Annotated in this window: 48 protein-coding genes and 1 pseudogene; 23 read left to right on the forward strand and 26 right to left on the reverse strand. The window is 72.7% G+C overall.

Going from position 1 to position 57,671, the window contains the following annotated elements:
* From AC529_RS18765 to AC529_RS18775, 3 genes are all read right to left on the reverse strand, one after another.
* A partial coding sequence (locus AC529_RS18765; RefSeq protein WP_157080284.1) for a glycosyltransferase occupies nt 1-1,966 on the reverse strand: 1,966 nt, incomplete at its 3' end.
* Nucleotides 1,967-2,207: 241 nt separating this feature from the next.
* The gene (locus AC529_RS18770) at nt 2,208-2,495 is read right to left on the reverse strand and encodes a WhiB family transcriptional regulator (protein ID WP_068758671.1); all 288 of its coding nucleotides are present in this window, start codon (nt 2,493-2,495) and stop codon (nt 2,208-2,210) included.
* A gap of 216 nt (nt 2,496-2,711) precedes the next feature.
* Nucleotides 2,712-4,142 (reverse strand): MnhB domain-containing protein, encoded by a 1,431-nt coding sequence (locus tag AC529_RS18775; protein ID WP_068758672.1) that lies wholly within the window; start codon nt 4,140-4,142, stop codon nt 2,712-2,714.
* 214 nt (nt 4,143-4,356) lie between these two features.
* Between AC529_RS18775 and cofD the strand changes: the two genes are divergently transcribed.
* Nucleotides 4,357-5,325, forward strand: a complete 969-nt coding sequence (cofD, locus tag AC529_RS18780; RefSeq protein WP_068758673.1) for a 2-phospho-L-lactate transferase — start codon at nt 4,357-4,359, stop codon at nt 5,323-5,325.
* Complete coding sequence (locus tag AC529_RS18785; RefSeq protein ID WP_068758674.1) at nt 5,322-6,593, forward strand: coenzyme F420-0:L-glutamate ligase; 1,272 nt, start codon at nt 5,322-5,324, stop codon at nt 6,591-6,593. The genes cofD and AC529_RS18785 overlap by 4 nt, the downstream gene beginning before the upstream one ends.
* A gap of 43 nt (nt 6,594-6,636) precedes the next feature.
* Here AC529_RS18785 and AC529_RS18790 read toward each other — a convergent pair whose 3' ends face one another.
* Together AC529_RS18790 and AC529_RS18795 are read right to left on the reverse strand one after the other, a co-directional pair.
* A complete protein-coding gene (locus AC529_RS18790) occupies nt 6,637-9,285 on the reverse strand; it encodes a bifunctional FO biosynthesis protein CofGH (protein WP_083948465.1) in 2,649 nt (882 codons plus the stop codon).
* A 117-nt stretch (nt 9,286-9,402) separates the two neighbouring features.
* Nucleotides 9,403-10,104 (reverse strand): class I SAM-dependent methyltransferase, encoded by a 702-nt coding sequence (locus AC529_RS18795; protein ID WP_068758676.1) that lies wholly within the window; start codon nt 10,102-10,104, stop codon nt 9,403-9,405.
* Nucleotides 10,105-10,166: 62 nt separating this feature from the next.
* Between AC529_RS18795 and AC529_RS18800 the strand changes: the two genes are divergently transcribed.
* Nucleotides 10,167-11,105, forward strand: coding sequence for a lysylphosphatidylglycerol synthase domain-containing protein (locus tag AC529_RS18800; RefSeq protein WP_198156493.1), 939 nt, complete (start codon nt 10,167-10,169; stop codon nt 11,103-11,105).
* On the opposite strand, the gene AC529_RS18805 is transcribed toward AC529_RS18800, so the two are convergent.
* Genes AC529_RS18805 through AC529_RS18815 form a run of 3 tightly spaced genes read right to left on the reverse strand, consistent with a single transcriptional unit; the run spans nt 11,102 to nt 15,171 of the window.
* Entirely contained in the window at nt 11,102-12,196 is a 1,095-nt protein-coding gene (locus AC529_RS18805) for a glycosyltransferase family 4 protein (RefSeq protein ID WP_068758677.1), read from the reverse strand. The genes AC529_RS18800 and AC529_RS18805 overlap by 4 nt on opposite strands.
* 11 nt (nt 12,197-12,207) lie before the next feature.
* Complete coding sequence (locus AC529_RS18810) at nt 12,208-13,125, reverse strand: glycosyltransferase family 2 protein (RefSeq protein ID WP_068758678.1); 918 nt, start codon at nt 13,123-13,125, stop codon at nt 12,208-12,210.
* A 30-nt stretch (nt 13,126-13,155) separates the two neighbouring features.
* Nucleotides 13,156-15,171: a hypothetical protein gene (locus AC529_RS18815; protein ID WP_068758679.1), complete on the reverse strand. Its 2,016-nt coding sequence runs from the start codon at nt 15,169-15,171 to the stop codon at nt 13,156-13,158.
* Nucleotides 15,172-15,341: 170 nt separating this feature from the next.
* Here AC529_RS18815 and AC529_RS18820 point away from each other — a divergent pair, with 170 nt between their 5' ends.
* Nucleotides 15,342-16,142, forward strand: coding sequence for a TIGR03089 family protein (locus tag AC529_RS18820; RefSeq protein ID WP_068758680.1), 801 nt, complete (start codon nt 15,342-15,344; stop codon nt 16,140-16,142).
* Between the two features lie 23 nt (nt 16,143-16,165).
* Nucleotides 16,166-17,599, forward strand: a complete 1,434-nt coding sequence (locus tag AC529_RS18825; protein WP_068758681.1) for an LCP family protein — start codon at nt 16,166-16,168, stop codon at nt 17,597-17,599.
* Here AC529_RS18825 and AC529_RS18830 read toward each other — a convergent pair.
* Together AC529_RS18830 and AC529_RS21215 are read right to left on the reverse strand one after the other, a co-directional pair.
* Entirely contained in the window at nt 17,596-19,791 is a 2,196-nt protein-coding gene (locus AC529_RS18830) for a glycosyltransferase (RefSeq protein WP_068758682.1), read from the reverse strand. The two genes, AC529_RS18825 and AC529_RS18830, sit on opposite strands and share 4 nt — an antisense overlap.
* A gap of 86 nt (nt 19,792-19,877) precedes the next feature.
* On the reverse strand, nt 19,878-21,575 hold the full coding sequence (locus tag AC529_RS21215) for a hypothetical protein (RefSeq protein ID WP_068758683.1): 1,698 nt from the start codon (nt 21,573-21,575) through the stop codon (nt 19,878-19,880).
* Between the two features lie 581 nt (nt 21,576-22,156).
* Between AC529_RS21215 and AC529_RS18840 the strand changes: the two genes are divergently transcribed.
* Together AC529_RS18840 and AC529_RS18845 are read left to right on the forward strand one after the other, a co-directional pair.
* A complete protein-coding gene (locus tag AC529_RS18840) occupies nt 22,157-23,473 on the forward strand; it encodes a nucleotide sugar dehydrogenase (RefSeq protein ID WP_068758684.1) in 1,317 nt (438 codons plus the stop codon).
* 155 nt (nt 23,474-23,628) lie between these two features.
* Nucleotides 23,629-24,243 (forward strand): malonic semialdehyde reductase, encoded by a 615-nt coding sequence (locus AC529_RS18845; RefSeq protein WP_068758685.1) that lies wholly within the window; start codon nt 23,629-23,631, stop codon nt 24,241-24,243.
* A gap of 71 nt (nt 24,244-24,314) precedes the next feature.
* On the opposite strand, the gene AC529_RS18850 is transcribed toward AC529_RS18845, so the two are convergent.
* From AC529_RS18850 to AC529_RS18885, 8 genes are all read right to left on the reverse strand, one after another.
* Nucleotides 24,315-25,145 carry a glycosyltransferase family 2 protein gene (locus AC529_RS18850; RefSeq protein ID WP_068758719.1) on the reverse strand — a complete coding sequence of 277 codons (831 nt, stop codon included), beginning with the start codon at nt 25,143-25,145 and terminating at the stop codon, nt 24,315-24,317.
* Between the two features lie 287 nt (nt 25,146-25,432).
* Nucleotides 25,433-26,203, reverse strand: coding sequence for a CDP-alcohol phosphatidyltransferase family protein (locus AC529_RS18855; RefSeq protein WP_068758686.1), 771 nt, complete (start codon nt 26,201-26,203; stop codon nt 25,433-25,435).
* On the reverse strand, nt 26,181-27,230 hold the full coding sequence (locus tag AC529_RS18860) for an iron-containing alcohol dehydrogenase family protein (RefSeq protein WP_068758687.1): 1,050 nt from the start codon (nt 27,228-27,230) through the stop codon (nt 26,181-26,183). The genes AC529_RS18855 and AC529_RS18860 overlap by 23 nt, the downstream gene beginning before the upstream one ends.
* A gap of 5 nt (nt 27,231-27,235) precedes the next feature.
* On the reverse strand, nt 27,236-27,967 hold the full coding sequence (locus tag AC529_RS18865) for a phosphocholine cytidylyltransferase family protein (protein WP_068758688.1): 732 nt from the start codon (nt 27,965-27,967) through the stop codon (nt 27,236-27,238).
* Between the two features lie 16 nt (nt 27,968-27,983).
* Complete coding sequence (locus AC529_RS18870) at nt 27,984-28,622, reverse strand: DUF5941 domain-containing protein (protein ID WP_068758689.1); 639 nt, start codon at nt 28,620-28,622, stop codon at nt 27,984-27,986.
* Nucleotides 28,623-28,629: 7 nt separating this feature from the next.
* Entirely contained in the window at nt 28,630-29,484 is an 855-nt protein-coding gene (locus AC529_RS18875) for a hypothetical protein (protein WP_068758690.1), read from the reverse strand.
* Between the two features lie 86 nt (nt 29,485-29,570).
* Entirely contained in the window at nt 29,571-30,362 is a 792-nt protein-coding gene (locus tag AC529_RS18880; protein ID WP_068758691.1) for an ABC transporter ATP-binding protein, read from the reverse strand.
* Nucleotides 30,362-31,192: an ABC transporter permease gene (locus AC529_RS18885; protein WP_068758692.1), complete on the reverse strand. Its 831-nt coding sequence runs from the start codon at nt 31,190-31,192 to the stop codon at nt 30,362-30,364. Before AC529_RS18885 ends, AC529_RS18880 begins: the two co-directional genes overlap by 1 nt.
* 431 nt (nt 31,193-31,623) lie before the next feature.
* Between AC529_RS18885 and AC529_RS18890 the strand changes: the two genes are divergently transcribed.
* Together AC529_RS18890 and AC529_RS18895 are read left to right on the forward strand one after the other, a co-directional pair.
* Nucleotides 31,624-32,373, forward strand: coding sequence for an IspD/TarI family cytidylyltransferase (locus AC529_RS18890; RefSeq protein ID WP_068758693.1), 750 nt, complete (start codon nt 31,624-31,626; stop codon nt 32,371-32,373).
* Nucleotides 32,373-33,143, forward strand: a complete 771-nt coding sequence (locus AC529_RS18895) for a glycerophosphodiester phosphodiesterase (protein WP_198156494.1) — start codon at nt 32,373-32,375, stop codon at nt 33,141-33,143. Before AC529_RS18890 ends, AC529_RS18895 begins: the two co-directional genes overlap by 1 nt.
* A gap of 26 nt (nt 33,144-33,169) precedes the next feature.
* On the opposite strand, the gene AC529_RS18900 is transcribed toward AC529_RS18895, so the two are convergent.
* Nucleotides 33,170-34,186 (reverse strand): glycosyltransferase family 2 protein, encoded by a 1,017-nt coding sequence (locus AC529_RS18900; protein ID WP_198156495.1) that lies wholly within the window; start codon nt 34,184-34,186, stop codon nt 33,170-33,172.
* A gap of 381 nt (nt 34,187-34,567) precedes the next feature.
* On the opposite strand from AC529_RS18900, the gene AC529_RS18905 reads away from it, so the two are divergent.
* The 5 genes and pseudogenes from AC529_RS18905 to AC529_RS21090 all read left to right on the forward strand — a co-directional run.
* On the forward strand, nt 34,568-35,965 hold the full coding sequence (locus tag AC529_RS18905; protein ID WP_232306834.1) for an LCP family protein: 1,398 nt from the start codon (nt 34,568-34,570) through the stop codon (nt 35,963-35,965).
* Between the two features lie 136 nt (nt 35,966-36,101).
* Nucleotides 36,102-36,731 carry a hypothetical protein gene (locus AC529_RS18910; RefSeq protein ID WP_068758697.1) on the forward strand — a complete coding sequence of 210 codons (630 nt, stop codon included), beginning with the start codon at nt 36,102-36,104 and terminating at the stop codon, nt 36,729-36,731.
* Between the two features lie 286 nt (nt 36,732-37,017).
* Nucleotides 37,018-38,277, forward strand: a complete 1,260-nt coding sequence (locus tag AC529_RS18915) for a UDP-glucose dehydrogenase family protein (protein WP_394326462.1) — start codon at nt 37,018-37,020, stop codon at nt 38,275-38,277.
* A 32-nt stretch (nt 38,278-38,309) separates the two neighbouring features.
* Nucleotides 38,310-38,726, forward strand: coding sequence for a CoA-binding protein (locus AC529_RS18920; protein WP_068758699.1), 417 nt, complete (start codon nt 38,310-38,312; stop codon nt 38,724-38,726).
* 462 nt (nt 38,727-39,188) lie between these two features.
* Nucleotides 39,189-39,311 (forward strand): annotated as a pseudogene (locus AC529_RS21090) (Uma2 family endonuclease); the annotation flags it as partial.
* A gap of 246 nt (nt 39,312-39,557) precedes the next feature.
* Here the strand turns inward: AC529_RS21090 and purE are convergent.
* Nucleotides 39,558-40,091 (reverse strand): 5-(carboxyamino)imidazole ribonucleotide mutase, encoded by a 534-nt coding sequence (purE, locus tag AC529_RS18925; RefSeq protein WP_068758700.1) that lies wholly within the window; start codon nt 40,089-40,091, stop codon nt 39,558-39,560.
* Nucleotides 40,088-41,245 (reverse strand): 5-(carboxyamino)imidazole ribonucleotide synthase, encoded by a 1,158-nt coding sequence (locus AC529_RS18930; protein ID WP_083948467.1) that lies wholly within the window; start codon nt 41,243-41,245, stop codon nt 40,088-40,090. Before AC529_RS18930 ends, purE begins: the two co-directional genes overlap by 4 nt.
* A 101-nt stretch (nt 41,246-41,346) precedes the next feature.
* Between AC529_RS18930 and AC529_RS18935 the strand changes: the two genes are divergently transcribed.
* The 3 genes from AC529_RS18935 (at nt 41,347) to AC529_RS18945 (ending at nt 44,041) form a co-directional block, all read left to right on the forward strand.
* Nucleotides 41,347-41,808, forward strand: coding sequence for a GtrA family protein (locus AC529_RS18935; protein WP_068758701.1), 462 nt, complete (start codon nt 41,347-41,349; stop codon nt 41,806-41,808).
* 257 nt (nt 41,809-42,065) lie between these two features.
* Nucleotides 42,066-42,734 (forward strand): response regulator transcription factor, encoded by a 669-nt coding sequence (locus AC529_RS18940; protein ID WP_068758702.1) that lies wholly within the window; start codon nt 42,066-42,068, stop codon nt 42,732-42,734.
* A 26-nt stretch (nt 42,735-42,760) separates the two neighbouring features.
* A complete protein-coding gene (locus tag AC529_RS18945) occupies nt 42,761-44,041 on the forward strand; it encodes a sensor histidine kinase (RefSeq protein ID WP_068758703.1) in 1,281 nt (426 codons plus the stop codon).
* 13 nt (nt 44,042-44,054) lie between these two features.
* Here the strand turns inward: AC529_RS18945 and AC529_RS18950 are convergent, their stop codons facing one another.
* From AC529_RS18950 to AC529_RS18965, 4 genes are all read right to left on the reverse strand, one after another.
* Nucleotides 44,055-44,684 (reverse strand): MBL fold metallo-hydrolase, encoded by a 630-nt coding sequence (locus AC529_RS18950; protein WP_068758704.1) that lies wholly within the window; start codon nt 44,682-44,684, stop codon nt 44,055-44,057.
* Nucleotides 44,685-44,781: 97 nt separating this feature from the next.
* The gene (locus AC529_RS18955) at nt 44,782-45,792 is read right to left on the reverse strand and encodes an adenylate/guanylate cyclase domain-containing protein (protein ID WP_068758705.1); all 1,011 of its coding nucleotides are present in this window, start codon (nt 45,790-45,792) and stop codon (nt 44,782-44,784) included.
* Between the two features lie 169 nt (nt 45,793-45,961).
* A complete protein-coding gene (locus AC529_RS18960; RefSeq protein ID WP_068758706.1) occupies nt 45,962-46,801 on the reverse strand; it encodes a biotin--[acetyl-CoA-carboxylase] ligase in 840 nt (279 codons plus the stop codon).
* A 97-nt stretch (nt 46,802-46,898) separates the two neighbouring features.
* Nucleotides 46,899-49,499: a phosphoenolpyruvate carboxylase gene (locus tag AC529_RS18965; protein ID WP_269745562.1), complete on the reverse strand. Its 2,601-nt coding sequence runs from the start codon at nt 49,497-49,499 to the stop codon at nt 46,899-46,901.
* 260 nt (nt 49,500-49,759) lie between these two features.
* On the opposite strand from AC529_RS18965, the gene AC529_RS18970 reads away from it, so the two are divergent.
* The 5 genes from AC529_RS18970 to AC529_RS18990 all read left to right on the forward strand — a co-directional run bounded on the left by AC529_RS18970 (nt 49,760) and on the right by AC529_RS18990 (nt 55,391).
* Complete coding sequence (locus AC529_RS18970; protein ID WP_068758707.1) at nt 49,760-51,364, forward strand: acyl-CoA carboxylase subunit beta; 1,605 nt, start codon at nt 49,760-49,762, stop codon at nt 51,362-51,364.
* Nucleotides 51,364-51,606, forward strand: coding sequence for an acyl-CoA carboxylase subunit epsilon (locus AC529_RS18975; protein WP_068758708.1), 243 nt, complete (start codon nt 51,364-51,366; stop codon nt 51,604-51,606). Before AC529_RS18970 ends, AC529_RS18975 begins: the two co-directional genes overlap by 1 nt.
* Before the next feature lie 114 nt (nt 51,607-51,720).
* Complete coding sequence (locus AC529_RS18980) at nt 51,721-53,484, forward strand: acetyl/propionyl/methylcrotonyl-CoA carboxylase subunit alpha (protein WP_068758709.1); 1,764 nt, start codon at nt 51,721-51,723, stop codon at nt 53,482-53,484.
* Nucleotides 53,485-53,571: 87 nt separating this feature from the next.
* Nucleotides 53,572-54,027 carry a hypothetical protein gene (locus AC529_RS18985; protein ID WP_157080283.1) on the forward strand — a complete coding sequence of 152 codons (456 nt, stop codon included), beginning with the start codon at nt 53,572-53,574 and terminating at the stop codon, nt 54,025-54,027.
* An 83-nt stretch (nt 54,028-54,110) separates the two neighbouring features.
* On the forward strand, nt 54,111-55,391 hold the full coding sequence (locus AC529_RS18990) for a chemotaxis protein CheA (protein ID WP_068758711.1): 1,281 nt from the start codon (nt 54,111-54,113) through the stop codon (nt 55,389-55,391).
* A gap of 100 nt (nt 55,392-55,491) precedes the next feature.
* Here the strand turns inward: AC529_RS18990 and AC529_RS18995 are convergent, their stop codons facing one another.
* Nucleotides 55,492-56,874, reverse strand: coding sequence for an NAD(P)H-quinone dehydrogenase (locus AC529_RS18995; protein ID WP_068758712.1), 1,383 nt, complete (start codon nt 56,872-56,874; stop codon nt 55,492-55,494).
* A 174-nt stretch (nt 56,875-57,048) separates the two neighbouring features.
* Here AC529_RS18995 and AC529_RS19000 point away from each other — a divergent pair, with 174 nt between their 5' ends.
* Nucleotides 57,049-57,498: a gamma-glutamylcyclotransferase gene (locus AC529_RS19000; RefSeq protein ID WP_068758722.1), complete on the forward strand. Its 450-nt coding sequence runs from the start codon at nt 57,049-57,051 to the stop codon at nt 57,496-57,498.
* The last annotated feature ends 173 nt before the right edge of the window (nt 57,499-57,671 follow it).

Here is a 57,671-nt window from a genome sequence, read left to right on the forward strand (position 1 = left end):
CCGGGGAGAGCAGCAGCAGGGCCTCGGCGGACAGCGTGGGGTTGACGATCTCGGAGCGGTTGATGCCCGCTTCCAGCAGCCACAGCGACGGGTGCAGGAACAGCTCCAGCGTCCACGGCAGCAGCAGCACCAGCGGGGTGACCAGGCTGATGGCCAGGCTGACGTGCAGGCGGCGGCCGAGGTGGCCGAAGGCGACCGCGATGAGCACCCCGGTGACCAGGGCCAGGGCCCACACCAGCGGCACGAACGCCATGAGCAGGGCCAGGGCCAGGCCGAGCGCCCAGGCGGCGCGGCGGGACCGGCGCGGGTTGAGGGTGAGCACCCGGGTGATGAGCAGGCCCAGCACCGGGAAGAGCGCGTGGACCAGGGCGGTGCCGACGCGTCCCTGCGAGATCGCCCCGGTGGCCACGGGCAGCAGCGCGTAGGAGGCCGCCATCCACAGTTGGGCGGGGCGGTAGCGCAGCACCCGGCGGGCCAGCCGGTAGGCGGTGAACCCGGCCAGCGGCACGCAGCCGAGCAGGATGCCGAGGACCGCCAGCCACGGCTTGCCGAAGGCGAGGGTGGACAGCAGGGCGAGCACGGCGAGGTAGGGCGGGGCCACCGCGTCGGAGCCGACCCCGACGTCGTGCCAGCTCGCCAGGTACATCGCCCACAGGTCCGAGGCGCCGCCCCACACCGGCGGCAGGGCGCCTCCGGCGAGCCGGCCGCCCAGCAGCAGGCTCCGTCCGGCGACGAGGGAGACCACCGTGAGGCCGGTGATGAGCAGCACGGCGGGGTTGGTGATGGCCCGGCGCAGCAGCCCGGAGTCGTCGCGCAGCGGATCGTCGTCGTCCTCGGCCCGGGGGGCCACGGTGACCGCCTGGTGCCGTCCCGCCCCGTCCAGGGGGGTGGGGTCGCCGCTGAGGAGGTTGGCGACGGCCTCGGTGAACTGGCGCAGGGCCACGCCGCGCGCCATGAACGGCCGGATGGCGCTGTAGGTGCGGCGGCGGCCCTTGCGCCGCCTGATCCTGGCCGCCAGCAGCCGGAACGGCATGACGAAGAACACCGAGGTGATGGCCGCGGCCTCGTCGAGGGCGTTGGCGGGCTGCTTGGCGACCAGGTAGGTGAGCACGCGCAGCGCCGAGGCGAAGGAGTTGCGCAGCAGCGCGGCCACCATCGCGCCCGTGGGCAGGTTGGCGAGCAGCACGTAGAGGGCGTTGCGCCGGTCGACGCGGCGGGGGTGGTCGCCGGTGGCGTGGATGCGGCGGCGGCGCCGGGCGGCGGCCTCGGCGTGGTAGGCGACGGCCTCGGTGACGATGAGGACCCGGTGGCCCGCGCCGCCGACCCGCCAGCAGAAGTCGATGTCGTCGCGGAACAGCCGCAGGGAGCGGTCGAACCCGCCGAGCTCCTCCCACACGTCCCGGCGGATCAGCATCCCGGCGCTGGAGACCGCCAGGACCTGCCGGGTGCCGTCGTGCTGCCCGTGGTCGAACTCGGAGGACTCCAGCCCGGTCTCGCGGCGTCCCGCGCCGTCGATGGTGACGCCGACCTCCACCAGGAGTCTTCGGTCGAACCAGTCGCGCAGTTTGGGGCCCAGGACGGCGGCGCGCGGGTTGTCGTCGGCCGCGGCGAGGAGCTGTTGCAGGGCGTCCGGTTCGGGGGTGCAGTCGTCGTGGATCAGCCAGATCCACTCGACGGTCCCCTCTGTTCCGGCGAGTCCGGAACGGGAGCGCGGATGGTCCAGGGCCGCCTGGATGGCTTCTCCGTAGCCGGTGTTCCGGGGGAGAGTGAGGATCGACTCGGAGTTGAGGTACTCGGCGAGAATGGCACCGCTGCGGTCACGGCTTCCGGTGTCCACTCCGATGACCCGCTGCACCGGTCGGACCTGGGAGCGGAGCGCCTCCAGGGTTTCGGGCAGCCAGCGGGCACCGTCGTGGGTGACCACGACGGCGGTGACGATGTGCCGAGCGGAGTCCAGGGGTAACACTGCTGGTGCTCGCCTCAGAAGTTCGTGAAATGGGACAAAAAGGCTATTGCGGTCAGGCCGCTACCGGAGGATCACGATACGCCACTCACGCCTTCTCCGGGGACCCTCCGCCCGCAGCAACCCCGCCCCGGCACGGGCCGTCCCTTCCGCCCTCCCGGAAAACCGGACAGGTAAAGAACCGACAAAAAAGGCGTGCGCCCCGGACAAAAAAACCGGGGCGCACGCCACGACGTGCCGCGACCTAGACCGCTCCGGAGGAGAAATCGAAATCCTGTCCCGCGGCCTTCTTGAGGCGGCGCCGCTCACGCTCGGAGAGGCCGCCCCAGATACCGAAGCGTTCGTCATGCTCCAGCGCGTATTCCAGACATTCCGCCCGCACCTCGCACGAGTGGCAGACCTTCTTGGCCTCCCTGGTCGAGCCGCCCTTCTCGGGGAAGAACGCCTCAGGATCGGTCTGCGCACACAGCGCACGCTCCTGCCAGCCCAGGTCTTCGCCTGGACCGTGCGCCAGCGGGATAACCTCGCTCATGCGCACCTCCTATTGCCCCCCTGGATGTACCCTCCCTTTACGACCCCCGGGAGGGTGGAATCACACCTTAGAAATTACACGCGTGGTCTCCGCTATGCGTCAACCGCGTTAGCTGGTAATCCCCTGAATATCATGTAACAAACAAGCTTCCGAGTACGGTCACACCCATCCAGGGGATTGTCCCGTCCTTTTCGTCAGTGTTCGGGGGGAAGGAGGTCAGGCCCGGTTGTCGTCCCGGTACTGGCCGGGCCACGAGTCGCCGGCCTCCGACCCGGGGCGCTGCTGGTCGGCGGGGTAGCCGCCGGAGGAGGGGTCGTAGGGCTGGGCGGGGTAGCCGCCGGTCCGGTACTGGCCGTGGTCGTAGGGCTGGTTCCCGCCGCTCTGGCTGTCGGTCGCCCCGGCCGCGGGCTGCGACCAGCCGTGCTGGATCGCCTCCTGGGCCGCACGCTCCTCGGCGACGGCGTCGGCGTCGCGCGGGAGCGGGTAGGAGCCCGACGCGTCGTCGGAGACCGCGGGCTGCACCAGGGTGGCCTCGGAGTCGCCGGCGGTGTATCCGGGCTGCTGGTACTGCTGGCCGTAGGCGGACTGGTCGTAACCCGCAGCCTGCTGACCACCGCTCTGCGAATACGCAGCCTGGTCGTAGCCCTGCTGCTGGTACTGCTGGCCGTAGGCGGACTGGTCGTAACCCGCAGCCTGCTGACCACCGCTCTGCGAGTACCCAGCCTGGTCGTAGCCCTGCTGCTGGTACTGCTGGCCGTAGGCGGACTGGTCGTAACCCGCAGCCTGCTGACCACCGCTCTGCGAATACGCAGCCTGGTCGTAACCCTGCTGCTGGTACTGCTGGCCGTAGGCGGACTGGTCGTAACCCGCAGCCTGCTGACCACCGCTCTGCGAATACGCAGCCTGGTCGTAGCCCTGCTGCTGGTACTGCTGGCCGTAGGCGGACTGGTCGTAACCCGCAGCCTGCTGACCACCGCTCTGCGCGGTGGCGGGCTGGGCCTGGGTGTAGGCGTCGCCCTGCTGCTGCCAGGCGCCGGTCTGCGCGGTGGCGGGCTGGGCCTGGGTGTAGCTGTCGCCCTGCTGCTGCCAGGCGCCGGTCTGCGCGGAGGGCTGGGCGCCGGTGAGGTAGCCGGGCTGCTGCTGGGCGAAGGAGGGCTGCGCGCCGGTCGGGTAGGCCTGGGCGGCCGAGGCGCGGGGGACCAGGGTGGGGTCGTTGAAGACCCGGAGCAGGAACAGCCCGGCGAAGACCACCACCGTCAGGAAGGCACCGGTGGTGAAGAAGTGCTGGAAGGCGCTGGCGAGGAAGCCGTAGCCGCCGTAGACGACGAAGCCCATGATGAGCGAGATCACCCCGAGGAGCGCGCCCACGCCCAGTTCGATCATCGCCATCATCACGATGCCGAAGGCGCGCGGCGAGCGGTTGGGGCCGGTCAGGATGAGCGCCACGGCGGCCAGGACCATCGCGACGGTGCCGGGGCCGAGGACGGCGTCGCGGATGTCCACGAACGCTCCGGAGACTCCGCCCATGCCCGTGCCCGACTCCCCGCCGAAGACGTAGATCAGTGCGCCGAGCTGGATCGCCGCCACGGCACCGAGGAGCGCCCAGGCGGCCGGCTCGCGCAACCGTTGGATCGATTCGTTGTTCAAGAGAGGTTCCCCTCCGCAGGCTGCTTCTTGTCGCGTCGGTGGAAGCTTTGCATATCGCTGGTGCGCCTCAGGAATCCCGACAGGAAGGTCTCGGGAGGCCACGGCCTGAACGTCGCCCGACATGCCACACCTGTACGCGTCCGTGTCCGCGGCAGCACTGGCACGCGACACCGCAGAGCGCGGCACACGTTCCCAGACTGCCAGACTTGACCCTATGCGGATAGTCGTACTGGCTGGCGGCATCGGTGGCGCACGGTTCCTCCGAGGCCTCAAAGACGCCCTTCACAACCGTGCTGACCAGGCCGAATCCCAGAACTCCATCACAGTGGTCGGAAACACCGGGGACGACATCACCCTTTTCGGTCTGCGCGTATGTCCCGATCTGGACACTGTGATGTACACCCTGGGCGGCGGGATCAACGAGGAGCAGGGCTGGGGACGCGCCGACGAGACCTTCTCGGTCCGTGAGGAACTCATAGCCTACGGTATGCAGCCGCAGTGGTTCGGTCTGGGCGACCGGGACGTGGCTACCCACATCGTGCGCTCCCAGATGCTGGCGGCCGGGTACCCGCTCTCGGCGATCACCGAGGCGCTGTGCGACCGCTGGAAGCCGGGGGTGCGGCTGCTGCCGATGACCGACGACCAGGTGGAGACGCACGTCGTGGTGGCGGACGGTGCGGGCCGCCGCGCCATCCACTTCCAGGAGTGGTGGGTGCGCCACCGCGCGCAGATCCCCGCGGAGTCGTTCGTGAGCGTGGGGGCCGACACGGCCGAGCCGGCACCCGGGGTGCTGGCCGCCATCGAGGAGGCCGACTTCGTCCTGTTCCCGCCCTCCAACCCGGTGGTGAGCATCGGCTCCATCCTCGGCATCCCCGGCATCCGGGAGGCGGTGGCCGCCAAGACCGTGGTGGGGGTCTCCCCCATCATCGGCGGCGCCCCGGTGCGGGGCATGGCCGACGCCTGCCTGCGCACGATCGGCGTGGAGACCAGCGCCCGGGCCGTGGCCGAGCACTACGGGTCCGACCTGCTGGACGGCTGGCTGGTGGACGAGGCCGACGCCGACACCGTGGTGGAGGGGGTGGAGGTGCGCGCCCTGCCGCTCTACATGAGCGATCCGGAGCGCACCGCGGCCATCGCGCGCGCCGCCGTGGACCTCGCCGTCGAACTGGGGGAGAAGTCATGATCACGGTCCTGGGCGTCGAGGGGCTGCCCGAGGTGCGCCCCGGGGACGACCTCGCCGCGCTGATCGCGGAGCGGGCCGAGCTCGCCGACGGCGACGTGCTCGTCGTCACCTCCAAGGTCGTCAGCAAGGCCGAGGGCCGCCTGCGCCGGATGGGCCGCGAGGAGGCCGTGGCGGCCGAGACCGTGCGCGTGGTGGCCCGCCGGGACAGCACCCGCATCGTGCAGACCCGGCACGGCCTGGTGATGGCGGCGGCCGGGGTGGACTCCTCCAACGTGGAGCCGGGGCACGTGCTGCTGCTGCCCGAGGACCCGGACGCGTCGGCGCGGCGCATCCGCGCGGGACTGCGCGAACGCCTGGGGGTGCGGGTCGCCGTCATCGTCTCCGACACCTTCGGGCGCCCGTGGCGGGTGGGGCAGACCGACATCGCGATCGGCGCCGCCGGGATCGCCGCGCTGGAGGACCTGCGGGGGCGGCGCGACACCCACGGCAACGTGCTGGAGGTGACGCTGAACGCGGTCGCCGACGAGATCGCCTCGGCCGGGGAGCTGGTCAAGGGGAAGACGTCGGGGGTCCCGGTGGCGGTGGTCCGCGGCCTGGGCCACCTGGTCACCGACGACGACGGCGAGGGGGCGCGCGTCCTGGTCCGCCCCGCCGACAAGGACATGTTCCGCTACGGCTCCCGGGACGTGCTGTTCGCGCGCCGCACCGTCCGCGAGTTCACCGACGCGCCGGTGGACCCGGAGGCGGTGCGCCGCGCGGTGGCCGCCGCGATCGCCGCGCCCGCCCCGCACCACACCACGCCGTGGCGCTTCGTGCTGGTGGAGTCCGCGGCCGAGCGCACGCGGCTGCTGGACGCGATGCTGGACGCCTGGGTGGCGGACCTGCGCGCGGACGGGTTGTCCGAGGAGCGGATCGCGCGGCGGACCCGCCGCGGCGACGTGCTGCGGCGCGCCCCCTACCTGGTGGTGCCGTGCCTGGTGGCCGACGGCGCGCACGCCTACCCGGACGAGCGCCGCTCCGCCGCGGAGCGCGCCATGTTCCTGGTGGCCATGGGCGCGGGCGTGCAGAACCTGCTGGTGGCCCTGGCCGTGGAGGGCCTGGGCTCGGCGTGGGTGTCGTCCACGCTGTTCTGCCCCGACGTGGTCCGCCGGGTGCTGTCCCTGCCCGACGACTGGGAGCCGATGGGCGCGGTGGCGGTCGGGCACCCCGCGGCCCCGCCGAAGGAGCGCCCGCCCCGCGACCCGGCGGCGTTCATCGAGGTGCGGTGAGCGCGGCCCCGGCCCCGCCGAGCGGCGGGGCCGGGGCCGCGGCTCAGACCACGGGCAGCCGGGTGCGGCGCAGGCTCGGGGCCACCCCGTCGTGGGCCTCGGCCACGGCGCGGCGCTCGGCGGGCACCTCGCGGTAGAGGGTGTCGCGCTGCCGCAGCGGGCGCCCGGTCGGCTCCACCATGGCGCGGATCTCGCTGATGGTCTTGAACGAGCCGTTGTCGGAGCCCGCCATGCGGCTGATGGTCTCCTCCATCAGGGTGCCGCCGACGTCGTTGACGCCGCCGTTGAGGAGGCGGCGGCACTGCTCCTCCGACAGCTTCACCCACGAGCACTGGATGTTGTCGATCGCGCCGTGCAGCAGCAGCCGGGCCAGCGCGTGCACCGCCCGGTTCTCCCGCTCGGTGGGACCGGTGCGCGACAGCCCGGCCAGGTAGATGGGCGTGTTGGTGTGCACGAACGGCAGCAGCACGAACTCGGTGAAGCCGGGGCGCCCGGTGCGCTCCAGGGCGCGCTCCTGGAGGGAGCGGATGAGCCGGATGTGCGCCACCCAGTGCTCGGGGGTGTCCACGTGCCCGTACATCATCGTGGCCGTGGTGGGGATGCCCAGTTCGTGCGCCGTGGTGATGACCTCGATCCACTGCGAGGTGGGCAGCTTGCCCTTGGTGAGCACCCAGCGCACGTCGTCGTCGAGGATCTCCGCGGCGGTGCCGGGCAGCGAGTCCAGCCCGGCCTCGCGCGCCCGCAGCAGCCACTCGCGCACCGGGAGGTCGGTGCGGGCCACGCCGTTCATCACCTCCATGGGGCTGAAGGCGTGGACGTGCATGTCCGGCGTCCGCTCCTTGACCGCCCGGGCGATGTCGAAGTAGGCGGTGCCGGGCAGGTCGGGGTGGATGCCGCCCTGCATGCACACCTCGGTGGCGCCCGCCTCCCACGCCTCGGCGGCCCGGTCGGCGACCTGCTCCAGGGAGAGGGTGTAGGCGTCGGCGTCGGTGCGCCGCTGCGCGAAGGCGCAGAACCGGCAGCCGGTGTAGCAGACGTTGGTGAAGTTGATGTTGCGGGTGACGATGAAGGTCACCTCGTCGCCGACGGCGTCGCGGCGCACCCGGTCGGCGAGGTCGGCCAGCGCCTCCAGTTCCGGGCCGTGCGCGTACATCAGGGCCAGCGCCTCGTCGTCGGTGAGGGCGGCGGGGTCGCTCTCGGCACGGCGCAGGGCGGCGCGGATCTCCGGGTCGAAGCGGCGGGGCGCGCCCGTGCCGAGCGCGGGCCGCGCGATGCGCTGCCGCAGTTCGGACCAGTCGCCGTAGACGGCGTCGAAGTCGCTGCGCCGGTCGGTGCGGCGGCCCTCGGTGTCCACCTCCACGTGCAGTTCGGTGCGCCCGGCGGAGGCCATGCCCGCCTCGGGCTCCTGCCAGGGGAGCCCGGTGACGACGGCGTCGGCGCGCGCCAGCCCGGTGGCGGGGTCGGCGAGCGCGGCCACGTGCCCCAGCAGGCGCGGGTCGATCCACGGTTCGCCCTGGCGCACGTACTCGGGGTAGACGGTGAGGCGTTCCCGCAGCGTGAAGCCCGCCTCGGCGGTGCGTTCGGCGAGCGCGTCGATCTGCGGCCAGGGGCGCTCCGGGTTGACGTGGTCGGGGGTCAGCGGGGAGACGCCGCCCCAGTCGTCGATGCCCGCGCGCAGCATCAGCGCGAACTCGCCGCCGGTGCCCTCCTCCGGGGTCCCGCCCTCGGTGATGAGGTTGGGCGGGGCCTGGATGCGCGCCTTGGGCCCCAGCACGATGCGGGTGACGGCGATGGTGGCGGCCAGGTCCTCCAGTTCGGCGTCGGGCCGGTCGCGCATCGCGGTGTCCGGCTTGGCGCGGAAGTTCTGGACGATGACTTCCTGGATCGCGTTGTACTCGCGGGCCGTCCTGCGGATGGCGAAGATCGAGTCGACGCGTTCGGCGAGGGTCTCGCCGATGCCGATGAGGATCCCGGTGGTGAAGGGGACGGCGGAGCGTCCGGCGTCCTCCAGGACGCGCAGCCGCACCGCGGGGTCCTTGTCTGGGCTGCCGTAGTGGACCTGGCCGCGTTCGGTGAACAGCCGCGTGGAGGTGGTCTCCAGCATCATCCCCATGGACGGGGCGACGGGCTTGAGCCGCTGGAAGTCGCTCCAGGTGAGCACCCCGGGGTTGAGGTGCGGCAGCAGGCCGGTCTCCTCCAGCACCAGGATGGCCATGGCGCGCACGTAGGAGAGGGTGTCGTCGTAGCCGCGCTCGTCGAGCCACTGCCGGGCCTGCGGCCAGCGGTCCTCGGGCCGGTCGCCGAGGGTGAACAGCGCCTCCTTGCAGCCGAGGGCGGCGCCCTCGCGGGCGATGGCGAGGACCTCGTCGGGGGAGAGGTAGGGGGCGGGCAGCTTCGCGGGGGCGGTGGCGAAGGTGCAGTAGTGGCAGCGGTCCCGGCACAGCCTGGTCAGGGGGATGAAGACCTTGCGGCTGTAGGTGATGACACCGGGGCGTCCGGCTGCGGCCAGCCCTGCGTCGCGGATGCGCGAGGCGTGGTCGAGCAGGGCCTCCAGATCGTCGCCGCGGGCGTGCAGCAGGACCTCGGCTTCGGTCAGGTCCAGCGGTTTGCCGTCTCTGACCCGGGCCAGTGCACGCCGCATGGCGGCGGCCGAGGGGACCGCTTCCTTGTTCCCGTTTCCAGAACCACTCATGGGCGCACAATACGCTCCGTGGCGCGCGTCACGAAGGCCCGGACCGCCCGTGTGTCCTGCTCGTCTCGCTCGGCGTGACCGCTCCTGTCGTGCCCGTGTCCGCCCCGCAGGTCCGGATCAGCGCCTGCGGGCGCGCAGCAGCACAATGCTGCCCCGGGTGTTGGGGTGGCGGCGGTCGTCCAGCGCGACCAGGGGGATCAGCGGCGCGGCGGCGTTGAAGCCGGCCCGTCCCCCGTAGGCCGAGAGCGTCAGGTAGAGGCGCTCGGCGGTACGGGACCGGAACTGGTAGCGGTGTTCGAGCACGTCGAGCCCGCACCCGTCGAGCAGTGTGCGCAACGTCTCGTGGGTGTAGGTGCGCCGGACGTGGTAGCGGCGGCGGTGCGCGTCGAACAGGTGCGGCCACTCCCCCGCGCGGGACAGGCAGTCGGCGGACAGGACGAGTTCGCCGCCGGGCCGCAGCACCCGCGCCATCTCGCGCAGCGCCGCGGGGCCGTCGGCGAAGTGTTCGAGGGCGCAGATCGACATGACCCGGTCGACGGAGGCGTCGGCGAACGGCAGCCGCAGCGCGTCGCCCTCGACGAGGGCGGGGGCGTGGGCGAGCCGCTGTCCGCGCCGCAGCTTGTGCCGGGCCATGTCGAGGGAGACGGCCCGCGCGCCGCGCCTGCGCGCCTGCGCCGCCCAGTAGCCGTCGCCGCCCGCGACGTCGAGCACCACCTGCCCGGTCAGGTCGCGGCCGAGCCAGCGCAGCAGGGCGCCCGCCTCCCGGTAGCGGCACACGTGGATCTGGTGGCCGGCGAAGGCCACGGCGTCGGTGAGCACGGCCCCACCCTACTGGCGCGCGGCCCCGCGGGCCGGGCTTCGGGGTGGCCTAGGCTGGCCGGGTGGTGAACCGTCCGAGCCTGCGCCGGTGGGGGCGCGCCGCCGTCGGGGTCCTCGTCCTGGGCTGCGCCGCCCTGGCGCTGCGCGCCCGGTGGCACGAGGCGGGGGCCGCGCTGGCCGCCCTGTCGCCGTGGACGGTCGCGGGCGCGCTGGCCGCCGCGATGGCCGGACTCGGCGCGCAGATGCTGGCGTGGCGGGCGCTCCTGGCCGACCTGGGCTCGCCGCTGCCGCTGCCGGTGGCCGCCCGCGTCATGTTCGTCGGCCAGCTCGGCAAGTACCTGCCCGGGTCGGTGTGGGCGTTCGTCGCCCAGGTGGAGCTAGCCCGGGACCGCGCGGTGCCGCGCCGCCGGGGGGCCGCCGCCACGGTGCTGGCGATTGCCGTGACGCTGACGGTGAACCTGCTGGTCGCCGCGGTGCTGCTGCCGCTGTCCGCGCCGGAGGCGGCGCGGCGCTGGTGGTGGGTGTGGGCGGCGGTCCCCCTCCTGGCGGCCGTGCTGCACCCGCGGGTGGTGACGTGGCTGCTGCACCGGGCGGGCCGCCTGGTCGGCCGCCTGCGCGCCGGGTCCGGTCCGGAGCTGGACCGCCTGGACGGGCGCGGCATGGCGGCCGCCGTGGCCTGGACCCTGGCCTCCTGGGTGCCGTTGGGCGTCCACGTGTGGCTGCTGACGGCCGGGGTGGGCGGCGGCTGGGGGTCGTGGGCGCCCGCTGTCGGCGGCTACGCCCTGGCCTGGACGCTGGGCGTGGCGGCGGTGTTCGCGCCCGCCGGGCTGGGGGTGCGCGAGGCCGTGCTGGTGGCGGCCCTGGCCCCGGTGCTCGATCCCGGTTCGGCGCTGGTGGTGGCCGCCCTGTCCCGGCTGGTGACGACCGTCGCCGACCTCCTGTGGGCGCTGCTGTGCCTGGTCGCGGTGGGCTCCCCGCCGCGGACCAGGGCTGAGCGCTAGCCGGACAGGCCGGTCAGGGCCGCCAGGTACCGGTCCCAGTAGGCGTCCGCGTCCACCGGCCGCACCCCGGCGCGCAGCGCGGCGAGGCGGCCGGGCGCGTAGCAGTCGGCGATGGCCCGAGCCAGGTCCTCCGGGTCGTCGGGCGCGCACAGCAGCCCGTCCACGCCGTCGCGCACGTGGTCGGGCAGGGTGCCCACGCGGGTGGCGATCACCGGCAGGCCGTGGGCGTGGGCCAGCCACACGTTCTGGGTGGCGGTGGCCGACCGGTAGGGCAGCACCACCGCGTCGCACTCGGCGAACAGGTCGGGCAGCTCCCCGGCGGGCACGTACCCCTCGCGCCAGCGCACCCGGTGGGCCACGCCCAGCTGCTCCGCCAGCGCGCGCAGTTGCGCCGAGCCGCCCCAGAACTCGCCCGCGACGGTCAGCTCCACGCCGGGCGGTCCGGCCGCCAGCGCGCGCAGCAGCACGTCCACTCCCTTGTAGGGGCGGACGATCCCGAGGAACAGCAGCCGACGGCGGGTTCCGGGGGGCCGGGGGCGGCGGGGGCCGGTGTCCGGCAGGTGCGGGGGCAGCTCGGCCGCGGCCACCGGCGGGCCGGCGGCGCCCGCCAGGCGCTCGGCGAGCTCCCTCTGCTGGGGGGAGTGGGTCAGCACCGCGTCGACGCGGCCGAGCAGCAGCCGCATGAGGGCGGCGTCGAAGCGCCCGCGTTCGTGCGGCAGCACGTTGTGGCAGAGCGCCGCCACGCGCGCCGCCCGGCCGCATCCGGCGCGCACCCCCAGGTAGGCGGGCACCTGCACGGGGGTGAAGACGGTCAGCACCACCAGGTCGGACTCCCGTCCGGCCCGGCGGCCGACCCGGTACCAGCCGTCGGGCCGGTACCAGGCGAGGTCGCGGCGGGTGTGCGGGAAGGGCGGCCCCTCCGGTTCGGCCACGGTCTGGCGTCCGGGGTAGAGCGCCGCCGGGTACTGGGCCCGCCACGACTCGACGACCACGCGGTGCCCGGCGGCGGCCAGCCGGTGGGCGAGCTCGGTGGTGTGCCGGGCTCCCCCGCCCTTGTACGGGTGGACCGGCCCCACCAGGGTGATCCGCACCTGCGCTCCTCTCAGGCGTCGCGCGAGCGCACGATCAGGTCGGCCAGCAGCGCCATCGACCCGATCATCAGCCCCGCCATGAGCAGCATGATCGTGTTGTTGCGGATGTAGACCGGGTCGGTGACGACGTCGTAGACGACCTTGAGCGCGCCGATGCCCAGCAGCCACAGCGCGGGCGGCATGAGCACCTTGAGCGGGTTGAAGTACATGACCATCCGCAGCACCTGGAGGATGTAGCCGTAGGCGTCGCGCACCGGGTGGAACTTGGAGCGCCCGGACCGCCGGGCGTAGCTGACCGGCTCGTAGCGGACGGCGTGCTGGTTGGACAGGAAGGCCAGGGTGATCGTGGTGACGCAGGAGAAGCCGGGCGGCAGCAGCCGCAGGTAGGGCAGGGCCACCTCGCGGCGGAACGCGCGCATGCCCGAGTTGAGGTCGGGGATGCGCGTGTTGGTGAGCTTCTCGGCGAGCTTGCGGATCAGCCACTTGGCGGGCACCCGCAGGAAGCGGTGGCTGCCCATCTCCTGGTCGCGCGCGCCCACCACCTGGTCGACGGTGTCGTCGGCGAGCAGGACCTCCACCAGGTCGGGGATGCGCTCGTTGGGGTAGGACATGTCCGCGTCGGTCCACACCACGATCTCGCCGCGCGCCCGCTGGGTGCCGATGCGCCGCACCGTGCCCGCGCCGCCGTTGGTGGCGAACGCGACCACTCTCAGGTGCGGGAAGCGGGACTCGACGGAGCGCAGCCGGGCGAGGGTGTCGTCGGTGGAGGCGTCGTCGACGGCCAGCAGCTCGTAGGAGTGGCCGCTGGCGTCCATCGCCGCGCAGATCCGCTCGACCTCGGCGACCACGTGGTCCTGCTCGTTGTAGCAGGGCAGCACGATCGTGACGCGGGGGTCGTCGGTGCCGCGGGCGGGGCTGGAGTCAGTCACAGTGCGCCCAGGATATCGGCGGGGCCGCCGTCAGGGCCGGGGAAGGACGGCGATCCACAGGTCCCCGTTGAACCGCCACGCGCCCGCCGGGGGCTTCATCAGGGTGCTGGGGTCCTGTTCGGTGTGGACGTCGAACGGGTGGGTGGGTGTGACGCCGGGCGGCAGGTAGGGGGTCAGCGCCTCGGCCCGGTCGGCGGCCAGCACCACGTCGCGGCCGCGGTCGTGGACCTCGGTGACCAGGCGGCGCACGGTCTCGGGGTCGGCCGGGTCCACGTGCGCCGCGGGCACCCCGCACATGCCGCGCAGGAGCTGGAGGAACTTGCTGGCCGTGTTGGGCTCGACCACCAGGACGCTGGCGGTGTCGGGGATGTCGGCGCAGGTCTGCCGGGTGGCCGCGATCGAGCCGACGTCCATCCGGTAGGTCATGATCCCGGCCGCCGTGACGGCGGTGGGCACGAGCAGGGCCGCGGCGCCGAGGGCGGCCACCGCGGGGCGCAGCCAGTCCGGCCAGCCCACCAGGTCCTCGCGCATGCGGCGCCGGACCCAGGCCAGGAAGGAGACCGCGAACAGCACGAACGCGGGGAGGACCAGGGTGACCAGGCGGCGGCTGGCCCACGGGTGGTCGGGGGTGATGGCGGGCCGCAGCAGGGTGGTGGCGGCCGACCAGGCCAGCACCGTCAGCGGCAGCACCCACCGGGGTTCGCGCCGCAGCGCCGTGCGGTAGACCAGCAGGGCCGCGCCGAGGGCGGCCAGCAGCACGGCGGGCCAGCCGACGTACCAGCCGACCCAGTTCAGGCTCATCTCCTCGTAGGTGCGGTGGGAGTCCACGGCCAGCCCCTCGATCTGCTGGACCTGGCCGATGTAGACGGCGGTGGCCTCGTCGCCGTGGCCGCGCTGGGTGATCAGCAGCGGGCGCACCCCGAGGGCCGCCACGGCCGCGACCGCGAGGACCGCCAGGGCGGCCGGCAGCCAGGAGGGGCGGTCCAGCCGGGGCACGCCGCGCCGCCACAGCAGGAGCACCCCGAGCACGGTGAGGACGACCACGGCGCCGCTGACGACGAGCAGCGGGATGAGCGACTCGGAGAGGTAGTCCAGGTAGGGCCGGGAGTAGCCGTACCCGGCGAGGAGCCCGTAGCCGACGCCGACGGCCAGCCCGGCCCCCAGCGGCAGGGCCTCGCGGCGCCGGGCGAGCAGCAGCAGCCCCGTGAAGGCCACGACCGGCAGCAGGTCGCGCAGCACGTCGATGCGTACCAGCAGTCCCAGTCCCAGGCTCAGCCCGGCGGCCAGGGCGAGCGTGTGCCCCGCCGACCAGCGTCCCCGCGCCCCGCGGGCGAGCGCGTCGCAGGCGAGCGCGAGCCCGCCGAGCAGCAGCACCTGGGCGACCGGTTCGCTGTAGGTGGAGCGGCTGACCCACTGCTGGGGCAGGCACACCGCGAGCACCAGCGCGGCCAGCGGCGCCCAGCGCGCGCCGACCAGCCGGGCGGCCAGCCCGGCGAAGGTGAGCACGGCCAGCGCGCCCGCCAGCGGCGGCACGAGGACCATGCCGTCCAGGTCCGCGGCCCAGAAGCCGAGCGTGTACACCAGGGGCGCGCCGGCCAGGAACTGCGGCCAGACCACGTCGTCCACCTGGTAGTAGGCGAGGCTGTCGTAGGTCAGTGCGGGGTCGCTGCCGGCGAGGAGCTCCCGCTGCTGCGGGATCGGGAGGTACCCGTTGGCCGCGATCCACGCGGTGTACTGGGCGTAGGAGGCGGCGTCCCGCCGGATGACGAGCTGCTCGGAGTGGTAGGCGAGCTGCACCGCGGCGAAGGCGACGGTGACCGCGGCCACCAGCAGCACCGGCCACCAGGGCGTGTCGTCGGTGTCCGGGGCCAGCCGGGGCAGCAGGGCCAGCGCGGCGGCGACCGCCGGCCCGCCCAGCAGCAGCCCGGTCAGCGGGGTGAGCTGGCCGAGGCACAGCAGCGGGAAGGCGACCAGCAGCCAGGCCGCGACGGCCACGGCCGGGGCGAGGGTGACCCGTGCGAGCAGAGTGCCGGGGGACAGACGCATGAGGGCAACAATGCCAGGTCACAGCCGACACGGCACGGGCTCCCTCCGGATCCGCGCCCGGAACCGGCGGCGGCCGCAGGAAGCGGAACCGCAGCGCTCCCCCGCTGGTCGGACCGCTTCGCGGGTACCATGTGCCCCGTTGCGCAGCCGAACCCGAAAGAAGGTCCGCCGTGTCAGCGCAGACGCCGGGAGAGCTGTGGCTGGCGGCCCGGAGCGTGGACGCCGCCCGCCCCTTCCTCACCTCCTACGACCCGGCCACCGGCGTCCGGGTGGAGATGTCCTTCGCCACCTTCGACAACTGGGTGGCCAAGACCGCCAACATGCTCGTGGACGGGCTGGGCGTGCTGCCCGGGGAGCGGGTGGCGCTGGCGCTCCCGCTGCACTGGCAGAGCCTGGCCTGGGCGGTGGCGTGCTGGTCGGCGGGGGCGACCGTGGTGCTGGCCGGGGAGGACTCCTGGGAGGCGGACCTCGCCGTCGCCGAGGCGGCCCGGGTGGACGCGGCGTTCAACTCGGGGGCGCGCGAGGTGGTCGCGGCCTCGCTGCACCCGCTGGGACTGCCGCTGGACGACTGCCTGCCCGCCGCCATGGACTACACCGTGGAGGTCCGCGGCTACGGCGACCGCTTCTCCCCCGTGCGCGTGGATCCGCTGGCGGCGGCTCTGGAGCACGGCGGCACCGTGTACTCCGGAGCCGAGCTGGCCGACACCGGCCGGGAGTACGCGCGCCTCGGCAAGCTGACAGCCGAGGACAGAGTGGCTATCATCACTCCCGACTCAGCGCCCCTTACGCTACTTGGGGATGATCTGTCCCGTTTCTTGGGCGTGCTGGCGGCTGCCTCGTCGATCGTGCTGATTCCGGCCCAGGACTCCACTACGCTGCAATCGCGGCTTGGCATGGAGCGAGTCACGGCAGTCGTCGGGGACCTGCCCAGTCCCCCGCTGTCGCAGACCGCCCCCAGGTCGCTTTCCTGACGCCTCACTGCCCCGGGTGTTCGATGCCGAAGAGACCCTCCTCCTGCAGATCCGCAGGATCGCGTGCCGTCCGCCGCGGACTCAGCCTCGGCGGCTGGGTCGCCGTCGCGACGACGGCGGTCGTCATCGGCAGCAGCCTCACCGCCTACGGCGCCTACTACGACATCTACGGCAACATCAGCCAGGAGACCGTCGACACCGACTCCTGGGACCGGCCGACCAAGGTCGAGGGCGCGCTCAACATCATGATCATCGGCTCCGACGTGCGCAGCGGCGACAACGCCCAGTACGGCGGCCAGATCGAGGGCGAGCGTCCCGACACCCTGCTCATCGCGCACATCTCCCCCAGCTACGACGGGGCGGTCCTGGTCAACCTGCCCCGCGACTCCATCGTGGACATGCCCTCCTGCGAGCCCAACGGCGACCGCCCGGGCATGGAGGCGCACCGCGGCATGATCAACTCCGCGATGAACTACGGCGGGGTGCAGTGCCAGTGGAAGGTCGTGGAGCAGCTCACCGGCATCCACATCGACCACTTCGTCAGCGTGGACTTCACCGGGTTCAAGGAGATGGTCGACGCCATCGGGGGCGTGGAGATGTGCATCCCCGAGCCGGTCGACGACCCCAAGGCGCAGCTCACCCTGGAGGCGGGCCTCCAGACCCTCAACGGCGAGCAGGCCCTGGGGTACATGCGCTCCCGCTACGGGCAGGGCGACGGCAGCGACCTGAGCCGGATCGACCGCCAGCAGGTCTTCCTCGGCGCCATGCTGCGCAAGGTCATGAGCGGCGAGATCATGTCCAGCCCCAGCAGCATCTACTCCTTCCTCGGCTCGGTCACCGACTCCATCACCGTCGACGACCAGTTCACCGTCGACAAGATGACCGACATCGCCATCCAGATGCGCGAGGTCGACATGGGCAACATCCGGTTCATCACCGTGCCCAACGGCGCCCACCCCGACGACCCCAACCGGGTGGCCTGGACCCAGCCCGACGCCGACCAGCTCTTCCAGGCGATCGCCAACGACACCGAGATCGTCGAGGACAAGCCCGAGGAGGGCGACGGCGGGGACGAGAAGGAGGAAGCGGCCCCCACGGTCGACCCCTCCCAGGTCTCCGTCGAGGTCCTCAACGGCACCGACACCTCCGGGCTGGCCGGGACCGTGGGCGCGGCGCTCCAGGAGAAGGGCTTCGTGCTGGCGGGCACCGGCAACCCGCAGGGGCCGATCCCCGGGCAGACCACCGTCTACTACGGCCCCGGCATGGAGGAGCACGCCAACACCGTGGCCGCGCAGTTGAAGAAGGCGGTCGTCGCGGAGAACCCGGCGCTGGGCACGACGGTGCAACTGGTGATCTCCGCCGACTGGGACGGCCTCAAGGGCGAGCCCTCCTCGTCCGGCGACGTCCTGGACTCCATCGAAGCCAAGACCGCCGAGGAGTCCGAGAGCGCCTGCTAGTCCCGGTCCGGCAGGTCCCCGCGGGGCTCCGGCCGCTCGTCCGCCACGATCAGACGGGTCCACTGCTCCAGCACCCGCGGCAGCGCGTAGTGCTCGGCGACCTCCTGCTGGGCCCGGACCCGCAGCTCGTCGAAGCGGCCGCCGGTGACGGCCTCGTGCACCGCGTCGGCCATGGCCGCGACGTCCCGGTGGATCCACCGGGAGGAGTACACGGTGTCCGCGCCCGGCCAGTCCCAGAGCACGGGCACGCTGCCCGACGCCGCGCCTTCGGCCACCGCCCGGTGGAAGCTCTCGTCGTCGCTGGTGGACAGCACGAACCCGACCCGGCGCAGCCACGCCGCGACGTCGGGGCCGTAGGGGTCGAACACCACGGCCTCCGCGAGCCTCCCGGAGCGCTGGATGCGCCGGTAGGCGCGCTCGTAGTGGGCGCGCTCCTCGGGGCGGTTCCACACCCACCAGTAGTCCCACGGCTGCCGGGTCTTGACCGCCAGCGTGTAGCGGGGGTCGCGGTCGCGCAGTTCGGCGAGCAGGTCCAGGGCCCGGTCCAGGCGCTTGCGCGACGGGATGGCGCCGAGCAGGCCCAGCGTGTACTGGGCGCCCTCCAGCTTGGGCCGGGCCAGTTGCGCCGTGTCGATCCCCTCGGGCACCACCACCATCCGGTCGGCGGGCCAACTGGCGTGCTCGCGGGCGCGTTCGGCGTAGTGGCGGCTGACGCAGACGACGGCGTCCACCTTCTCGATGTCGAGGCGCCGGGGCCACTCGGTGGCCAGTTCGAACCGGTGCAGCCGCACCAGCAGCCGCTGCCCGGAGCGCTTGTGCCGGGCGTAGAACAGCGCGTGCGGCCCGCACCACTCGCAGAGCACCACGTCGGCCCAGGCCGCCAGCTCCCGGCTGAGGTACTGGTCGTGGGTGTGCGGGCCCTCCCACTCGTCGAGCCGCAGCTCCACGCCGGGCAGCGTCTTGAGGTGCTCGACCAGTCCGGCCAGGCCGCCGAGGTCGGTGCCGACGACGGCGACCTTCAGCGGCAGGTTCGGGTTGGTGCCGCGCGGCGCGTCGGGCAGGGCCTTGCGCAGCAGGGTGCGCAGCCGCCCGACGAGCCGTTCCCGGGTGAACGCCGCGGCGGCGTCCGCGCAGCGCGCCGCGGCCTCCCGGCGGACCTCCGGCAGGCTCGCCCGCTCCAGCGCGGCGACCGCCCCCTGGAGGGCCGGCTCGGCGTACAGGGGGTAGTCGCGGCCGAACAGCCCCTCGTTCAGCGGGGTGCGGTTGACGACGGCGGGGATGCCCAGGGAGCCCGGTTCCAGGGCGGTCAGCGCCGGGAGCAGCGCGGCGTCGAGGTCGGAGCGGTGCCAGGACAGGGCGACGTGGCAGTCGGCGAGCAGGCCCAGGGCCTCCTCCCGGGAGCGGCCGCCGTGCCAGACCACGTTGGGGGTGTCCTGCAACGCCCTGGTCGCGCGCCGCACCCACTCCGGTGAGGACCCGCGGACGGTGTCGCCGACCACGTGCAGTTCGGCGGGGATGCCGCGCGCGGCGAGGGCCGCGGGCAGCTCGGTCATCTCCACGACGTTGCGGGAGGCCGTGAGCGCCCCGGCGTAGCCGATCCGCAGCGGCACGTCCGGCCGGTCGGCGGCCGTGCCGCGCGGTGCGGCGAGCGCCGGGGGCAGCAGCACGGTGCGGCCGCAGGCGGCGGGGACGTTCGACTCCAGGAAGCAGCGCAGCTCCTCGCCCGAGCACAGCAGGAACCGGGAGGCCAGCGCGATGTCGGTGAGTTCGGCGACCACCCCGGAGGTTATCCCCGCCAGGCTGCGCGGGCTGTCGTCCACGCAGGTCCACAGCCGTCCGGCGAGCGCCTCGGCGTGCGCGGCGACCGCGGCCGTGCGCCGTCCGCGCAGCACCACCAGGTGGAAGCGCCGTTCGGCGTCGAGCCGGGTGATCAGGTCCACGGCCTGCTCCGGGGTGAGCCCGTGCGGTCCGGGGTCGACGCGGTGCCGGCCCTCCTGCGGGTGGCGGACCACGATCCCGGCCTCCCCGGCCAGGGAGGCGGTCAGCCGTTCGGTGGCGGGGCGGGACCTGAGCAGCAGCATGGTCGAACATCCGGCCGCCGCCAGCGCCCGGGTCACGGACTGCGTCCACACGGTCGCCGCGTCCGCGGAGTCGGGGTCGGCGTCGCAGTAGACGAGTGCGCGGATGCTCACACGTGCTTCCTTTCTCGCCTTGCGGTGGTGGGCCGTCGGCGCCGCCGTCGGGGGTCGGGGCGGCGCCCGTCGTCCCCAGTGTGCCGTCAGCCGGCGTGTGCGTGGTCGGGGGCCGCGTCGTGGCCGGCGGGACGCGGGTCGCCGAGGGCGAGGAGGCGGGCGCCGTGGCGGCTCCACACCCCCGGGTGCAGGCCCCTGCGGACGAGGTCGCGGCGGGCCAGGAAGGGCCGCACCTCGTTGACGAACACGTACTCCTGGGCGGCGGCGGCCCAGCCCAGGTCGGTGCCGCGGGCGGGCCGGTCCGCGCTCCCTCCGGCGAGCACGGCCGCGCCGACCGCGTCGGCTCCGGAGCACTCGGCCGCGCACAGCGCGTCGACCAGGAGCGTCTGCCCCGCGGGGCGGTCCCACAGCAGCGTCCACGGCGTGGTGGCGGCCCGGGCGAGGCGCGCCCATGCGGCGGGCGTCCAGCGGTCCACCGGGCCGACGCCGAGGTCGGCTGCCGTGCGCACCGGGTACCCGTGGGCGCGCAGCCGCTGGACGCCAGCGTAGGCGGCGCACGGGGCGGGCACGACGACCTCGGCGGGCGGGTGCTGCTGGTGGAGCACGTCGTCGGCGAGGGCCAGCGACTCGGTGTCGTCGAGCGGGCTGGCCAGCACCGCGACGGCGCGCCCGGCCAGCGGCTGCGTCCGGGTGCCGCCGCCGGGGAGCAGCCGCACCCGGTCCAGGAGCTCCGACAGGACCACGGGGGTGGCCCGGGTCAGGAAGAGGGAGCGCAGCACCGAGCGCAGTTCGCCCGGGGTGAGGGGGCCCTCGCCGACGGTCCGGGCCGGCCCGGTGCCGTCGGCGGTGGTGCGCACGGCCGCGGGGGGCAGCCCGGGTCCGGGCTGCCCGGAGGTGAGCAGGACCCGGGCACCGCAGGCCAGCGCCCGGTCGGCCAGGGACGGGGTGTCCACGACCGCGACCGCGGCGGCGCGCAGCACCTCGGGCAGTTCCTCCCAGCAGGTGTCGGCGTCGAGGATCTCGTCCTCGCCCGCGGCCGGGAGGCGTCCGGTCCCCGAGACGCGCACCGGGGTGCTCAGGCGGTCCGGTTCGGCCGCGACCGGGTTGTACCGGTGCAGGGGGACGCCGAGGTCGCCGTCGTGGACGTGGTCGAAGCCGAGCTCGGCCAGGGCCGGGGCCGCGGGGACGTCGCGGACGAGGACCGAGGCCACCCCGCGCGCTCCGGCCGCCTCCAGGACCCAGCGCAGCGCCCGGGTGCGGTCCACCGCGGCCGGGTCGCCGGCGTGCGCCCACGGGTTTCCCGGCCGGGTGGCCGAGGTGGTCACCAGCACCAGGTCGACGTCGGCGGAGTCGAAGACGACCTGGACGTCGTGCGGGCGCAGCGGGATGATCCGGGCGTACGGCGCCAGGGCGGCGCGGGCCTCGGCGGAGAGCACCCCGGCGACGACGATCCGCTCGTCGCCGAAGGCGGGCTGTCCCGCGAGCAGCCGGGCCTCCTGCCGTTCGGCCTCGTAGGAGCGGACCGGTTCGGGGATGCGGGCGCGGTCGCGCTGGGCGGAGCCGGTACCGCGGGTGCTGCCCCGCCACAGCCGGTACAGCTCCCGGGGCAGCCGCACCAGGCCCCGGGCGGGGCGGCGGGCGGCTCCGGCCAGTGCCCGCCCCACTTGCAGCGAGGTCGAGCCCTCCAGGGCCGCCAGGCGCGCCCGGGCCTCCTGGAGCTGCGCCTCGCGTTCGGCCAACGCCTTGCGGAGCTGTTCGGTCTGGCTCTGCTCACGCCGCTTCATAGTCCGTCCTCCCGGCACGTTCGCAGCCACCGGCGGTGGTGCGGGCGCCGACCCACTTCCCTGCCGTCCACGGTGGCGAACCTGGATGAACAGGTGATGAACCCGACTTCACGGCCGACGGTCGATCCGGCGGTCCGCGCCCTCGGCCCCGGGGCCCGGACAGCGGGCAGGGCCATCGTAGTGCCCGGCGCCCCGCCCCGGGCGGTCGGGCATTCCCATCCACACCGCTGAGTCAATACGCGAATGCGGTCGGTGACGCACTGATCTTGAAAAATAGTCAAACTTGTTGATGACGCGGCTGTATTTTCTTTGTCTCGCTACTATTCGCCGCTCTGTGCGAAATCTGTTTCCCAGTGCCTCCGGCTCCCTGTTTCCGCCGTATGGGCGATATCATCATGCGCGCGCCGAGAGCAGCCCGCAGCCGCATACCCAGATATCAGGCCCTCATGTCAGCCCCACGCAAGAATGTCCTGTTCAGGCCAAGTGCGATATCGGAAGGCAACGCGGTACCGAGCTCGGGCGTCCAGCTACCGGAAAAACACATCCCGTGAGCATGCTTTTCCATATGAGGGAGATCAACTGTGGGCGTCTCGACCTACACCTCTGACCTAGTGGTCGTCGGCCTGGGGTACGTGGGCCTGCCGCTGGCGCACGAGGCTTCCCGGTCCGGCCTGAAAGTCACCGGGCTCGACGTGAACCAGCGCGTGGTCGACGGGCTGAACGCCGGAAGGTCGCACATCGACGATCTGTCCGAGGTGGACATCGCGGACATGCGGGCAGCCGGGTTCACCGCGACCTCGGATCCGAGCGTTCTCGGGAGTACCCAGACCATCGTGGTCTGCGTCCCCACCCCCCTGTCCGAGGAGGGCTCCCCGGATCTCAGCGCGGTCACCTCCGCGGCCGAGTCGATCGCGGCGCACCTGTCCCCGGGGACCCTGGTCATCCTGGAGTCGACCACTTTCCCCGGCACCACCGACGAGGTGCTCCGCCCCATCCTGGAGCGCTCCGGCCTGACCGCGGGACGGGACTTCCACCTGGCCTTCTCGCCCGAGAGGATCGACCCCGGCAACCCGGTCTTCGGGGTGGCCAACACCCCGAAGGTGGTGGGCGGCTACACCGAGCTCTGCGGTGAGCTGGCCGCGGCCTTCTACGGCAAGTTCGTGCGCACCGTGGTGCGGGCGCGCGGCACCCGGGAGGCGGAGATGGCCAAGCTCCTGGAGAACACCTACCGCCACATCAACATCGCCCTGGTGAACGAGATGGCGGTCTTCTGCCGGGAGCTGGGGGTGGACCTGTGGGACTCGATCGCCTGCGCCGCCACCAAGCCCTTCGGCTTCCAGGCGTTCTACCCGGGGCCGGGGGTGGGCGGGCACTGCATCCCCATCGACCCCAACTACCTGTCCTACAAGGTCAAGACGCTGGGCTACCCGTTCCGCTTCGTGGAGCTGGCCCAGGAGATCAACGCGCGGATGCCGGACTACGTGCTGCGGCGCGCCCAGGACATGCTCAACGACGCGGGGCTGGCGCTGTCGCGGTCCACCGTTCTGCTGCTGGGGGTCACCTACAAGGCGGACATCGCCGACCAGCGCGAGTCCCCGGCGCGCCCGGTGGCCGCCAAGCTCGCGGAGAAGGGGGCGACGCTGCTCTTCCACGACCCGCACGTCTCCGAGTGGGAGGTGGGCGGCCGGCCGGTGAAGCGCGTGGACGACCTGGAGCGGGCGATGGCCGAGGCCGACCTGACCATCCTGCTCACCGACCACCGCGAGTACACGGCCGAGCTGCTGCTGGAGCGGTGCCGACGGCTGCTGGACACCCGGGGAGTGCTGCCCCGTACCACCCCGGGCACGGAGGGCCGGATCACCTCTCCGGTCACCCGCGAGGGCGTCGAGGTGCTGTGACCGTCGTCGGCTGTGGGACGGCCCGACCGTCCCACCGCCCAGCGTGAGGCAGTACACACGGCACCGGCGAAATACTTTCCGAGGAAGACAAGTTGGCTCTCTTTGCCCGGCAGTACCGCCGGGCGGACGTGTCGACGAAACTTCCAGGAGAGACCTTGTCCCAGATCTCCGAACCGCTGGAGCTTGCCAAGGACGCCCAGGACCTGCTATTCCGTGAGGCGCGGACCGCGAACACCTTCTCCGACGAGCCCGTCACCGAGGAGCAGGTGCGCGCCGTCCACGACCTGGTCAAGTACGGTCCCACCGCGATGAACTCCCAGCCGCTGCGCATCGTCCTGCTGCGGTCGCCGCAGAGCCGGGAGCGCCTCGTCCGGCACATGTCCGAGGGCAACCAGGCCAAGACCCGCACCGCACCGCTCACGGCGATCCTGGCCTACGACAGCGAGTTCTACGAGAAGGCGGACCGGTTCTTCCCGGACCGCGCCCAGAGCGTCCGGGACATGTTCTCCGGCAACGCCGAGGCGCGCGCGAACTTCGCGAAGCTCAACGCCACACTACAGATCGGCTACTTCCTGGTCGGCGTGCGCGCCGCCGGTCTGGCCGCGGGGCCGATGACCGGCTTCGACGCCGCCGCGGTCGACGCCGAGTTCTTCCCCGAGGGCCGGTACCGCTCCCTCGTGGTGATGAACATCGGCCGCCCGGGCGCGGACCACCCGCAGTTCCCGCGGCTGCCCCGGCTGGAGTACGAGGACATGGTCACCGAGCTCTAGGCCGCACCGACCCGCAGGCCCGTCCCGCTCGGCAGGGCGGGCCGCGTCCGTGTCCGGGGCCGCACCGCGGCTCAGATGATCGGCGGTCGTCCGTCCAGGGTCATCCGCCAGGCGGTGGACCACCGGATCGGCCTGCGCTGCCCGGGGTCGGTGCGCCACCCCTCGCGGAATCCCGCGAACCAGGGGCGCAGCGCCGTCGCGGAGCGCTCGCGCAGCACCGTCAGCGTCACCCACACGGCCAGGTAGAGCACGGCCAGCGGCCACGGCAGGTTGCGCCGGGCCAGCCAGACCCGGTTGCGCGCGTTGAGCCGGTAGAAGTCGGCGTGCCGGGTCGGGGAGGTCGCCGGGTGGTACATGACCGCCTCGGCGTCGTACTCGATGTGGAAGCCCGCGTCCAGGATGCGCCAGGCCAGGTCGGTCTCCTCGTGGGCGTAGAAGAACCTGTCCGGCAGTCCGCCGCCCCGCTCGAACGCGGTGCGCCGGATCGCCGACGCCCCGCCCAGGAAGGTGGTCACCCGGCTGGAGCGGCCCGGGTCGCCCACCCGCAGCCGGGGCACGTGCCGCCGCTGGTCGGGGCCGCCGTCGGGATCGGCGATCCGGAAGGACAGCGCCCCGAGGGAGGGGTCCGCGGCGAACCGGTCGTGGACGTGCCGTCCCAGGTCGCGGGACCGGTACCAGCCGTCGTCGTCGAGGAACAGGATGACGTCGCCGCTGCTGGCCCTCACCCCGGCGTTGCGGCCCGCCGGGATGCCGACGTTCTCGGGCAGCCGCACCGTGACCACCCGCTCGTCCAGCTCCGGCAGGTCCGCCCCGTTGCCGACGACGACGACCTCGATGTCGACGCCCTCCTGGTCGAACACGCTGGCGATGGCCCGGCGCAGCTCCGCCGGGCGGTTGCCCATCGTCAGCAGCACGCAGGAGAGCTTCAACTGCTGCGTACCTCCGCTCTCCGGCCCGGACTCCTGCTCCTGCGCGGCCTGCTCGACCCCGTCGTAGGGGTGCTTGTCCTGGGGGGACACGGCGGCCTCGCGGGACGCCGCGCTCTGCTGCGCCGTGTGCGGGGAAGGGACCGGACTGTTCATCGACAACCGTTCATCGAGGTGTGGGACAGGCCAACGGAATCCAACGATCGCATGAACCCGCTAACGACCGTATCAATTCCGGGGAGGTGTGCAGCGCGGTCCGCGGTTCACCGCAGCCGGTTGGACGCCAGGATGCTCACCAGGTGCAGCACCGTCTGCAACGCCGCCACCGCGACGCACGCGACCGTGAGCACCTGGGTGGCGAGCAGGTCGCCGCGGACCGCGTCCACCACCGCCGCCACCACGACCAGCAGCGACAGCTCCACCGCCTGGATGATGCGGTGGAAGCGCAGCGCGGAGGCGACCGTGCGGGCCAGGTTCAGCCCGGCGGAGCGGGGCCGCAGGGCCTCGTCCGACACCCGCTCGCCCAGGCCGGCCTTGGCCCGGGCCACCACCACGTTGTCGGTCTCGGCCTTGATCAGCGCCGCGCCCAGGGCCGCGGCCATGCCGGCGACCACCCAGGTCCCGGCGGCGAACTCGCCCTGGGCCCGCACCCCCAGCCCGATCAGCAGCGCGACCTCGGACAGGTAGTGGCCGATGCGGTCCAGGTAGACGCCGGTCACGCTGGTCCGCCCGGTGAACCGGGCCACCTCGCCGTCGGAGCAGTCCAGCAGCAGGTAGACCTGGACGAGGAGGGCGGACAGCAGGGCCGACCACAGCCCGCCGAAGGCCAGCACCACCCCGGCCAGCACGCCGCAGACCATCATCAGGTAGGTGATCGGGTTCGGCGGCACGCCCAGGCGGACGAAGAACGTGCTCACGTAGGGCGAGATGTCCCGCATGTAGAGGCGGCCCGCCCAGTGCTCCTCGTTGACCCGTTCCTTGATTCCTTCGGGCTGGCCACCGGCCCGAACCTCAGCGACCGAAGGCTTGGACATAGTCGCGAACGCTCCGCCTGATCTCGTCGTCGGAAAGGTTGAGGTGCTCCAGGATCGTATAGCGGCCCGGCCGGGTGGACGGCGCGAAGGCCACGGCGCGCACGAACTGCTCCTCGTCCAGCCCCACGTCGGAGGGGAGGGTCGGCAGTCCGTGGCGCAGCAGGCAGGCGTGGACGTCCCGGAGCCGCTGCTCGCCCTCGCCCAGGTGCCGGGAGCGCAGGAAGAAGGCGTACAGCGTGCCCAGACCGGCCAGCTCCCCGTGGTTGCTGGTGCCCGGGTAGAGCTGGTCCACGGCGTGCAGGATCTCGTGGTCGGCGCCGCTGGCGGGGCGGCTGGAACCGGCCACCGACATCGCCATCCCCGACAGCACCAGCGCCTCGGCCAGCGCGGTCAGGAAGTCCTGGGACTCGATCGAGTCGGTGCGGTGCAGCACCGCCTCGGCCGCGACCCGGGCGAAGGTGACGGCCATGCCGTCCACCGGCTCGCCCGTCTCGGCCCCCGCCAGCTCCCAGTCGGCGATCGCGGACAGGTTGCTCAGCACGTCACCGACCCCCGAGCGGACCAGCCGCTCCGGGGCGGCACGCACGTAGTCCACGTCCACCACCACCGCGATCGGCAGGTTCACCCCGTAGGAGCCCTTGCCGCTCTCGTGCTCCAGCGAGCTGACCGGGGAGGCGATGCCGTCGTGGGAGAGGTTGGTGGCGACCGCGATCATGGGGATGCCCGCCATGGTGGCGGCGAACTTGGTGACGTCGATGGTCTTGCCCCCGCCGATCCCCGCGACCGCCTCGTAGGCCCCCGCCCGCAGCTTCTTGCCGAGCTCGTTGGCGGTGTCCACGGTGGCGTTCTCGACCCGGAACACCTCGCAGTTGGGCAGGTCGAGGTCGGCGGCGATCTGGGCGCCCTGGCCGGGGCCGACCGCCACCGCGATCCGCCCCTCGTGGGCGATGCGCCGGTCGGCGAGCAGCAGCCCGAGGCCCGAGATCGCCCCGCGCCGCACGTCGATGGAGAGTGGCGAGGCGAGCATCCGGGCTAGTAGCGGCATGCGATCTCCCGAGCGCGGGCCAGGTCGTCGTGGTTGTCCACCTCGACCCACTCGACCTCGCCGATCGGCGCCACGGCGATCCTGCCGCCCCGGTCGACCAGCTCCTGGTAACCGTCCTCGTAGTACAACTGGGGGTCGCGCTCCCAGGTGGCCTTCAGCGCGTCGGCCAGCCGCCCGGCGACGCCGCCCTCGATGAGGGTGACCCCGATGTACTCGCCCGCGGCCGTCGCGGGGTCCATCAGCTTGGTGATCCGCTTCAGGTGCCCCGTCTCGTCCAGGGTCACCTTCATCTCCTCGTCGGCGAGTGTTTTCACGTTGTCCACCGCGAGGAGGATCTCCGGTCCCCTGTGGGCGAGCAGCGTCTTCTCCACACCGACCGGGTGCACGGTGTCGCCGTTGGCCAGGAGCACGCCCTCGGCGAAGTAGTCGCGCGCGGTCCACAGCGAGTAGGCGTTGTTCCACTCCTCGGCCTTGTCGTTGAAGACCGTGGTGATCTTCACCCCGTGGCGGCGCTCCAGGGTCTCCTTGCGCTCCTCGACCGCCTCGGAGCGGTAGCCCACGACGACCACCACGTCGGTGAGCCCCACCTCGGCGAAGTTGCGCAGCGTGATGTCCATGACCGTGGTGTCGCCGTCCACCGGCACCAGGGCCTTGGGCAGGGTGTCGGTGTAGGGGCGCAGTCGGCGACCCGCGCCCGCGGCGAGAACCATACCGAGCATGTCGGCGTCTCCCTCCTCAACTGTCGGAGGCTGCGACGCCTCCTCGTGTGTCACCCGGGTCGTCCCCCGCTGCGGTCACCGGCGCCGCGAGCCAGCTCGTGGCGGTCTCCCACGCGAACAGGACAGCCAGGTACCCCAGGAGCAGGCCGTAGGCGAAGGGAAGCCATCCCATCGCTCCTCCGGCCGCGACCAGGAGCATCCGGCCGTCCCAGCCCAGCATGGCCCAGCGGGCCCATTCGGGCGGGAGGACGCCGTGGCGCGCTCGGAGCACGGTGGAGCCGTGGTGCAGGACGACCAGCGCGACAAGCGCGAACACCAGGGGACCCGGTACTCCTGCACCGTAGCCGAGCGCGAACAGGTACAGGTATTCGGCTCCGTGCAACAGCGGCGGCACGACCCAGTCGAACCGTCCGTCGTGCGGATGGGCGGAGGCGACCCCTGACAGCAGGAGCGCCGCCGCCGGTGCGAACAGGGTAACCCCGGTCAGATCACCGAAACCGGCGACCAGCAAGACACCCATCACCAGAATTCCGGCGAAGGCGGGCAGCACGGGCGGAAGCGCCCCCTGGACGAGCGTGCCGATGCCCGTGCTCAGGTGACCGTCGTCACGGAGAAAACGCAGGTCAACGGGGTGGGACTGCGGAGTGGGGTGCATGGGGCCCTCACGGAGTGTGTCGGCGGGGGGTCATTGCCGCACCGGCCACCGCGACGGCGAAGCCAGCGACCAGTGCCGGGAAGGCCGCTGAAACGTCCCAAATCGTTACCGTAGCGGCGATCACCAGGAAGCGCTCGGAGGGGCCGAAGGCCACCAGATCCCAGAGGAGTCCGCTGCCCTTCCGCAGCCGCGCCGGGCCGCGCTCCGGCTCGGCGGTCCCGGAACGGTCGCCGTCGGGGAGCCGCCGTCCGCCGTCCCGGCGCGGCGGGGCGGTCCGGATGCGGACCAGGCCGCCGGGCTCGGTGTCCTCCCGGGCCGGAGGGCCGCCCAGCAGTTCGGCGGTGAACTCCGGGTCGGAGTCGTCGCGGTCGGTGCGGCTGGGGTCGATCGCCTCGATCGGGGAGAGTCTCTCCTCCTCGGCGTCGCGCAGGACCGGTGCGTACCGGGCGGCGCGGGCCGCCACCACCGACTCGCGCACCGCGTAGGCGACGAGCGCGCCCGCAGCCCACGCCCAGGCGTCGGCGCGGCCGTCCAGGTCGGCTCCGACCGCCAGGGCGGCGTAGAGCACGAACTCGCGCAGGTGGACCAGGAAGGAGACGCTCCAGGCGGTGAGCGTGTCGCGGCCCCGCTCGCCGAGCCGGTCGCCGACCGCGTCGCAGTAGAGCACCAGCGCCAGCGCGAGGACTCCGGCCAGCCTGCCCAGGAGGGTGGGGGCGGTGAACCACACGGCGGCCACGACGGTGAGGACGCCCCCGGCCCGGGCCATGGCCGCCGCGGTGGTGCCCCGGCGCTCGGCCCAGCGCACGACGGGGTCGGCCAGCGGTCGCAGTCCGCGGGCGGTGAGTACTCCGGTCTCCGTCACTCGCCGCGCCCTTCCCACACGTGTCTGTGGTGTAACCGTTACCCATGCGGGGACCGCTTGGCAAGCGGCCACACGGATCGGCGGTGTCAGGCGGCCTTGCCGTCGTCCTTCTTCTTGCGCTCGGCGATCTCGGCCTTGGTGTCGGCGTTGTAGGCGTCCAGCGCGCCCTTGATGTCGGTGTCGAGCACCAGCTCGCCGTTGCGGATGTACAGGCCGCGGTCGCAGAAGCGTTTCAGGTCGCCCTCGTTGTGCGAGACCAGAACCATGGTGCGCTGGTTCTGAAGCATCCGCTCGATGGCGTCGTAGCACTTGTTGCGGAAGGACTTGTCGCCCACCGCGAGCACCTCGTCCACGAGCATGATGGGGTGCTCCAACTGGGAGATCAGCGCGAAGCCGAGCCGCACCTTCATACCGCTGGAGTAGTGCCGCACGGGGGTGTCGATGAACCGCGGCTTGATCTCGGCGAAGTCGATGATCTCGTCGAACCGTTCCTGGATCGTCTCCGGGCTCATGCCGTGCAGGGAGCCCACGAGGTGCACGTTCTCCCGGCCGGTGAGCTGGTCGTTGAAGCCCGCGCGCAGCTCCAGCAGCGGGGCGACCTTGCCGCGGACGGTGACGGTGCCCTCGTCGGGGATGAGCACCCCGGCGATCAGCTTGAGCAGGGTCGACTTGCCGGTGCCGTTCTTGCCGACGATGCCGACGCACTCGCCCTTGGTCACCGTGAAGGAGACGTTGCGCAGCGCCCAGAAGTCGGCGGCACCGCGGTTGGGGTCGCGCTTGGTCCCGTGGATGAACATCTCCCGCAGGCTGCGCTTGCGTCGGCGGTTCGTCGCGAACTTGATGCCGAGCCCCTTGGCCTCGATGACCGGCTCCGCCATTACAACTCCTTAAGAACGGCGCTCTCGAGTCGTCGGAACGTGACATACCCGATCAGCAGCACAAGGATGGAGCCCCCGACCGTGGCCCACAGTACGGACGCGGGAGGCGCTTCGGAGGCATACCACACCGCATGGTGCATCTGGAAGATACCGGCCAGCGGGTTGTGTGCGTAAAGCGCCTTGAACCAGTCGGGAAGCGCCTCGACCTCCATGACGCGGAACATCGGGTAGATAACGGGCGTGCCGTAGAACAGCACCCGGTTCAGAATACGGACGATCCGCTCCACATCGCGCAACAGCACGTTGATGGAGGACAGCAGCAGCGTCACCCCGAGCGACAGCACGAGCTGCACCGCGACGGCCGGGATGATCCAGAAGAAGTTCCAGCCGGTCTGACCGCCCAGGGCGAACACGAACACCAGCAGGACCGGCCAGGTGAGCAGGTACTCCACGAACTTGGTCTGCACGATGGCGAGCGGGAAGATCTCCCGGGGCACCTTCATCGTGGTGATCAGCTTGGAGTGGGTGATGAGAGCCTTGGGGGCGTCGTTGAGCGCGGCGCTGAACCACATCCACGGCAGCAGGCCCGAGAGCAGGAACAGGGCATAGCCGCCGGGCGCGTCGGGACCGCCGGGCGCCTGGCGCGCCCCGCCGGTGGCCGCGAACACCACGCCGAAGACGAAGTAGTAGACGCAGGCCATCGCCAGCGGCTCCAACATCGACCAGGCGTAGCCGAGGATCGAGTTCTGGTATTTGACCTTGAGATCGCGGCGGACCAGGTGTCCGACGATTTTCCGGTTCTGCCAGACGGCCAGCGTCCTCGACGCCACCGCCACCTCCTCGGGGTGCAGTCGTTCGGGTACGATCGCGCGACGCGTATCGCCGTGGGATCAGGGGTGTGCCTGCGGCGCCCGGGGCGACCAACGGGGGCGACGGGGCGCCACAGCGGCGTGTCCGGGCCACCGCCGCAGAACGTCTCACGCGCGGCGGCGGAAGGCTCGGGGGTTCGGCGGCGCCGCTCGGAACCGGCCGGGACACGTCCGCCACGCCTCCGGGAGAACACCGGGCCGGACCCAATACTTGCACGATCGGCAGCCCCGGTGATTCCAGGCGCACTAAGGTTACCGGCCAGACAGGCAGAGATGTCCCGTTCCGGGCGAATCATTCCTTCATTGTTGAGTTGCGGTCGGGAACTCCCCGTGACCGTGGGCTAGCCTCTCCCCTTGACCCACGACACGTCCACCACACGGGGAGAGAGGCCATGCCGAACGACCAGCCCGAACGCGGCCGACCGCACGTGACGGCAGCCGTCCTCGCCGGCGGAGTGGGCTCGCGTGTGGGAGGCCCGCTCCCCAAGCAGCTACTGTCGCTGGCCGGACGGACCATCCTGGAGCGCTCGATCGCGGCGTTCTGCACCGCCCCGGAGGTGGACGAGGTCGTCGTGGTCATGGTCGCCGACCACGTCGCCGCCGCCGAGAAGATCGTCGCCGAGGGCGGGTACGCCAAGGTGTCCCGGGTCGTCCCCGGCGGCGCGAGCCGCTCCGAGAGCTCCCTCGCGGCGCTGCGCGCGGTCGCCCACCGCGCCGACGACGACCTGGTGCTGCTGCACGACACCGCGCGCCCCCTGGTGAGCGGGCGCACCATCGCCGCCTGCGTGGCCGCGCTCGCCGAGGCCGGAGCGGTCGGCGTGGCCGTGCCCTCCAGTGACACGGTGGTGCAGGTCGCCGCCGACGCGCGGGGCCGCGAGGTGATCGCCTCGGTTCCCGACCGTGCCGGACTGCGCCGGATGCAGACCCCGCAGGGCTTCCGGCTCGGGGTGGTCCGCCGCGCCTACGCGCGCGCCTGCGCCGACCCCGCCTTCACCGCCACCGACGACTGCGGCGTGGTGCTGCGCTACCTGCCGGAGGAGCCGGTCCGCATCGTCCCCGGCGAGGAGTCCAACATCAAGGTGACCCACCCCGGCGACCTCGCGGTGGCCGAGGTCCTGCTGCGCGGCACGGCGGAGCGGTGATGTTCGCCCCAACCGAGGTGATCGGGCACCGGGGGTACGGCCGCGGCACGGTCGACGGCCTGGTGGAGAACACCCCCGAGTCGGTCGCCGCCGCCGCGGAGGCCGGGGCCTCCTGGGTGGAGGTCGACGTCCGGCGCAGCGCCGACGACGTGCTGCTCGCCTACCACAACGCCGCCCTGCCCGACGGCCGCCTGGTCGTGGACCTGCCCGCCGCGGAGTCCCGGGCCGCCGGAGTGGCCACCCTGGACGAGGTGCTCGACGCCGTCCCCGCGGACGTCGGCCTGGACGTGGACGTCAAGACCGTGCTGGAGGACGCGGTGGACCCGCCCGGGCGGCGCACCGTGGCGCTGCTCGCCCCCTACCTGCGGCGGCAGGCCCGGCTGCGGAGGGTCTTCGTGTGCTCCTTCGACCCGTCGGTGGTGCTGGCGGTGCGCGAGCAGGCGCCCGGGGTGGCCACCGCGTGGATGCCGTTCGTCCGCAACCCGGTGGACCACGCGGTGGCGGGCGCGGCGGGCCTGGGCTGCGCACTGGTCGCGGTCGACGTCCGCTCCTTCGGGCTGGCCGGAGAGCCGGAACGCCCCGGCCGCCGCTCCCCGGAGGAGACCGTGGCGGCGGCGCACCAGGCGGGCCTGGGGGTGGTGGCGTGGTGCCCCGACCCCGAGGACTCGGTCCGCCTCGCCGCGGCCGGGACGGACGCCGTCGTCGTCGACGACGTGCCGGGCACCGTGCAGGCGCTCGCCGAGGCGGCCCAGCCCTGGTCCGCGGACTGAGCGGGGCCGCGCCTCCGCTGCTCCCCTCAGCCTGCCTGGGCGCCCTCGCGCTGCGCCCGGGCGGTGCGGGAGTCGGAGCCCAGACTCGGCGGGCTGGTGATGAAGCCCGCGCCCCACGCCATGTGCATGGTGGCCAGCGCCACGGGGATGGCGAGGCGGGAGGCCAGGGGCAGCCCGGAGCCGAGCGGGATCGAGGCGGCCAGGATCGCGGCCAGGTAGCCGCCCGGGACCAGCCAGGCGGGCCAGAAGAAGAACCCGCCGACCAGCCCCAGCACGATCGCGGTCAGCGCGACCGGGGGCGCCAGGTAGCGCAGGTTGAGGGTGCCCCGGTGCTGCCGGGCCACCACCCGGCGCCACCGGCCGTAGTGGAAGTACTGCTTGGCCAGCGCCCGGACGTTGGGCCGGGGCCGGTAGGAGACCCGCATGCGCGGCTGGAACCACACGGTGCCGCCGGTCATGCGGATGCGGTAGTTCATCTCCCAGTCCTGGGCGCGCAGGAACGCCTCGTCGTAGCCCTGGACCCGGTCCAGCGCCGAGCGCCGGAACACGCCCAGGTAGACGGTGTCGGCCGGGCCGCCCTCGCCGCCGGTGTGGAACCGCGCGTTGCCCACACCGATCTTCGAGGTCATCGCGGCGGCCACCGCCTTCTCCCACGGGGTCTCCCCCTCGGCGGCCATGATGCCGCCCACGTTGTCGGCGCCGGTCTCCTCCAGCGTCTCCACCGCGATGCGCAGGTAGTCGGCGGGCATCATGGCGTGGCCGTCGATGCGCGCGACGATGTCGTGCGAGGAGGCGGCGATCGCCGCGTTGAGCCCCGACGGGGTGCGTCCCGACGGGTTGGGCACCACCTTGACCCGGGGGTCGGAGGCGGCGAGTTCGTCCGCGACCTCCTGGGTCCGGTCCTGGGACGGACCCACGGCGAGCACGACCTCCAGCTCACCTGGGTAGTCCTGGCTCAGGACGTGGCGCACGGCGGAGGCGAGGTGGCGTTCCTCGTTCAGGACGGGCATGACGACCGAGACGGCAGGCCAGCTCACGGGCATATCCACAAGAGTTTCACGCGATCCGGAAGGAAGTCTGGGTATCTGGGCGCGGGATTCCGCTGTCGCAACGGTACTGCACAGCGGGGGCGGCCGGGGCGGCGTCTGTTCCGGGCGCAAACGACCGGGAGGCGGAGCAACACGCCGTGATCGGATTTTCCCGATCCGACACGGTCCTGCTGCCACCCTGGAGAGGTCGGCGGCCCGAAACCCCGGAGGGGCGGCGGGCCGGATGGTTCGGGAGGACGACCGGTGAACGAGGACGGCAGCGACACGACCCGCCCCTCCGCGGAGGTTCCGGAGTTCCGACGCATCCGCTCGGAACCGCTTCCCCCACAGCAGGTCCCGCCGCGGCGGTCCGGGGCCGGGCGCCCCCTCCCCTGGATGCCGAGCGCGGCGGCCCGGCGGCGCCGCGCCGCGCTGCTGCTGTCGGGTTTCCTCTCCGCCCTGGTCCTGCTGGCCTCGGGGACCGCGTGGTCGGTCACCGGATGGCTCTCCGGCCAGTTGCAGCGCTACGACGTGTTCACGGGCCTGCTGGAGGGCGACCGGCCCGACGCCGGAGCGCGTGGCGCGCTGAACTTCCTGGTCATCGGCTCCGACGACCGCAGCGGCCTGGACGCCGGGCAGCGCTCCGAGCTCGGTGTGGGCAACGTGGAGGGGCGGCGCTCGGACACCATCATGCTGGTCCACCTGAACCACGAACGGGACCACATCACCGTGGTGGGCATCCCCCGGGACTCCTGGGTGCAGATCCCCGGCCACGGGCCGCACAAGATCAACGCCGCCTACTCGCTGGGCGGCCCGAGCCTGGCCGTGCAGACGGTGGAGTCGGTCACGGGCGTGCGCATCGACCACTACGTGGAGATCGACTTCACCGGGTTCGTCGAGGTGGTGGACGCGCTCGGCGGGATCACCGTGTGCCTGCCCGAGGCCATCCACGACGAGAAGGCCCACCTGTCCCTGGAGGCGGGCACCCACGAGCTCGACGGCGTGCAGGCGCTGGCCTTCGCCCGCACCCGCAAGAGCCCCCACGGCGACCTGGACCGGATCGACCGGCAGCAGCAGGTGCTGTCCGCGCTGCTGGACCGGGCGCTCGACTCGCAGACCCTGAGCGACCCGGCCCGGTTCACCCGCTTCCTGGAGACGGCGCTCGGCTCGGTCACGGTCGACGAGGCGCTGGACACCGCGGCGCTCAACCAGCTCGGCTCGCAACTGCGCACCGTCGGCCTGGAGGACGTGACCTTCACCCAGGTGCCGGTGGACCGGATCGACTTCTGGACGCCCAGCGGCGAGGTCGCGGTCACCTGGCACGAGCAGCGCGCCGCGGAGCTGTTCAACGCGATCGCCGCGGACCGGCCGGTCCTCACCGAGGAGGCCGAGGCCGACCCGGTCCTCCCCGAGCCCGGCGAGGTGGTGGTGGAGGTCTACAACGGCACCGGGGTCTCCGGGCTGGGCGGACGGCTGCGCGCGGAGCTGCTGGCGGCGGGGTTCCAGGTCCCCGCGGAGGCGGGCAACTGGGTGCGCCACGACCTCGCCGAGACGCTGGTCCGCTACTCGTCCGACAGCCAGGACGCCGCCGTGCTGCTCCTGGAGAGCATCCCGGGGGCGCGCCCGGAGGAGGACCCGGCGCTGGGCGGCCGCGTCCAGGTGGTCGCCGGGGCGAACCTCACCGGGGTGGCCGTCCCGGCGGACCTGGCCTCCCGGGAGGCCGAGCAGCCCGTGGACGTGGGCGGCCGGGACGCGGTGCACACCAGCACCGCCGCGGACAACATCTGCCGGTGAGCCCGGCCCGGTCCCGCCGGAGCGCGGCAGCGGAACCCCGGGGCCGACACCGTCCGTTGTCCGTGTGCACCGGAACGCGTTAGTTCCGCCGCCTCCGGTGGTACTGGAAGGGAACACCGGTCCTAGGAGGGTCTTCGTGTTGCGCCACTCACTCGGCCTGCTGGCCGGGCTCGTCTTGACCCCGCTGCTGTGGGTGGGCACGGCGTGGTCGGCCGACCAGATCGCCGAGCACGCCCGTTCGTCGGCGTCCGGCGGCCCGCTGCTGACCGGCTGCGCGGCCATGATCGGGGTCGGCCTGGTCGGCGGGGTGCTGGCCGCCACCCGGGTCTCTCCCCTGGCCGCGTTCGTCTCCGGCGGGGTGCTGCTGGGCGTTCCCCTGTGGGCGCTGCTGGACCCCGCCTCGATGGACGCGTCCGTGCCGGGCTGGCTGAACGACCCCGACTCGTTCCTGCGCCCGCTGGGACCGGGGCTGCCGCTCTTCCTGGCGCTGGGCACGCTGCTGTTCATCTCCTCGCTCGTGCTGTCCCGGTGGCGTTCGCCACACCGCGCCCGCGCCGAGGAGGCGTACCCGCCCGCCGTGGCCGCGCCCGTCCCCGCCCGCCGCTCCGGGGCCGTCCCGGCCGTCGACGACGCCCCCTCCGAGACCGGCTGGTCCGACGACCTGTCCGCCAAGACCACCACCCCGTTCCGCCGCCGCGAGGACGGCGTCCACCCGCTCGACGGCGAGGCGGACGACCGCACCCGGGTCTTCGGCGACGACCGGTGAGCCGCTGTTTCGTACCCGGAAACCCGCTGTCCGGTGTTTGATGGTCTGATGTAGTGTGCGGGAGTTTCGCACGACTCCCGGTCCACCGCAGTGTCGCGGTGCCCCGCCGCCGCGGGAGGGCGAGACGGCCGCGGTCCCCCTGCCGAGCGGCCCTGTGGCGGCGGGCGGACCGCGCATAGCATTCCTAGGCCGGTCGTGAGGAAGGACTGATCCGTTGGTGGAGAAACAGCACCTCAGAATCGCGGTGCTCGGTACCGGGTACCTCGGGGCGACCCACGCCGCCTGCATGGCGGAGCTGGGCTTCGAGGTCCTGGGAGTCGACGTCGACCAGAGCAAGATCGACTCCCTCTCCTCCGGACGGGTCCCCTTCTACGAGCCGGGCCTGGAAGACGTCCTCACCCGCAACCTCGCCGCCGGCCGCCTGCGCTTCACCACCGACTACGCGCAGGCCGCCGCCTTCGCCGACGTGTACTTCATCTGCGTGGGCACCCCGCAGCAGGCCACGTCCAACGCGGCCGACCTGCGGTACGTGGACGCCGCGGTGGAGACGCTGGCGCCGCTGCTGACCCGGCCCTCCGTCGTCATCGGCAAGTCGACGGTGCCGGTGGGCACCGCCGCCCGCATCACCGCTCAGTTCCACGCCCTGTCCCCCGCGGGCGAGGCCGTGGAGGTCGGCTGGAGCCCGGAGTTCCTGCGGGAGAGCCACGGCGTGGAGGACACGCTCAACCCGAACCGGATCGTGGTCGGCACCGACTCGCCGCGGGTGGAGCAGGTGATGCGGGAGATCTCCGCCAGCCAGATCGCGCGGGGCATCCCCTTCCTCGTCACCGACCTACAGACCGCCGAGCTGGTCAAGGTCGCCGCCAACGCCTTCCTCGCCACCAAGATCTCCTTCATCAACGCGATGGCCGAGGTGTGCGAGGCCGTGGGCGCGGACGTGATCCAGTTGGCCGAGGCGCTCTCCCACGACGACCGCATCGGCGGCAAGTTCCTCGGCCCCGGCCTGGGCTTCGGGGGCGGCTGCCTGCCCAAGGACATCCGCGCGTTCATGGCGCGGGCCGACGAGCTGGGCGTGGAGCCCGCGCTGTCGTTCCTGCGCGAGGTGGACGCCATCAACCAGCGCCGCCGGGCGCGCACCATCGACATCGCGCGCGGCCTCATCGGCGGCAGCTTCGCCGGCCGCACGGTCGGCGTGCTGGGGGCCGCCTTCAAGCCCAACTCCGACGACATCCGCGACTCCCCCGCCCTGGACGTGGCGGCCACCATCGGCTCGCTGGGCGCGCGCGTCACCGTCTACGACCCGGAGGCGCTGGAGAACGCCAAGCGGGCCTACCCGCAGTTGAACTTCGCGCACACCATGGTGGAGGCGGTGCGCGACGCCGAGGTGGTGCTGCTGCTCACCGAGTGGGCGGAGTTCCGCAGTGCCGACCCCGACGAGCTGGGCAAGGTGGTGGCCGAGAAGCGGATCGTGGACGGCCGCAACGCGCTGGACCCCGACCACTGGCGTGCGCACGGCTGGACCTACCGGGCGCTGGGACGGCCCTGAGGCGACCGGCCGGGGCCGAGGGAGGAGGAGGCATGGCGCGGCTCAACGACCCCGAGGAGATCCGTCGGCTGCTGGCGGAGACCGAGGTGTGGGCGGTGGTCGGACTGGGCGACCACCCGGACCGGCCCGCCTACGGGGTGGCGCGCTTCCTCCAGGAGCACGGCAAGCGGATCGTGCCGGTGCACCCGGACGCGGCGACGGTGCACGGCGAGCGGGGCTACCCCTCGCTCGCCGACATCCCCTTCGACGTGGACGTGGTGGACGTGTTCCGCCGCTCCGACGCGGCGGGCGCGGTGGCCGACGCGGCGCTGGAGCGCCCCGAGGTCAGGGGCGTGTGGTTCCAGTTGGGCGTGGTCGACCACGCCGCGGCCGAACGGGTGCTGGCGGCGGGCCGCACCATGGTGATGGACCGCTGCCCGGCGATCGAGTGGCCGAAGCTGCTGGGCTGATCCCCGGAAATCCGGGGGAATCCGAATTCCCGCTGATTTTCCTCGGAATACCGCCTTCCGCCGCGCCGCGGGGGTGGAACCGCTTTTTCGGCCGAGTTCGGCCGCACAGTCTGAATCCCGAGATCGCGCGGTCGTCGCCTCCGGTAATCTCCGGGCCGCAGGAGGCGGCGTCGCAATGGGAATCGCCGCTTTGGAGCATCCGACGACCGAAACTCACGTCGACGCTCGGTGGGCGTACTTGCTGCGCGCCTGGCATGAGCTCGACATACCCGAGGGATGGCGGGCGGAAATACGTGAGGAAGGCATCGTCGTCACACCTCCGCCGTCTGCTGCGCACGGAACGACCGCGGTCGTGCTCCAGTGACAGATCGACCGGAAGATCCCCGACGGCTGGGAGATCCGCCGGGGAACGGGCGTGGCCATCGTCTCGCTGGCCCGGCTACGGGCCCCGACCTGCTGGTCGTGCCCTCGGAGGCGGTTCCCGAAGAGCGGGGCGTCCCGATTCCCTCCGAGGAGGTGCTGCTGGCCGTGGAGATCGTCTCCCGGGACGACGCCACCGACGACCGCGTCACCAAGCGCGAGGAGTACGCCAGGGGCCAGATCCCGCTGTACCTCCTGGTCGACGGGTACGACCCGCGGGGCCGGCGTCACCCTGTTCGCCACGCCCAAGGGCGGGGACTACGCCGACAGCCGCCGGGTGGACTGGGGCGAACCCGTCGCGCTGCCCGAGCCGTTCGGCTTCGGGCTGGAGACCACCGGCTTCCGGGTGCCGCGCGACCGACCCGGTGCCGCCCGTCCGCGCGGCTCCCCTCCGGTCCGGGGCCGACGGGGTCAGCGGGCGCCGAAGCCGAACGACGAGCCCTCGGTGAGCTTGCGGCGCAGCCGCTCGCCCTTCTCCTGGGCCTGCTGCTTGAGGTCGGCCTGGAACTGCGCCATCTTCGCGCGCAGCTCCTCGTCGTGGGCGGCGAGGATGCGCACCGCCAGCAGCCCGGCGTTGCGGGCCGCGCCCACCGCGACCGTGGCCACCGGCACCCCGGCGGGCATCTGCACGATGGACAGCAGCGAGTCGAGTCCGTCCAGGTACTTCAGCGGCACCGGGACCCCGATGACCGGCAGCGGGGTGACCGAGGCGAGCATGCCCGGCAGGTGCGCCGCACCGCCCGCGCCGGCGATGAGGACCTTCAGCCCCCGCTCGGCCGCCTGCGAGCCGTAGGCGATCATCTCGTGCGGCATCCGGTGCGCCGAGACCACGTCGGCCTCGTAGGAGACGCCGAACTCGTCCAGCGCCTCCGCCGCGTCCTGCATGAACGGCCAGTCGGAGTCGCTTCCCATCACGATGCCGACGGTGGGCGGAGTCTGGCTCACTGCGGGTCTCCCTTGAGGTACGCTGCGGCGTTCCGGGCCCGTTCCAGCAGGTCGGCGGGGTCGTCGCCGACCACGGTGACGTGCCCGATCTTGCGGCCGGGGCGGACCTCCTTGCCGTAGAAGTGGATCTTCAGCTCGGGGTCCCTGGCCATGACATGAATGTAGCGGTTGAACACGTGGGGGTCGTCGCCGCCGAGCAGGTTGGCCATGACCGTGTAGGGGGCGACGGTCCGCGGCGACCCCAGCGGCAGGTCGAGCACCGCGCGCAGGTGCTGCTCGAACTGCGAGGTGCACGCGCCGTCGATGGTCCAGTGGCCGGAGTTGTGCGGCCGCATCGCCAGTTCGTTGACCACGATCCCGGTGTCGGTCTCGAACAGCTCGACGGCGAGCATGCCCACCACGTCCAGCGCGGCGGCCAGCTCGATCGCGAGCTGCTGGGCGGCCACGGCCCGCTCCTCCGACAGGCCGGGGGCGGGGGCGACCACCTCGTGGCAGATCCCGTCGCGCTGCACCGTCTCCACCACCGGGTAGGCCGCGACCTGCCCGTAGGGGGAGCGGGCGACCTGCACGGCCAGTTCGCGGCGGAAGGCGACCTTCTCCTCGACCAGCAGCGGCACCCCCTCCTGCGCGGCGCGCTCCACCACGGCCGCGGCCTCCGCCGCGTCGTCGACCACCCACACGCCCTTGCCGTCGTAGCCACCGCGGGCCGCCTTGAGCACGACCGGCCAGCCGGTCCGCGCGGCGAAGTCGGTGACGTGCCCGAGTTCGGCGACCTCGCGCCAGCGCGGGCAGGGGGCGCCCAGCTCGGTCAGCCGGGTGCGCATCACCAGCTTGTCCTGGGCGTGGCGCAGCGCGTCCGGCCCGGGCCGCAGCACCGCCCCGGCCTCCGCCAGTTCGCGCAGCACCGGCTGGGGCACGTGCTCGTGGTCGAAGGTCAGCACGTCGCAGCCCTTGGCGAAGGCGAGCAGGTCGGCGCGGCCCCGGTCGTCGCCGAGGTACACGTCGCCGGCGACGCGCGCCGCGCTGTCGGCGGGGGTGCCCGCCAGCACCCGGAAGTCCACGCCCAGGGCGATGCCCGCCTGGTGGGTCATCCGGGCGAGCTGGCCGCCGCCCACCATTCCGACCACGGGCACGCTCCGGTTAGTCTCGCTCACGGTTGCCTCACCTCTCGGGTCGACGGGTGCTGGGGTGCGGCCCCGCGAGACCGACGCGGGTGCCCGGAAAAGTCTAGTGATGTCCCTGATCGGAACGGGTCGTGCGCGTGATCTCGACGTTGTACCGGCGCTTCGCCCAGCTCATCCACGAAGTGGCCAAGTTCGGCACGGTGGGCGCCTTCGCCTACGTGACGCAGTTGGCGGCGACCAACCTGTTCTGGTACGTGCTGGGCCTGCCGGAGCTGGTCGGGCAGGCGCTGGGCACGTTCTGCGCCACCGTGGTGGCCTTCCTCGGCAACCGGTTCTGGACGTTCCGGCACCGCTCGCACAGCGGGCTGCTGCTGGCCTACGTGCTGTTCTTCGGGCTGAACGGGGTGGGCCTGCTGATCCAGGTCGGCTGCCTGTGGTTCACGGTGGGGGTGCTGGGGCTGGACGGCCCGCTGGCGCGCAACATCGCGGGCAACGTGGTCGGGGTGGGCCTGGGATCGCTGTTCCGGTTCTGGAGCTACCGCAGGTGGGTGTTCCGCGCCCCGGTGGCCGCGGGGGAGTCGGAGCGGGCCTGACTTGTGGTGCCGATCCGGTCTTTTTTCGTAAAAAAGTCTTTACCTGTTCTCCGTAACACCAGCACCAAAGAGGACAATTCACCCAGCCTTCTCTCCACGGCCCCGGAGAGTGAGCCGGAGCGGAATCCCCTGCGGGCAAGGCGTTTTGTGAAGTAAGAGAAATATGCCGGAGGCGGGGCTTGCGCATTTTTGGTCAACCACTGGTCAATCGGCGCGCGTGATCCGAAAATCTCGGCGAGAGTCTTACGATCAGTGCTATGACCTGCGTTTTGCTGGCCGAAGACGATGCTTCGATCTCTGAACCGCTGGCCCGCGCACTCCGGCGGGAGGGCTACTCGGTCGACGTGACCGTCGACGGCATGGAGACACTCGACCGCGCCCGCACCGGCGACATCGACCTGTTGGTCCTGGACCTGGGACTGCCCGAGATGGACGGGCTCGAAGTGGCCAGACGGCTGCGCTCGGAAGGCCACGGCACTCCCATCCTGATCCTCACGGCCCGTGCCGACGAGGTCGACACCGTCGTGGGACTGGACGCGGGGGCCGACGACTACGTCACCAAGCCCTTCCGGCTGGCCGAACTCCTGGCCCGGGTCCGGGCGCTGCTGCGCCGCGGCGGCGGGGAGGTCCCCGTGGTCCACGGGGTCCGTATCGACAACGACTCGCGCCGCGCCTGGCTGGGCGACCGGGAGCTGCAACTGACCACCAAGGAGTTCGACCTGCTGCGCGTGCTCGTCCGCGACGCGGGCAAGGTGGTCACCCGGGAGCAGATCATGCGCGAGGTGTGGGACACCAACTGGTGGGGGTCCACCAAGACCCTGGACATGCACATCTCCTGGCTGCGCCGCAAGCTCGGCGACGACGCCAACCAGCCCTCCTACATCACCACCGTCCGGGGGGTCGGGTTCCGGTTCGAGAAGGACTGACGAACGCGCGGCGTTGACGAGGCGACATGCGCAGGAGGATGCTGTTCTCCACCCTCGTGGTGGCCGTCATCGCGGTGCTGCTGCTGGGGCTGCCCCTGGGCGCCCTCACCTACCAGCAGGTGAACGACACGAACGTGGCCCAACTCCAGCGCGAGGCCGAGGTCATCAGCACCGAGGTGGACGCACAACTGCTGCGGGAGGGCCGGGTCGACACCGCCTACTTCGCCAAGGTCTACCCCCAGCGGCACATCGAGATCACCCGCGAGGGCTCGCCCACGGTGGTCACCGGCGGCTGGGAGTACGACCCGCGCGATCCGGACGCCCCCGCGGCGCTGAACGCCACGGCCAGCTCCGCCCGCGCCTCGGTCTCCGTGTGGCGGGACACCCGCGGCGTGCGGGAGGAGATCATCAGCGCCTGGCTGGGCATCGCCTCCCTGTCCCTGCTGGCCATCGGCGTCGCGGTCGGGCTGGCCATCTTGCAGGCCCGCAGGCTCACCCTGCCCCTGGTCGACCTCGCCGCGACGGCCGAACGGCTCGGGTCGGGGGTGATCAGCCCGTGGGGGCACCGCTACGGCATCCCCGAGGCCGACGCCGTGGCCGAGGTGCTGGACCGCAGCGCCGAACGCATCGCCAGTCTGATCTCGACCGAACGGCACTTCGCCACCGACGCGTCCCACCAGTTGCGCACCCCGCTGACCGCGCTGTCGATGCGCCTGGAGGAGATCATCGCGGAGGCGGACAAGCCGGACGTGGTCCGGGAGGAGGGCGAGGCCGCGCTCGCCCAGACCGAGCGGCTCGTGGACATCGTGGAGAGCCTGCTGGGGCGGGCCCGCCGCACGCAGAACCCGAAGCTGGAACCGGTCGCCATCGACGACGTGATCGAGCAGTTCATGGAGGAGTGGCGGCCGGTCTTCACCCAGGCGGGGCGGAAGATCCAACTGGTCGGACAGCCGGGCCTGACCGCCATGACGGTGCCCACCGACCTGGCCCAGATCCTGGCCACCCTGGTGGAGAACTCCTTCAAGCACGGCGCCGGGACGGTGACCGTCCGCCGCGTGGAGACCGGGCAGTCGGTGCGGGTGGAGGTCAGCGACGAGGGCGAGGGCATCCCCGAGGAACTGGCCCCGCGCATCTTCGAACGCGAGGTGACCAGCGGGAACGGCACCGGGTTGGGCCTGGCGCTGGCCCGGCACATCGCCGAGTCCGAGGGGGCCCGGGTGGAGTTCGTCCACTCCAGGCCGACCACGTTCGCCCTCTTCCTGCCTCCCGGCCGGGCCAGCGCGCCGCGGACCACCGGCCCGGCCTGACCGGGCCGCCGGGTCAGCCCAGCCGCGCCGCCTGGTCGGCGATCGTGGTGGGCTCGCCGTGGCCGGGGAAGACCGTGGTCTCGGGCGGCAGGGTGAGCAGGTGGTCGCCGATCGACGCGCGCAGCGCCGCCGGGTCCGAGTGTCCGTACTCGGCGCTGCCGGGACCGTGCGCGGACAGGGTGTCGCCGGTGAACACCGCGGCCAGGGCGGGCGCGTACAGGCAGACCGCGCCCGGCGAGTGGCCGGGCGTGTGCCGCACTTGCAGTTCGACCCCGCCCACCTGGAGGACCTCGCCGTGCAGCAGGGGCGCGTCGGGTTCGCGCCCGGGGTGGAGCCGGTCCCACAGCCGCCCGTCGGCCGGGTGCAGCAGGATCGGCGCGTCGGCGAGGTCGGCCAGGGCCGCCGCCGCGTTGACGTGGCTCTCGTGGGCGTGGGTGCACACGACCGCCATCAGCTCGCGGTCGCCCAGGGCCAGGGAGATCGCGGTCGGGTCGTGGGCCGGGTCGACCACGATCGCGACGCGGTCGTCCCCGATGACCCAGACGTTGGAGCTGACCTCCCGCTCCGCGGAGCCGCCCCCGAGCAGACCCGTGGTGACGACTCTGCCGACCGTGACGGGTGCCGTGCCGGTGCTTTCGGTCATGGGTCGGACCACCGCTCTCCGTCGTTGCGCGCCACACCCGCGTCCGCGGCCTCTCAGGAAGGTGTTCCCGCGGTGGGGGCGGAGTAACGCGGCGGGCTCACCCGCCCAGCGCCACTTTCGCCCCGAAGCTGCGGCGCAGCGCGTAGGGCTGGAGCTGTCCCAGGCCGTGGGCGTGGCGGGCGCGCACCGCCACCACCTGGAAGTCCTCCTCGTCCCTGAGCTGCTCGGCCAGGGCGTCGTCGATGAGGACGGTGCCCGGGCGGGCGAAGGAGGTGAGGCGGCTGGCCCGGTTGACGGTGGTGCCGAACACGTCGCCGAGCAGCGCGAGCACCGGCCCGTAGGCCACGCCGACCCGCACGTCGGGGATCTCGACGTGGGTCTTGACCCCGGCGGCCAGTTGCAGGGCGATGTCGGCGGCCTGCTGCGCCTCGTCGGCGACGTAGAGGATCTCGTCCCCCAGGGTCTTGACGATGCGCCCGCCGCAGGAGGCGACGATGTCGGCCGAGGTCGCCTCGAACCCCTCCACCACGTCGGCCAGGCCCACCTCGTCCAGCTCGCGGCTGAGCGTGGTGAAGGAGACCAGGTCGGCGAAGCCGACGACGAGCGGGAAGTAGTGCGGGGAGGCGTGCTCGCTCTGCTGCTCCTGGACCGCCAGGCTGCGCGAGATCGCCGCGGCCAGTTGGCGCCGCCAGACGTGCAGCAGCAGCGTCTCCACGTCGGGCAGCAGCTCCTTGGCCAGGCCCACCAGCGGCCCCAGGTGCTCGTCCGTGTCGACCTCGGGCTTGTAGGACAGGGTGGTGAGGATGCTGGTCTGCCACTCGGCGAGCCGGATCATGGTCTGGCCCATGGCCCGGGCCAGGCGGACCGACGCCTCCTCGGTGAGGATGCCGTCGCGGAGCAGTTCGGCGGTGACCCGCATGGCCTCGACGTCGCTGTCGGTATAGGCGGGGGTGTCGTCGCCGCGCGCGGCGAACCCCAGCGCCCGCCAGAGCCTGGCGGCCATCTCGGGCGAGGTCCCCGCGAGTTGCGCCACCTCGTCACGGGTGTACCGCGCCTCGCCTCCCATCAGGACGGCTTCGATCTCCTTGGGGTCAGGACGAGACGACATGGGATTCTCTCGGATTCGAGGTCGGGGCGGTGGGGGTGACGCCCGTCGGACACGGGTCAGCCGACACCCCTCCACGGTGGTGAGGCGCGCATGACTGTCGGTTTAGTACCTCCGGGGCGCCTCCGTCAAGAAAACCGCCCGGGCGGGGTGCGGTCGGTGCGGGAGCGGGTCACGGTGCGACGGGGCGGACGTGGACGACGTCTCCCGAGGTGAGCGGGTGTGTCCGCCCGTCGTCCGCGCGCACCAGGAGCCTTCCCTCCGCGTCGGTCCCGGCGGCCGAGCCCTCCAGCGTGCCGCCGCCGGGCAGGTGCACTCTCACCCGCTGGCCCAGGGTGGTGCAGCAGGAGCGGTACTCCTCGGCCAGGCCGCCGGCCTCGGCGTCCCCGCCGTGCGCGGCCCAGCGGGTGTAGCGCTCGGCGAAGGCGCGCAGGACCTCGCGGAGCAGGGTGTCGCGGTCGGTGCACGCCGCCCCGGCCAGGGCCAGCGAGGTGGCGGTGTCGATCGGGAGCTCCTCGCGGGTCTGGGAGACGTTGAGCCCGGTGCCGATGACGACCGCGGCGCCCGCGGGGCCGAAGGCCGCCTCGGAGAGGATGCCGGCGAGTTTGCCGCCGTCCGCCAGGACGTCGTTGGGCCACTTGAGCCCCGCCTCGACCGAGGCGGTGCGCTGCACGGCGTGCACCACCGCCACGCCCATGAGCAGCGGGAGCCACCCGTAGGTGCGGGGCGGCGCGGTGGGGCGCAGCAGCACCGAGAAGGTCAGCGCGGCCCGCGCGGGGGTGTGGAAGGAGCGGTCCAGCCGCCCGCGTCCGGCGGTCTGGTGCTCGGCGACCAGGACCGTTCCGGCGGGCGCACCGCGGCGCGCCCGCGCGACCAGTTCGGTGTTGGTGGACTCCAGCGACGGCACGACGTCGATCGCGGCCCACATCGTCTCCGGACCCACCAGGTCCCGCTCCAGTTCCTGTCGGTTCAGGGGCGGTCTGCCGGGGTCCGGGCGGAGCGAGGAAGGCATGGCTCCATTCAACCAACGCTTCACCGCGGCCCGGTCCGCCCGTCCCCGGAGTCCGTCCGCCCGCCGCGCGCGGCGGGCGGACGGGCAGGCGCGGGCGTCAGCCGGTGTTCTGCAAGCCGGCGGCCACCCCGTTGACGGAGAGCAGCAGCAGCCGCTCCAGGTGGTCGCGGTCCTCCGCGGAGAGCCGGTCGGCCTCGCCGGTGCGCAGCGCCTCCAGGGCGCGCAGTTGCAGGTGCGACAGCGCGTCCACGTACGGGTTGCGCAGGTCCACGGCCCGGGAGAGCACCCGGCGGTTCTCCAGCAGCCGGGTGTGGCGGGTGACCCTGAGCACCAGCTCCCGGGTGCGGTCGTACTCGGTGAGCACCTGCTCGGTGAGTTCGGGCCGTCCGCCCAGGGCCAGGTAGCGCTCGGCGATCACCCGGTCGGTCTTGGCCAGGCTCATCTCGGCGTTGTCCAGCAGCGAGGCGAACAGCGGCCACTCCTGGTAGGCGGTGTGCAGCGCGTCGAGGTCGTCGACCGCGGCCAGGCCGCTGCCCAGCCCGTACCAGCCGGGCAGGTTGACGCGGGTCTGGGTCCAGGCGAACACCCAGGGGATCGCGCGCAGGTCGTCCAGGCCGCGGGCGGCCGACCGCCGGGCCGGGCGCGAGCCCAGGCGCAGCTCGCTCAGCTCCTCCAGCGGGCTGACCCGGGAGAACCACTCGGCGAAGCCCTCGGTGTCGACCAGGGCGCGGTAGGCGGCGTGCGCGGCCTCGGCGATCCGGTCGGCCAGGCCCCGGAAGCGGGCGGCGGCCTCCGTGGCCCTGCGCTGCACGCTCTCGGTGGAGGTCATCAGCACCGCGTGGCCCACCTGTTCGATGTGCCGGTGGGCGATGGCCCGCTGGCCGTAGCGGGCGAAGATGACCTCTCCCTGCTCGGTGACCTTGAACCGGCCGTCCACCGATCCGGGGGCCTGGGCCAGCACCGCGCGGTTGGCGGGGCCGCCGCCCCGGCCGAGCGCGCCGCCGCGGCCGTGGAACAGGGTGAGCGTGATGTCGTTGGCGCGGGCCCACTCGGCCAGCCGCGCCTGGGCGTCGTAGAGCCGCAGGGTGGCGCTGACCGGGCCGACGTCCTTGGCGGAGTCGCTGTAGCCGAGCATGACCTCCAGGCGGCGTCCGGTCTGCTCCAGGCGGCGTTGGACCGGGGGCAGTTCGAGCATGCCGTCGAGCACCTGCGGGGAGGCGTCCAGGTCCGCACCGGTCTCGAACAGCGGGATCACGTCGAGGGCGGGTGCCCGGCCCGCGGGCACGGCGCGCTCGGCGAGCTCGTAGACGGCGGCGATGTCCTCGGCGGTGCGGGTGAAGCTGACGATGTAGCGGTGGCACGCCTCGACGCCGAAGCGCTCCTGGATCCAGGCGACGACCCGCAGCGTGGCGAGGACCTCCTCGGTGCGCTCCGACAGCGCCCCGCCCGCGCGCAGCTCTTCCAGCGCGGCCGCGTGCACGGCGCTGTGCTGGCGGATCTCCAGCTCGGCCAGGTGGAAGCCGAAGGTCTCGGCCTGCCAGATGAGGTTCTGCAACTCGCCGTAGGCCTGGCGGACCGCGCCCGCGGCGGCCAGCGACTCCTGGACCACGCGCAGGTCGGCGAGGAACTCCTGGGGTCCGGAGTAGGCGAGGTCGGCGTCGCGCCGCCGGGTGGCGGCCAGCCGTTCGGCGGCGAACAGCAGGAGCTGGCGGTGGGGCTCGTTGGGCGAGCGCTTGACGATCTCCTGCATCAGGCGCGGGTGGGCGGCCTGGGCTCCGGCCAGGGCGGCGCGCAGGTCGGCGCTGGGCGGGGTGAGCTCGCTGTACTCGGTGTGGGTGCGGCCGATGCGCTCGCAGGCGGTCTCCAGGGCGGCGAGCACGTGCTCGGACTGGACGGCGATGGCCTCGCGGGTCACCTCGTGGGTGACGAACGGGTTGCCGTCGCGGTCGCCGCCGATCCAACTGCCGTAGCGGACGAACGCCTTGGCCGGGGAGGGGCGCAGCCCGGCGCCCTCGGGGTCGAGCGCCCGGTCGAGGCTGCGGTAGACCTCGGGGATGACGCGGAAGATGGTCTCGTCGAAGGCGGCCATGGCGGTGCGCACCTCGTCGAGCGGGTCCATCTTCTCGTAGCGGAGCTGTGAGGTTCGCCACAGCAGGTCGATCTCCTCCAGCAGCCTGCGGCGCGCCTCGGCCTCGGCGCCGCTGCCCTTGTGGGCCGCGCGCAGTTGTTCCAACTGGACGCTGATCCGCTGGATCGCGGTGGACACGGCGCGCCGCCGCGCCTCGGTGGGGTGAGCGGTCAGGACCGGGCGGAACTCCATCCCCGCGACGAGCTCTCGCAGCCGCTCCTCGCCCGCGTCCTCGCGGATGGTGCGCACCGCGGCGGCCAGCGACTCGCGCTGCGGGTTGGCCGCGTCGTCGCGTTCCCGCAGGGAGCGGATGCGGTGGTGTTCCTCGGCCAGGTTGACGAGGTGGAAGTACACGGTGAAGGCGCGCGCCACCTGCTTGGCGCGCTCCAGGGGCCACGAGGCGACGAGCTGGGTGATCTCCTTGCCCTCGACCGTCCCCTCGCGGGCTCCGATGACGGCGTGGCGCAGCCGCTCCACGTCGTCGAGCAGGTCCTGGCCGCCGCTCTCGGCGAGCACGGTGCCGAGCATCTCGCCGAGCAGGCGGACGTCGCCACGAAGCTGGTCGGGCATCTCCTGGCGGGCGCTGTCGCGTGTCATGGCACAGACGATACCCAGATTGGTCTACGCCATTTGGGACGGGTGTCCCTTCGAGTGTCCCTTTGGTCGCCCAGAGTCGGCATCCCTGGCATTAAAGATGAGAACTGTTATCATCAAAGCGTTTCACGGTGGGGGTAAACGACCTGCTCAGCGAGTTCCTCTCCGGCAGCGCCGGGGAACAACGCCCATCTCCCCGCCTGGCCGAAAAACCGCACCTAATACTCTGAGGCTTTATGGCGACCCAAGCCCCTGAACCGCTGCCCGCGGACCAGATCGACATCCACACCACCGCGGGCAAGCTCGCGGACCTGCAACGCCGCCGCTACGAGGCGGTCCACGCGGGATCCGAGCGAGCCGTAGAGAAACAGCACGCCAAGGGCAAGATGACCGCCCGCGAGCGCATCGACGCCCTCCTCGACCCGGGCTCCTTCGTCGAGTTCGACGCCTTCGCCCGCCACCGGTCCACCAACTTCGGCCTGGAGAAGAACCGCCCGTACAGCGACGGCGTCGTCACCGGCTACGGCACCGTGGACGGCCGCCCCGTCGCGGTGTTCAGCCAGGACGTCACCGTCTTCGGCGGCTCCCTCGGCGAGGTCTACGGCGAGAAGATCGTCAAGGTCCTCGACCACGCGCTCAAGACGGGCTGCCCGGTGATCGGCATCAACGAGGGCGGCGGCGCGCGCATCCAGGAGGGCGTGGTGGCCCTGGGCCTCTACGCCGAGATCTTCAAGCGCAACACCCACGCCTCCGGGGTCATCCCGCAGATCTCGCTGGTCATGGGCGCGGCCGCGGGCGGCCACGTCTACTCCCCCGCGCTCACCGACTTCATCGTGATGGTCGACCAGACCTCCCAGATGTTCATCACCGGTCCCGACGTCATCAAGACGGTCACCGGCGAGGACGTCACCATGGAGGAGCTGGGCGGCGCCCGCACCCACAACACCAGGTCGGGCGTGGCCCACTACATGGCGGCGGACGAGAACGACGCCCTGGACTACGTCCGGGCGCTGCTGTCCTACCTGCCCTCCAACAACCTGGAGGACCCGCCGGTGGAGCCGACCGCCGTGGACCTGGAGGTGACCGAGGCCGACCTGGAGCTGGACACCTTCATCCCGGACTCGGCCAACCAGCCCTACGACATGCACCAGGTCATCGAGCACATCGTCGACGACGGCGAGTTCCTGGAGGTCCACGAGCTGTTCGCGCCGAACATCATCGTGGGCTACGGGCGGGTGGAGGGCCACCCGGTCGGCATCGTCGCCAACCAGCCGATGAACTTCGCGGGCTGCCTGGACATCGACGCCTCCGAGAAGGCCGCCCGGTTCGTGCGCACCTGCGACGCCTTCAACATCCCCGTGCTGACCCTGGTGGACGTCCCCGGCTTCCTGCCCGGCACCGACCAGGAGTTCAACGGCATCATCCGGCGCGGGGCCAAGCTGCTCTACGCCTACGCCGAGGCGACCGTGCCGCTGGTGACCGTCATCACCCGCAAGGCGTTCGGCGGCGCCTACGACGTCATGGGCTCCAAGCACCTGGGCGCCGACATCAACCTGGCCTGGCCCACCGCGCAGATCGCGGTGATGGGCGCCCAGGGAGCGGTCAACATCCTGCACCGGCGCACCCTGGCCGCCGCCGACGACGTCGAGGCGACCCGGGCCCAGCTCATCGCCGAGTACGAGGACACCCTGCTCAACCCGTACAGCGCGGCCGAACGCGGCTACGTGGACGGCGTCATCATGCCCTCGGAGACCCGCACCTCCGTGGTCAAGGCGCTGCGCGCGCTGCGCGGCAAGCGCAAGCAGCTTCCGCCCAAGAAGCACGGAAACATCCCGCTCTGATGGCCAGCGAACGACCCCCGTCGCCCTCCGCTCCCTTCCTGCAGGTCGTGCGGGGCGACCCCAGCCACGAGGAGATCGCGGCGCTCGTCGCGGTCCTGACCGCCCGTGCCCGGGCCGCCCGGGCCGCCCGCGAGCGGGCCGCCGCCCCGGGGAGCCGCTCGGGCTGGCGCGACCACGCCCGGCGCCTGGGGGTGTCGCGCCCGGGACCCGACTCCTGGCGTCGCAGCTTCCACCCGGGGTGACCCCGCCCGTTCCCGGGTCCGTACACCCGGACGCGGCGGCCCCGCCGTCCTCAGAGACCCGCCTACGGCATCGGCGTCGAGCAGCCGGTGCCCCTTCCGGAGGAGTGTTCGACCGTGCGTAAAGTTCTCATCGCCAACCGGGGCGAGATCGCTGTCCGGGTGGCACGAGCCTGCCGCGACGCGGGCCTCGGCAGCGTCGCGATCTACGCCGAACCCGACCTCGACGCACTGCACGTCAAGGTCGCCGACGAAGCCTACGCCCTCGGGGGGCAGACCCCCGCCGACAGCTATCTGAACATCGACAAGATCCTGGCCATCGCGGCCGAGTCCGGTGCGGACGCGGTCCACCCCGGCTACGGGTTCCTCGCCGAGAACGCCGAGTTCGCCCAGGCCGTCATCGACGCCGGGCTGACCTGGATCGGCCCCCCGCCCGCGGCGATCACCGCGCTGGGCGACAAGGTCCGGGCCCGCCACATCGCGCAGAAGGTGGGCGCCCCGCTGGTCGCGGGCACCCCCGACCCGGTGTCGGGCGTGGACGAGGTGGTGGCCTTCGCCGAGCAGCACGGCCTGCCGATCGCGATCAAGGCGGCGTTCGGCGGCGGCGGGCGCGGCCTGAAGGTCGCCCGCACCCTGGAGGAGATCCCCGACCTCTACGAGTCGGCGGTGCGCGAGGCCGTCACCGCGTTCGGCCGCGGCGAGTGCTTCGTGGAGCGCTACCTGGACCGCCCCCGGCACGTGGAGACCCAGTGCCTGGCCGACGCGCACGGCAACGTCGTGGTGGTCTCCACCCGCGACTGCTCGTTGCAGCGCCGCCACCAGAAGCTGGTCGAGGAGGCCCCCGCGCCCTTCCTCACCGACGAGCAGGTCGAGCTGCTGTACTCCTCCTCCAAGGCGATCCTGCGCGAGGCGGGCTACGTGGGCGCCGGCACCTGCGAGTTCCTGGTGGGCGCCGACGGCACCATCTCCTTCCTGGAGGTCAACACCCGGCTCCAGGTGGAGCACCCGGTCACCGAGGAGGTCGCCGGGATCGACCTGGTGCGGGAGATGTTCCGCATCGCCGACGGCGAGGAGCTGGGCTACGACGACCCGGTGCTGCGCGGCCACTCCTTCGAGTTCCGCATCAACGCCGAGGACGCCGGACGCAACTTCATGCCCGCCCCCGGCACCATCACCTCGATGCGGCTGCCCGGCGGCCCCGGCGTGCGCGTGGACACCGGCTGCGAGCCGGGTTTCACCGTGCCGCAGGCGTTCGACTCGATGGTCGCCAAGCTCATCGTGACCGGGCGCACCCGCGCCGAGGCCCTGGAGCGGTCCCGCCGCGCCCTCGCCGAGTTCGAGGTCGGCGGCATGCCCACCGTCATCCCGTTCCACCAGGCCGTGGTCTCCCACCCGGCGTTCGCCCCGGAGGACCCCGCACAGCCGTTCCGCGTGCACACCCGGTGGATCGAGACCGAGTTCGACGGCGTCATCGAGCCGTTCGCGGGCGAGACCGAGCAGGCCGAGGCCGCCGAGCGCGAGCGGGTCACCGTCGAGGTCGGCGGCAAGCGGGTCGAGGTCGTGCTGCCCGCCGGCCTGGGTGCGGACCTGGCGTCGGCCCCCGCCGCCAGGAAGTCCGGCCGACGCGGCGGCTCCCGGAAGAAGGGCGCGGCCGCCGTCAGCGGCGACGCCCTGGTCAGCCCGATGCAGGGCACCGTGGTCAAGGTCGTGGCGGCCGACGGCCAGGAGGTCGCCGAGGGCGACACCGTCGTGGTCATCGAGGCCATGAAGATGGAGCAGCCGCTCACCGCGCACAAGGCGGGCACCGTCACGGGCCTGTCGGTGAGCGCGGGCGAGACGGTCGGCAACGGCGCGGTGATCTGCGAGATCAAGGACTCCTAGGCGCGGCGCCGACCGCGGCGCAGCAGACCGGCAGGGCGGGCCGTTCCCCGGGAGCGGCCCGCCCTCGGCACCTACCGACCGGCTCGCATGCCTGGTGAGAGCAGTCACACCCCGGTTCCGGCCCGCCCGGCCCAACCCTCTAGGCTCTCTCCATGCTCTTCTGGCACCGCCTGGCCGTGGGGGCTGGTCCTGCTCGACCTGTGCGACGCCCACGCCGACCAGGTGTCCGCCGCGCGGCCGGACCCCGTCCCGGCGCGGCACTGCTTCTTCGACCCGCTGCACGGCACCCGCACCCGCACCACGCCGTGGCGCAGGCTCGGCAGCCGCCGCAAGGTCACCGTGTGGGCCTGCGGCGACTGCGCCGCCGCGCTCCGCAACCACCGGCAGCCCGAGGCGCTGCCCGCCGTCCTCGACGGCGGGCAGCGGATCCCCTACGACGAGCTTCCGCCGGAACGCAGCGTGTGGGCCGCCACCGGGTACGGAACCCTCCACGACGACCTGGTGGCCCGAGTGCTGCGCGGCGACCCGCGGGACGGACGGTGACGCCGCGGACGCAGCCCGCCCGCCGGGAACGATCCCCCCTCTTCGTACGTCTACACAGGTGAGAGAGGCGAGAGGAACGGATCATGTTGCGCCGACTGGCAGTCACATTGCTCGCCGCGGCGGCCGCGGTCGTCACGGTGGCCGCGCCCGCGGGCGCGAAGACCAGCGCGGACGAGGTCGCCGACGCGCTGAACAGCTCCCACGTCTACGTCGACCCCGACGCGGCCGAGGTCGTCTCCGACCGTGACGCGGACCTGATGAGCCAGGCCGCGGAGAACGTCGACACCCCCGTCTACTTCGTGGTGCTGCCCGACGACGGCGAGTTCACCTCGCAGGCGGCACTCGGTTCGTTCATGGCCGACGTGCAGCAGGACGTCGGCGACGGCTCCTACCTGGTCTTCATCGGCAACACCACCGCGGCCGACTCCACCGTGCTCGACTCCTCCGACGTGGCCGCGGCCGAGCAGGCCGCCCAGCGCATGAGCACCGTTCCCGACGCGGCGGTCGCCTTCGCCAACGAGGCCGAGGCGCGGGCCGACGCCGCCGCGGCCTCCGGGATCTTCAGCATGGTCCTGCTGGGCCTGCTCGCCCTCGCGGTCGTCGGCGGCGGCTTCCTCCTGTACCGCGCCAAGAAGAAGAGCGAGGCCCGGGCCGCGCGGGAGCTGGAGGAGGTCAAGAAGACGGTCACCGAGGACGTGGTGCTGCTCGGCGAGGACATCGCCGCCCTCGACCTCGACCTCAGCCAGGCCGACGAGGCCACCCGCACCGACTACACCAACGCGCTGAACGCCTACGACCGGGCCAAGGCCGAACTGGAGACCATCAAGCGGGCCGACGAGATCCAGCGGGTCACCGAAGCCCTGGAGGACGGCCGCTACTACATGACCGCCACCCGGGCCCGGCTGGCGGGCGAACCGGTTCCGGAGCGCCGCGCCCCCTGCTTCTTCAACCCGCAGCACGGCCCGTCCGTCCAGGACGCGGACTGGGCTCCGCCCGGCGGTACGGCGCGACCGGTCCCGGTCTGCCGCGCCTGCACCAGCGAGCTCCACTCCGGCGGCCACCCCAGCGTGCGCATGGTCGAGGCGGGCGGACGCCGGGTGCCCTACTACGACGCCGGTCCCGCCTACGCCCCTTATGCGGGCGGCTACTTCGGCACGGACCTGATGGTGGGCATGTTCACCGGCATGATGCTCGGCAACATGATGGGCTCGATGGTCGGGGCCAGCATGCTGGGCGCCGGCATGGGCGACTTCGGCGGCGGCGACGCAGACGGCTTCGGCGACTTCGGAGACGGAGGCGGCTTCGGCGACTTCGGCGGCGGCGGATTCGACGGAGGCGACTTCGGCGGTTTCGGCGACTTCTGACCTCCGCTCTCCGGCGCAGCAGGCAACGGAGGGGGTCCCGGCCCGCGCGGCCGGGACCCCCTCCCGCGTTCCGGAGGCCGCGGGGCGGCCGGAAGGCCCCCTACTCGGGGGAGCCCTGCATCAGGGAGCGGGCGGCCTCGGTGACGCTGCCCGACAGCGACGGGTAGACCGCGAAGGTGTGCGCGACGTCGTCGACGGTGAGCCGCTGCTGCACCGCCAGGGAGACGCCCAGGATCAGCTCGCTGGCCCGCGGCCCGACGATGACCCCGCCCAGCACGATGCCGGTGTGCTGGCGGCAGATCAGCTTGACGAAGCCGTCGCGGGTGCCGTGCATCTTGGCGCGCGGGTTGGTGTCCAGCGGCAGTTTCACGATGCGGCCGTCGACCCGTCCGGAGATCACGTCGTCCTCGGTGACGCCGACCGCGGCCAGCTCGGGGTGGGTGAACACGGTGGAGGAGACGGTGGACAGCCGCAGCGGGGCCACCGCCTCGCCGAGGGCGTGCCACATCGCGATGCGGCCCTGCATGGCCGCCACCGAGGCGAGCATGTTGACGCCCGTGCAGTCCCCGGCCGCGTACACCCCGGGGGTGGAGGTCCGCGACACCCGGTCCACCTGGACGAACCCGCGCTCGTCCAGCCGCACCCCGGCCTCCTCCAGGCCGAGGTTGGCGGTGTTGGGGATCATGCCGACCGTCATGAGGCAGTGGCTGCCCTCGAGGGTGCGGCCGTCGGCGAGCCGCACGAGCACGCCGTCGTCGGTGCGGGTCACCGACTCGGCCCGGGAGTTGCCCAGCACCGTCATGCCGCGGCGGGCGAAGACCTCCTCCAGCACGCGGGCGGCGTCGGCGTCCTGGGTGGGCATGACGCGGTCGCGGGAGGAGACGAGGGTGACGTTGGAGCCGAGTGCCTGGTAGGCGTTGGCGAACTCGGCGCCGGTGACCCCGGAGCCGACCACGATGAGCTTCTCGGGGAGTTCGTTGAGGTCGTACAACTGGCGCCAGGTGAGGATGCGCTCCCCGTCGGGGCGGGCGGTGGGCAGCTCGCGCGGGTGCGCACCGGTGGCGATGAGCACCACGTCGGCGTGGATGCGCTGGTCGCCGACGGCGACGATGTGCGGGTCGACCAGCCTGGCCTCGCCGATGATGATCTCCACGCCCTCGGTCCGCAGCCGGTTGGCGGTGTCGACGGACTGGGCCTGCGCCAGCCGCTTGACCCGGGCGTTGACGGTCTTGAGCTCCACCCGGACCAGGTCCTTGTCCTCGGGCTCGTTGCCGACGATGATGCCGAGCGTCGCGGCCTCCTTGACGTAGGAGGTGCGCACCGAGGTGGCGATGAGCGTCTTGGAGGGCACGCAGTCGGTGAGCACGGACGCGCCCCCGATGCCGTCCCGTTCGATGACCGTGACGTCCGCCCCCAGTTGGGCGGCGACGAGGGCCGCCTCATATCCTCCGGGTCCGCCTCCGATGATGACGACCTTCGTCACGTTCCATCCACTCCTTACATCCTTCGGCCGCAAGGTCCGCCCGTGGTGGACACGCCCCGGCCTGGTGGGCCGCGGACGCCGGTATCGCCTACTGGTCGGTGGCTCCATTGTCGCGCATATCGAAGGCGGCGGTTCGGAAAGCGCGGCAGCGCCGAAAGCCGTAGCATGGCCCGCGTGCCCCTATACGCCGCATACGCCAACAATCTCGATCCGGACCAGATGGCCGAGTGCGCGCCGCACTCGCCGCTGTGGAACACCGGTTGGTTGCAGGGCTGGAGACTGACCTTCGGCGGCGGCAGCGCCCAGGGCGACGGCGCACTGGCCACCGTGGTGGAAGACCCCGGTTCCAGCGTGTTCGTGGCGCTCTACGACGTCGCCGACTGGGACCTGCAACGACTGGACGGCTGGGAGGGCGGCGACATCGGCGTCTACACCCGGATCAAGGTGCGGGTCACCACCCTGCTGGACGGGGAGGTCACCGCGTGGACCCACGTTCTCAACGACTACGAGGGCGGCCTGCCCACCGCCCGGTACCTGGAGATGCTCGCCACCGCGGCGGAGAAGGCCGGCGCGCCCCTCGACTACGTGCTGGACCTGCGTTCCCGACCGTGTGAGCCGAGATAGCGGACACGAAAGAAGGCTCCCGGAGCAGAGGCGCCGCGTCCGCATGGTCCGAGCCGGACGCCCGCCTCTCCTCCGGGAGCCGTGTGCCCGGGGCGCCGGTTCGGCACCGGAGCGGCGTGGCGAGCAGCATCCCGATGTCGAGATGGTTCCGCGCCGATGCCGTGGCCGACGGT

The sequence above is a fragment of the Thermobifida cellulosilytica TB100 genome, from assembly GCF_001517975.1.
Lineage (GTDB): Bacteria > Actinomycetota > Actinomycetes > Streptosporangiales > Streptosporangiaceae > Thermobifida > Thermobifida cellulosilytica.

Excerpts from the sequence above, each read along its gene's own strand:
- AC529_RS18770 (WP_068758671.1), bottom strand. The coding sequence starts at position 2,495 with ATGAGCGAGGTTATCCCGCTGGCGCACGGTCCAGGCGAAGACCTGGGC.
- cofD (WP_068758673.1), top strand. The coding sequence starts at position 4,357 with ATGCGGATAGTCGTACTGGCTGGCGGCATCGGTGGCGCACGGTTCCTC.
- AC529_RS18785 (WP_068758674.1), top strand. The coding sequence starts at position 5,322 with ATGATCACGGTCCTGGGCGTCGAGGGGCTGCCCGAGGTGCGCCCCGGG.
- AC529_RS18790 (WP_083948465.1), bottom strand. The coding sequence starts at position 9,285 with ATGAGTGGTTCTGGAAACGGGAACAAGGAAGCGGTCCCCTCGGCCGCC.
- AC529_RS18815 (WP_068758679.1), bottom strand. The coding sequence starts at position 15,171 with ATGCGTCTGTCCCCCGGCACTCTGCTCGCACGGGTCACCCTCGCCCCG.
- AC529_RS18825 (WP_068758681.1), top strand. The coding sequence starts at position 16,166 with ATGCCGAAGAGACCCTCCTCCTGCAGATCCGCAGGATCGCGTGCCGTC.
- AC529_RS21215 (WP_068758683.1), bottom strand. The coding sequence starts at position 21,575 with ATGAAGCGGCGTGAGCAGAGCCAGACCGAACAGCTCCGCAAGGCGTTG.
- AC529_RS18850 (WP_068758719.1), bottom strand. The coding sequence starts at position 25,145 with ATGGGCAACCGCCCGGCGGAGCTGCGCCGGGCCATCGCCAGCGTGTTC.
- AC529_RS18855 (WP_068758686.1), bottom strand. The coding sequence starts at position 26,203 with ATGTCCAAGCCTTCGGTCGCTGAGGTTCGGGCCGGTGGCCAGCCCGAA.
- AC529_RS18860 (WP_068758687.1), bottom strand. The coding sequence starts at position 27,230 with ATGCTCGCCTCGCCACTCTCCATCGACGTGCGGCGCGGGGCGATCTCG.
- AC529_RS18865 (WP_068758688.1), bottom strand. The coding sequence starts at position 27,967 with ATGCTCGGTATGGTTCTCGCCGCGGGCGCGGGTCGCCGACTGCGCCCC.
- AC529_RS18870 (WP_068758689.1), bottom strand. The coding sequence starts at position 28,622 with ATGCACCCCACTCCGCAGTCCCACCCCGTTGACCTGCGTTTTCTCCGT.
- AC529_RS18880 (WP_068758691.1), bottom strand. The coding sequence starts at position 30,362 with ATGGCGGAGCCGGTCATCGAGGCCAAGGGGCTCGGCATCAAGTTCGCG.
- AC529_RS18890 (WP_068758693.1), top strand. The coding sequence starts at position 31,624 with ATGCCGAACGACCAGCCCGAACGCGGCCGACCGCACGTGACGGCAGCC.
- AC529_RS18895 (WP_198156494.1), top strand. The coding sequence starts at position 32,373 with ATGTTCGCCCCAACCGAGGTGATCGGGCACCGGGGGTACGGCCGCGGC.
- AC529_RS18900 (WP_198156495.1), bottom strand. The coding sequence starts at position 34,186 with ATGCCCGTGAGCTGGCCTGCCGTCTCGGTCGTCATGCCCGTCCTGAAC.
- AC529_RS18905 (WP_232306834.1), top strand. The coding sequence starts at position 34,568 with ATGCCGAGCGCGGCGGCCCGGCGGCGCCGCGCCGCGCTGCTGCTGTCG.
- AC529_RS18915 (WP_394326462.1), top strand. The coding sequence starts at position 37,018 with ATGGCGGAGCTGGGCTTCGAGGTCCTGGGAGTCGACGTCGACCAGAGC.
- AC529_RS18920 (WP_068758699.1), top strand. The coding sequence starts at position 38,310 with ATGGCGCGGCTCAACGACCCCGAGGAGATCCGTCGGCTGCTGGCGGAG.
- AC529_RS18940 (WP_068758702.1), top strand. The coding sequence starts at position 42,066 with ATGACCTGCGTTTTGCTGGCCGAAGACGATGCTTCGATCTCTGAACCG.
- AC529_RS18945 (WP_068758703.1), top strand. The coding sequence starts at position 42,761 with ATGCGCAGGAGGATGCTGTTCTCCACCCTCGTGGTGGCCGTCATCGCG.
- AC529_RS18950 (WP_068758704.1), bottom strand. The coding sequence starts at position 44,684 with ATGACCGAAAGCACCGGCACGGCACCCGTCACGGTCGGCAGAGTCGTC.
- AC529_RS18955 (WP_068758705.1), bottom strand. The coding sequence starts at position 45,792 with ATGTCGTCTCGTCCTGACCCCAAGGAGATCGAAGCCGTCCTGATGGGA.
- AC529_RS18960 (WP_068758706.1), bottom strand. The coding sequence starts at position 46,801 with ATGCCTTCCTCGCTCCGCCCGGACCCCGGCAGACCGCCCCTGAACCGA.
- AC529_RS18965 (WP_269745562.1), bottom strand. The coding sequence starts at position 49,499 with ATGCCCGACCAGCTTCGTGGCGACGTCCGCCTGCTCGGCGAGATGCTC.
- AC529_RS18970 (WP_068758707.1), top strand. The coding sequence starts at position 49,760 with ATGGCGACCCAAGCCCCTGAACCGCTGCCCGCGGACCAGATCGACATC.
- AC529_RS18975 (WP_068758708.1), top strand. The coding sequence starts at position 51,364 with ATGGCCAGCGAACGACCCCCGTCGCCCTCCGCTCCCTTCCTGCAGGTC.
- AC529_RS18985 (WP_157080283.1), top strand. The coding sequence starts at position 53,572 with ATGCCTGGTGAGAGCAGTCACACCCCGGTTCCGGCCCGCCCGGCCCAA.
- AC529_RS18990 (WP_068758711.1), top strand. The coding sequence starts at position 54,111 with ATGTTGCGCCGACTGGCAGTCACATTGCTCGCCGCGGCGGCCGCGGTC.